This window comes from Rhizobium sophorae, from assembly GCF_013087515.1.
GTDB lineage: Bacteria > Pseudomonadota > Alphaproteobacteria > Rhizobiales > Rhizobiaceae > Rhizobium > Rhizobium sophorae.
In genome coordinates this window covers 1-41,453 of record NZ_JABFCN010000008.1, presented here as the reverse complement: position 1 = coordinate 41,453, position 41,453 = coordinate 1, and the positions used below count along the sequence as shown (strand labels likewise).

At 60.7% G+C, this 41,453-nt stretch carries 39 protein-coding genes; 13 read left to right on the top strand and 26 right to left on the bottom strand.

The features are described 5' to 3' along the window. Nucleotides 1–629 (top strand): ribosome small subunit-dependent GTPase A (gene rsgA, locus G9X64_RS04630; protein ID WP_171376035.1); only part of this gene is annotated, 629 nt, incomplete at its 5' end. A gap of 88 nt (nucleotides 630–717) precedes the next feature. Here the strand turns inward: rsgA and G9X64_RS04625 are convergent. The 15 genes from G9X64_RS04625 to G9X64_RS04555 form a co-directional block, all read right to left on the bottom strand. Next, on the bottom strand, nucleotides 718–966 hold the full coding sequence (locus G9X64_RS04625) for a hypothetical protein (RefSeq protein ID WP_168315925.1): 249 nt from the start codon (nucleotides 964–966) through the stop codon (nucleotides 718–720). A 345-nt stretch (nucleotides 967–1,311) separates the two neighbouring features. Next, complete coding sequence (locus G9X64_RS04620; protein ID WP_171376034.1) at nucleotides 1,312–1,953, bottom strand: nucleotidyltransferase family protein; 642 nt, start codon at nucleotides 1,951–1,953, stop codon at nucleotides 1,312–1,314. A gap of 214 nt (nucleotides 1,954–2,167) precedes the next feature. Next, entirely contained in the window at nucleotides 2,168–2,875 is a 708-nt protein-coding gene (locus tag G9X64_RS04615) for an XdhC family protein (RefSeq protein WP_168313144.1), read from the bottom strand. Then, the gene (locus G9X64_RS04610) at nucleotides 2,875–3,204 is read right to left on the bottom strand and encodes an XdhC family protein (RefSeq protein ID WP_168313145.1); all 330 of its coding nucleotides are present in this window, start codon (nucleotides 3,202–3,204) and stop codon (nucleotides 2,875–2,877) included. Before G9X64_RS04610 ends, G9X64_RS04615 begins: the two co-directional genes overlap by 1 nt. Then, nucleotides 3,201–5,564: a beta-glucosidase family protein gene (locus tag G9X64_RS04605; protein WP_168317727.1), complete on the bottom strand. Its 2,364-nt coding sequence runs from the start codon at nucleotides 5,562–5,564 to the stop codon at nucleotides 3,201–3,203. Before G9X64_RS04605 ends, G9X64_RS04610 begins: the two co-directional genes overlap by 4 nt. A gap of 39 nt (nucleotides 5,565–5,603) precedes the next feature. Next, entirely contained in the window at nucleotides 5,604–6,083 is a 480-nt protein-coding gene (locus tag G9X64_RS04600) for a MarR family winged helix-turn-helix transcriptional regulator (protein ID WP_168313147.1), read from the bottom strand. 55 nt (nucleotides 6,084–6,138) lie between these two features. Beyond that, the gene (locus G9X64_RS04595) at nucleotides 6,139–6,738 is read right to left on the bottom strand and encodes a cysteine hydrolase family protein (protein ID WP_168313148.1); all 600 of its coding nucleotides are present in this window, start codon (nucleotides 6,736–6,738) and stop codon (nucleotides 6,139–6,141) included. Further along, entirely contained in the window at nucleotides 6,738–7,787 is a 1,050-nt protein-coding gene (locus G9X64_RS04590) for an ABC transporter ATP-binding protein (RefSeq protein WP_171376033.1), read from the bottom strand. Before G9X64_RS04590 ends, G9X64_RS04595 begins: the two co-directional genes overlap by 1 nt. Beyond that, on the bottom strand, nucleotides 7,774–8,553 hold the full coding sequence (locus G9X64_RS04585; protein ID WP_171376032.1) for an ABC transporter permease: 780 nt from the start codon (nucleotides 8,551–8,553) through the stop codon (nucleotides 7,774–7,776). Before G9X64_RS04585 ends, G9X64_RS04590 begins: the two co-directional genes overlap by 14 nt. A 10-nt stretch (nucleotides 8,554–8,563) precedes the next feature. Next, nucleotides 8,564–9,478, bottom strand: coding sequence for an ABC transporter permease (locus G9X64_RS04580; RefSeq protein WP_171376031.1), 915 nt, complete (start codon nucleotides 9,476–9,478; stop codon nucleotides 8,564–8,566). Then, the gene (locus tag G9X64_RS04575; RefSeq protein ID WP_171376030.1) at nucleotides 9,468–10,544 is read right to left on the bottom strand and encodes an ABC transporter substrate-binding protein; all 1,077 of its coding nucleotides are present in this window, start codon (nucleotides 10,542–10,544) and stop codon (nucleotides 9,468–9,470) included. The genes G9X64_RS04580 and G9X64_RS04575 overlap by 11 nt, the downstream gene beginning before the upstream one ends. 363 nt (nucleotides 10,545–10,907) lie before the next feature. Continuing rightward, nucleotides 10,908–13,145 carry an MGH1-like glycoside hydrolase domain-containing protein gene (locus G9X64_RS04570; RefSeq protein WP_171376029.1) on the bottom strand — a complete coding sequence of 746 codons (2,238 nt, stop codon included), beginning with the start codon at nucleotides 13,143–13,145 and terminating at the stop codon, nucleotides 10,908–10,910. Between the two features lie 17 nt (nucleotides 13,146–13,162). After that, on the bottom strand, nucleotides 13,163–15,847 hold the full coding sequence (locus G9X64_RS04565) for a carbohydrate-binding protein (RefSeq protein WP_171376028.1): 2,685 nt from the start codon (nucleotides 15,845–15,847) through the stop codon (nucleotides 13,163–13,165). A gap of 11 nt (nucleotides 15,848–15,858) precedes the next feature. Beyond that, entirely contained in the window at nucleotides 15,859–19,401 is a 3,543-nt protein-coding gene (locus G9X64_RS04560) for a molybdopterin cofactor-binding domain-containing protein (RefSeq protein ID WP_171376027.1), read from the bottom strand. Further along, on the bottom strand, nucleotides 19,398–19,937 hold the full coding sequence (locus G9X64_RS04555; RefSeq protein WP_246270898.1) for a (2Fe-2S)-binding protein: 540 nt from the start codon (nucleotides 19,935–19,937) through the stop codon (nucleotides 19,398–19,400). Before G9X64_RS04555 ends, G9X64_RS04560 begins: the two co-directional genes overlap by 4 nt. 358 nt (nucleotides 19,938–20,295) lie before the next feature. Between G9X64_RS04555 and G9X64_RS04550 the strand changes: the two genes are divergently transcribed. The 6 genes from G9X64_RS04550 to G9X64_RS04525 all read left to right on the top strand — a co-directional run bounded on the left by G9X64_RS04550 (nucleotide 20,296) and on the right by G9X64_RS04525 (nucleotide 25,409). Continuing rightward, nucleotides 20,296–21,432, top strand: a complete 1,137-nt coding sequence (locus G9X64_RS04550) for an FAD-dependent monooxygenase (RefSeq protein WP_171376026.1) — start codon at nucleotides 20,296–20,298, stop codon at nucleotides 21,430–21,432. Beyond that, nucleotides 21,429–22,229 carry an alpha/beta fold hydrolase gene (locus G9X64_RS04545; protein WP_168317734.1) on the top strand — a complete coding sequence of 267 codons (801 nt, stop codon included), beginning with the start codon at nucleotides 21,429–21,431 and terminating at the stop codon, nucleotides 22,227–22,229. Before G9X64_RS04550 ends, G9X64_RS04545 begins: the two co-directional genes overlap by 4 nt. 74 nt (nucleotides 22,230–22,303) lie before the next feature. Next, complete coding sequence (locus G9X64_RS04540; RefSeq protein ID WP_312864025.1) at nucleotides 22,304–23,056, top strand: maleate cis-trans isomerase family protein; 753 nt, start codon at nucleotides 22,304–22,306, stop codon at nucleotides 23,054–23,056. Nucleotides 23,057–23,069: 13 nt separating this feature from the next. After that, complete coding sequence (locus G9X64_RS04535; RefSeq protein WP_168313159.1) at nucleotides 23,070–23,711, top strand: N-carbamoylsarcosine amidohydrolase; 642 nt, start codon at nucleotides 23,070–23,072, stop codon at nucleotides 23,709–23,711. A 45-nt stretch (nucleotides 23,712–23,756) separates the two neighbouring features. Next, complete coding sequence (locus G9X64_RS04530; protein WP_168313160.1) at nucleotides 23,757–24,791, top strand: 2,5-dihydroxypyridine 5,6-dioxygenase NicX family protein; 1,035 nt, start codon at nucleotides 23,757–23,759, stop codon at nucleotides 24,789–24,791. 126 nt (nucleotides 24,792–24,917) lie between these two features. Continuing rightward, entirely contained in the window at nucleotides 24,918–25,409 is a 492-nt protein-coding gene (locus G9X64_RS04525) for a MarR family winged helix-turn-helix transcriptional regulator (RefSeq protein ID WP_171376025.1), read from the top strand. A gap of 485 nt (nucleotides 25,410–25,894) precedes the next feature. On the opposite strand, the gene G9X64_RS36970 is transcribed toward G9X64_RS04525, so the two are convergent. After that, nucleotides 25,895–26,182, bottom strand: coding sequence for an SDR family NAD(P)-dependent oxidoreductase (locus G9X64_RS36970; RefSeq protein ID WP_312864024.1), 288 nt, complete (start codon nucleotides 26,180–26,182; stop codon nucleotides 25,895–25,897). Further along, nucleotides 26,164–26,367, bottom strand: coding sequence for an SDR family NAD(P)-dependent oxidoreductase (locus tag G9X64_RS36965; RefSeq protein ID WP_281360117.1), 204 nt, complete (start codon nucleotides 26,365–26,367; stop codon nucleotides 26,164–26,166). Before G9X64_RS36965 ends, G9X64_RS36970 begins: the two co-directional genes overlap by 19 nt. Nucleotides 26,368–26,681: 314 nt before the next feature. On the opposite strand from G9X64_RS36965, the gene G9X64_RS04515 reads away from it, so the two are divergent. From G9X64_RS04515 to G9X64_RS04495, 5 genes are all read left to right on the top strand, one after another. After that, the gene (locus G9X64_RS04515; protein WP_376766384.1) at nucleotides 26,682–27,614 is read left to right on the top strand and encodes an ABC transporter substrate-binding protein; all 933 of its coding nucleotides are present in this window, start codon (nucleotides 26,682–26,684) and stop codon (nucleotides 27,612–27,614) included. 71 nt (nucleotides 27,615–27,685) lie between these two features. Next, on the top strand, nucleotides 27,686–29,293 hold the full coding sequence (locus tag G9X64_RS04510; protein WP_168317738.1) for an amino acid ABC transporter permease/ATP-binding protein: 1,608 nt from the start codon (nucleotides 27,686–27,688) through the stop codon (nucleotides 29,291–29,293). A 34-nt stretch (nucleotides 29,294–29,327) separates the two neighbouring features. After that, complete coding sequence (locus G9X64_RS04505; RefSeq protein WP_168313164.1) at nucleotides 29,328–30,569, top strand: acetamidase/formamidase family protein; 1,242 nt, start codon at nucleotides 29,328–29,330, stop codon at nucleotides 30,567–30,569. Between the two features lie 86 nt (nucleotides 30,570–30,655). Beyond that, entirely contained in the window at nucleotides 30,656–32,968 is a 2,313-nt protein-coding gene (locus G9X64_RS04500; RefSeq protein WP_171376036.1) for an acetamidase/formamidase family protein, read from the top strand. 4 nt (nucleotides 32,969–32,972) lie between these two features. Continuing rightward, nucleotides 32,973–33,359 (top strand): RidA family protein, encoded by a 387-nt coding sequence (locus G9X64_RS04495; protein ID WP_168313165.1) that lies wholly within the window; start codon nucleotides 32,973–32,975, stop codon nucleotides 33,357–33,359. A 113-nt stretch (nucleotides 33,360–33,472) separates the two neighbouring features. On the opposite strand, the gene G9X64_RS04490 is transcribed toward G9X64_RS04495, so the two are convergent. The 8 genes from G9X64_RS04490 to G9X64_RS04455 form a co-directional block, all read right to left on the bottom strand. Continuing rightward, nucleotides 33,473–33,655: a hypothetical protein gene (locus G9X64_RS04490; protein WP_168317739.1), complete on the bottom strand. Its 183-nt coding sequence runs from the start codon at nucleotides 33,653–33,655 to the stop codon at nucleotides 33,473–33,475. Between the two features lie 37 nt (nucleotides 33,656–33,692). Beyond that, complete coding sequence (locus G9X64_RS04485; protein WP_168317740.1) at nucleotides 33,693–34,253, bottom strand: hypothetical protein; 561 nt, start codon at nucleotides 34,251–34,253, stop codon at nucleotides 33,693–33,695. 339 nt (nucleotides 34,254–34,592) lie between these two features. Beyond that, nucleotides 34,593–35,648, bottom strand: a complete 1,056-nt coding sequence (locus G9X64_RS04480; protein WP_168317741.1) for a Fic family protein — start codon at nucleotides 35,646–35,648, stop codon at nucleotides 34,593–34,595. 187 nt (nucleotides 35,649–35,835) lie between these two features. Next, complete coding sequence (locus G9X64_RS04475; protein ID WP_171376023.1) at nucleotides 35,836–37,239, bottom strand: FAD-dependent oxidoreductase; 1,404 nt, start codon at nucleotides 37,237–37,239, stop codon at nucleotides 35,836–35,838. Continuing rightward, entirely contained in the window at nucleotides 37,236–37,538 is a 303-nt protein-coding gene (locus G9X64_RS04470; protein WP_246270897.1) for a ferredoxin family protein, read from the bottom strand. Before G9X64_RS04470 ends, G9X64_RS04475 begins: the two co-directional genes overlap by 4 nt. Nucleotides 37,539–37,965: 427 nt before the next feature. Next, nucleotides 37,966–38,547 (bottom strand): DNA-3-methyladenine glycosylase I, encoded by a 582-nt coding sequence (locus G9X64_RS04465; RefSeq protein ID WP_171376022.1) that lies wholly within the window; start codon nucleotides 38,545–38,547, stop codon nucleotides 37,966–37,968. A 133-nt stretch (nucleotides 38,548–38,680) separates the two neighbouring features. After that, nucleotides 38,681–39,469, bottom strand: coding sequence for an SDR family oxidoreductase (locus G9X64_RS04460; protein WP_171376021.1), 789 nt, complete (start codon nucleotides 39,467–39,469; stop codon nucleotides 38,681–38,683). Beyond that, a complete protein-coding gene (locus G9X64_RS04455; protein ID WP_171376020.1) occupies nucleotides 39,466–39,795 on the bottom strand; it encodes a nuclear transport factor 2 family protein in 330 nt (109 codons plus the stop codon). Before G9X64_RS04455 ends, G9X64_RS04460 begins: the two co-directional genes overlap by 4 nt. 96 nt (nucleotides 39,796–39,891) lie before the next feature. Between G9X64_RS04455 and G9X64_RS04450 the strand changes: the two genes are divergently transcribed. Further along, nucleotides 39,892–40,803, top strand: coding sequence for a LysR family transcriptional regulator (locus G9X64_RS04450; protein WP_171376019.1), 912 nt, complete (start codon nucleotides 39,892–39,894; stop codon nucleotides 40,801–40,803). 357 nt (nucleotides 40,804–41,160) lie between these two features. Here the strand turns inward: G9X64_RS04450 and G9X64_RS04445 are convergent. Then, the coding region (locus G9X64_RS04445) for a type II toxin-antitoxin system RelE/ParE family toxin (RefSeq protein WP_171376018.1) at nucleotides 41,161–41,453 on the bottom strand (293 nt) is incomplete at its 5' end.

Genomic DNA, 41,453 nt, shown 5'->3' with positions numbered 1-41,453 from the left:
TCAACCAGGCCGGGAGCAATCCGGTGATTGTACTGACGAAAGCTGACACCGCGGAAGATGCTGGCATGTTCCAGGCCCAAGCCGAGGCGTTGCAGCGTGACCTGCCTGTCATTGCTTTGAATGGGCGCTCCGCGGACTCCGTTTCCCTGTTAAGGCCCTGGTGCGGCATTGGCCAGACGGTTGCTCTGGTGGGATCCTCTGGTGTCGGAAAATCAACGCTGGTGAATACCATGACTGGGCCTGAATCTGACGCAAAGCAAAAAACAGGCACCATCCGCGAATATGACGCGCAGGGCCGACACACAACCACGGCGCGATCTATGCATGCAATTGCAGGCGGCGGCTGGGTCATCGATACACCGGGAATAAGAACGCTTTACGTGAGCGATGTTGCCGACGGCATAGATACCCTCTTTGCTGAAATAACCGAACTGGCGCCGCTTTGCCGCTTTCGCGATTGCACCCATGCCCATGAACCGGGATGCGCGGTTCATGCAGCTGTCGCAAGCGGCGCTCTGGTGGCCGATCGCCTGGAACGCTGGCGGAACGTGCTTGCAGAAAACCGCGACCGAACACCGGTCGTGAGCGGACCCCGCGGCAACAAGATCGTTCGCAAGAAGAAATATTGAAAGTGCTAAACGTTTGCGACGCTGCTCATCGGCGTCAGCCACGATCCACCACCCTGAATTGGCTGGGCTGCGGTGATAGCGTCAGCGCTCAACGAGTTGGATTGCGGTCAAGAAGAAGACCCTGCAAGCGGCCGCTCCCGCTTGTGAGGGATATGTCTTTGAACAACCGCGATATGAGGCGCGGTCGCAATCCTTGCCTCTCATCGATAAGGAGGAACGACATCCTCTTTATCTCGATCGTGATCACGCCTGCATTGTCATGGCGACGATAATTCCCGGAATCGATCGCATGGAATCCATTTTCCACCGCCCAGGCGGCTATCATATCCGCGTTCATCAAGGTCCTGCTTTAGGAGATGCGGACGTGCTGTCTCTAGCTGTCCGGCTCGCGCAAATCGCTTCGCAGTCCTACGGATACCGTAACTGAATCGCTCTAATCCAGCCAAATCCGTCCAAGATTACAGTTCCCGCTCAGGTGTTGCGAGAAAGACTCGGAGCAATCGTTGTCAATCGGTACGACTGAGCCGGGGTCTGCCCGTTTAGTGCTCAGGTAACGAACCAGCGACTCACGTATTTTCTGCGCGACAGCCATCCTAAGCTGCTGCGAAATCTAAGCTTTTGAGGCGCAAGCATATTATGGAACTGTGGCTGTGGATGAGAACATCTGCGAAATGGTGTCGCGTCAGCCTTCCGCAGGAACGCCCCCGGCCGCGATGATGGCCTCGGGCGTGTCGACGTCGATCTGCGCCGCGTCGCCAATCTCAACCTCAATCACCAACAGCCCGGAGGCTTTGATCAAGTCGCGTGCGCCGATGTCGCCCTTCAGCCGCAGAACGGCATCGCTCAGCGACCGCGGCAGGATAACGGGATTTCCGGGCTTGCCCTGCGAGACGGCACGAACGATCGACGCACCCTTGCCACCTTGAAAGACCGTAATCAACCGGTTGAGATCGCTGCTGGTTACACCCGGCATGTCCGCCAGCATGACGAGGACACCGTCAACACCATTCGCCTCGGCAGCGACAAAGCCTATCACCAGGGAGCTTGCCAACCCGGACGCATAGTCCGGATTTGCGACGACGTTCAATTGCAGATCGCAGAGCGCCTTGCGGATGTCGTCCTGGCGATGGCCGACGACCACAGTGACGGATTCGGCATGACTATTGCTCGCAGTCAACGCCGAACGGCGGACGAGCGGCATCCCGTCAAACTCGGCCAGCAGCTTGTGGCCGCCGTTCGGGCCCATGCGCGTCGCCATACCAGCAGCCAGAAGCACGATCGCCACTGTTGGCTTCACCGCGACTTCTCCTCGAAGGTCTGACATGGCATCGGCCGCGTCTGGATCTCCATCAGCGGGCGCCCGGCACCCATTCGAATATATCATCTTCATCGGGACTCTCACCCGCCAGAATGCGCAGGCTGCCGCGCGAGGTCGCAGTCTTTCAGAACATGGCCTTTCGAAAAAATGCCTTCGGCCAATCTCAGCGAATGAGCAAGCACACGCCGGTTAGCGTCGTCGATGGATAACTGACCGAATTTCATCGTGCTCCATCCCCAGGTATCGAAAGAGGGCGTGACCGCAGTGCTTGAATGACTTCGCCCAATATCGCCACGGCGATCTCGGCCGGATTGGAAGCCCCGATATCGAGCCCGATCGGAGCATGAATGGCGGAAAGCGCATCGGGGGTGAAACCTTCCAACGCAAGCCGGTCGGTCCTCGCAGCATGCGTCTTTCTGCTACCGAGCGCGCCGATGTAGAAGCAGCCCGTCCGCAACGCCTCCGCCAGTGGAAGATCATCGATCTTCGGATCGTGGGTGAGTGCAACCAAGGCCGTGTAACGGTCGAGTGGATCGAGCAGAAAAGCATCGGCAGGCCAGTCGGTGGAGACCGGCACACCAGGGAAACGTTCGCTAGTCGCAAAGGCCGTGCGCGGATCGATGATGCGCACATCGAAACCGGCAAGCCCTGCTAACTGCGTCAGATACTGGCCAATGTGCACGGCGCCGATAATCGCGATACGCGGCGAAGGTAAATAGACGTTCAGGAACCCTCTGCCCTCGGTTGCATCGAACGCCATCGAGCGGCCGGAGCGAAAGGCATCTTCGATCAGATCTGCGATCGGCCCGTCAAGCGGATCACCCTCTAGAACGATGCGTTCGGTATGACTGTCAAGATCAGCCAGCAGAATCGCAGCGATCCGTTTGCGGCGCGCAGCGTTTAGACGTTGCAGGCTGGCAAGCTGCATCAGTCGAGCCTTTCGACATAAATGCGGATACGCCCGCCACAGGACAGTCCAAGGCGCCAGGCGGTCTCGTCCGTGACGCCGAACTCTAGCATCTGCGCCGTGCCACCGGCAATCACATCGAGCGCGGCCGTGACGACCGCACCTTCGACACAGCCGCCGGAAACCGAGCCTTCGAAATTGCCATCTGCGTCGACGACCAGATGGCTGCCAACCGGACGTGGAGCCGAGCCCCAGGTTTCGATGACCGTTGCGATGGCAACGGCGCGACTTTCATCTATCCATGTCTCGGCCGTCAATAGCGGATCGTTTGGATGTGATGCAGTTGTCATTCCAGCAAATCTTCTACGCAAGTGTCGTTCAAGCTCGCGAAGACCCGGGCGATATCCGTCTCCCTGACGCTATCGCCGACGTACCAGCTCAGGGTGTCATAAAAGCCGAGGAAGGAGTCATTTGTCTTCGCGAGAAGCGCCGTGGCTTCCGCACTGGAGATCGAAAGTGTGGCGACAAAGAAGTCAACCAGAGCGGCCTCGGCCTTCGGGTGGGCAAATACCAGCGCCGCTGGAGAGTTGGGCAAAAGCACGGGCAGTACTGGACGTTCCGGCCGGCATGGTAAAATGGCCTCCAGAAGGATATCACGTGATGATGCACCCACTTCTATGACGAAAGCCTCCGCATCCAGCACCCATGCGGAGCGGACGGCGTCGAAGTACTGGAAGTCCCGCTCAACGAGGGTAAGGGGTACCATCTTCGCCTCGCCGGGCTCCAGATACAGTTTGCGGAAGGCTTTGAGTTCACGGATCGGCCGTTTTATGCCGGGTTTTACCGGACGAATGTAGAGTTGAACGGTCTCCTTACCCGCGACAGATCCGGAGTTGCGGATAGTAACGCTCGCGGTACAGGCGACGCCCGGAGCGACTTCCTGTATGTCGATCCAGAGATTCTCATAGCTGAAGGTCGTGTAGCTGAGACCGTGCCCGAGGGGAAACGCCGGGGCGATTGCCTTGAGATCGTAGAAGCGATAGCCGACGAAAACACCCTCGCTATATAGATGGCGTCCATGTTCACCGGGATAGGTGTGCCAGCCGGGAATGTCATGCATCCGCACGGGCATGCTGGCAGAGAGTTTGCCGCAGGGGTTCTGCTCGCCAAACAGAACGCGGGCAATCGCTTCGCCGCCGCCCTGCCCGGCGTAGAACGCGGCAAGCACAGCATCGACATCCTGGAGCCACGGCATTTCGACGGTATCCGGCATGGAGAGCACGACGATAACCTTGCAACCGGATGCAGCCAGCGCATGAAGGAGGGCGTCGTGGCTGGCGGCCAGCTTCAGTGTGTCGCGGTCGTTGCCCTCGCCGTGCCGGCTCTTCTCGTTTTCCGCAAACACCACTGTGAAATCGGCAGAAGACGCCGCCTCTACGGTCGCCTCGATCAACGCCTGCATATTGACCTCTGCGGCAGAGGGGAATGGCAGATGCTGCACCTCGAAGTCAGTGCCTGCCCGCGCGGCAATCTGTACGAAGGGGCTGTCGACGCGATAGGGATTGGTCGTGGCCGAACCGGAACCTTGGATCACGGGGACGGTAGCGCCATCACCAACGACGAGGAGCCGGCCGGTGCTATTCGGATCAAGCGGCAACGTCCTGCCTTCGTTGCGCAGCAAGACGATCGATTCCGCTGCAATCTCCCGCGACAGAGCGTGGTGCCGGTCGAGATCGGCGACCGTGTCGCGCCGCTCATGCATCTTGCATTTGCGCACGAACGCCAGAACCTTAGCGCAGGCGGCATCGACCACCTCGGGCGCCACATCACCCGCCTCGATCGCCGCCCGCAGGCGGGCCTTGCGTGGCTGGCTTTCCGGCATGTCGAGATCAGTCCCGGCAGCGAGCGCCGCGCCACGGTCCTTAATCGCGTGCCAATCGGAGACGACCAGCCCGTCATAGCCCCATTCCTCGCGCAACACCGTGCTGAGCAACCAGTGATGTTCTGCTGCCTGGATGCCGTTCAACCGGTTGTAAGCGCTCATCACAGTCCAGGGCGCGCTCTTTCCGATCACCCGTTCGAAGCCCGCCAGATAGATTTCGCGAAGAGCCCGTTCGTCGACATCGGAGCTGGTCGTTGTCCGTTCGATCTCGGAATTGTTGCAGGCAAAATGTTTCAACGAGGCGCCGACGCCATTGTCCTGTAGGCCCGAGATGACGGCTGCGGCAATGTCCCCGCTGATGAGGGGGTCCTCGGAGTAGTATTCATAGGCGCGGCCGGCAAGCGGCGTGCGGCGGATATTAATGCCTGGCCCAAGCAGGAGATGAACGCCAAAACCCTGGCATTCCGCCGCCAGCGCCTCACCCATGCGGTAGGCCAGATCGACGTCCCAGGAACAGCCAAGCAGATTGCCGTTTGGAAAGCAGGTTGCAGGACGTGTCGTGCCGAACATGCCGCCTGATGCATCGGCCTGTTGGCCGACAACCGCCAGAAACGCCTGGAGGCTGTCTTCGTCATTGTCGCCGGCGTCGATCTGGGTTGTGGAGTAGCGAACGCCATGGGCACCATCGGTCATGACAATCGATGGAATACCGAGCCGTGGGATCGATGCGGTCTTCCACAGCCCGCGTCCGCTCAGAAGATCAACCTTTTCGGCAACCGTCATCTGGCCGACAAGCGACTTGATTTCGTCTTCGCTGGGCTGAAACATAGTATTCTCTCGATTTGTAGAAACAGTCGTGGTCTCTTATCAACAGATCTTCTGCAGGAGCTCCATCAGCATCATCCGCTCAGCAAGCGTCAGCGTGCTCAGCGTTTCCTGCGAGATCTGCAGTGCGACCGACAGGTTGCGGGCCACTGTCGCCTCGCCTTCCGGCGTCAGCGTCAGCACCAGCCGGCGCGCGTCGGTGGCGTCGGGTGCGGTGTGCACCAGCCCACGTTTTACAAGACGGTCGACGACGCCCTTGATGGTCGCCATATCCATGGCGGTCTCCCGGCCGAGGTTGCCCTGCGAGCAGGGCTGCAGGTCCTTCAGCCTGACGAGCGCCGCCCACTGGGTGGTGGTCAGCTTTTCCGCCATCAGGCTCGCAAAGATCGCCACGTGCCGCTGGTTGGCCTGGCGCAGGTAGAAGCCGATCTGCTCGCCAAGCGTATACTGTACCTGCTGGCCCTGCGCCTCGGTCGCTGCGGTCTTTTGTCTGCCGGCTTTTTCTTTGAACGGAACGTCCATCGGATCTCTCAAATTTGCCTGTTCCTCGTGATGCCCGGCAATGGCGCTGCCGAATTCACTCTCGCCGTAAATTTAGAATGGCTTCTGTCGTTAGGATTTCAATCTGCTCCGAAAGCCTTGGCGCCAGGATCTCGATGGCCATGGCATGTGCCTTCATGTCGCCGCTTGCCACCGCATCCTTGGCCAGAATGACCCGGTAGCCGGCGTCGACCGCATCGAGAACGCTGGCGTAAACGCAGACGTCGGTCTCGACGCCCGAGAAAATCAGCGTGTCCGTTGCCGATCCTTGCAACCGCTCTAAAAAACCGGCCGAGCCGAAGACCGAGTAGGTTTCCTTATCCACGATAGACCCTGGACCGGCGATCGCCGAAAGCGGCGCCACCAGATCCAGCATGGCGACATCGAGCTCATCCAGCGTTACCGATGACCAGCGACGATAGTAGGTCCTCCAGCGACCCGTGGCATTTTCGGCACTTTGGGGCACCATGAAGCGAGCAAAGACAGTCTCAGCGGGCTGCGCTTTGCTGAGCGCCACCACATTGGGAAGAATGCCGGCAATTGCTGGCGTATGCCACGCCGTTTCCTCAGCGAAGAGGCGCTGCATGTCGATGACCACATGCAGCGCATTCCTGGAGAGTGGCGCCGGTGCTATCATCAGTCGGCCACCGGGACGGTGTGTTCCGCGGCCCAAGTTAGGGTGATGGCGTCGCCATCGCTCAGGACCTTGCCATCGCGGTTCTGGGCAAACAGCTTCAGCGGCAGACCGTCTGCCGTCTCCAGCAGATAGGAGAGCACGGGACCTGCGTAGATGACGGTGGTGATGCGCGCCGTCAGGCTGTTGCCATCCGTCGGACCCGATGCGATCGACATCTTCTCCGGGCGCACCGCGAGCGTGACGTTCGAGCCGCTTGATGGCAACGTGCCTGTGGTCCTGACCATCGTTCCATCGGCGAGACGCACGGCGCCGTTCTCCACCGTCCCGGTGAGGAAGTTGGAATCGCCGAGGAATTCGGCGGCAAAGCGCGTCAGCGGCCGTTCGTAGACGGTTTCCGGCTCGCCGATCTGAACAATACGGCCCCTGTCGAGGATCGCAACCTTGTCAGACAGCGTCAACGCCTCCTCCTGGTCGTGGGTGACGAAGATCGTCGTCAGGCCGCTTTCGCGCTGGATGCGCAACAGTTCGACCTGCATTTCCTGGCGAAGGCGGCGATCGAGCGCCGACAGCGGCTCGTCGAGGAGCAGCACGCTCGGCTTGATGACCATGGCGCGGGCCAGGGCGACGCGCTGCTGCTGACCACCCGACAGCTGCTTGGGCATGCGATCGGCAAAGCCAGGCAGATGCACGATCTCAAGAGCGCGATCGACTTCCTTGCGGGCGGACGTACCCTTGATGCCCCGGCGTTCGAGACCGAAGGCGACGTTCTGGGCAATCGTCATGTGCGGGAACAGCGCGTAGGACTGGAACATCATGCCGATGTTACGACCCCAGACCGGGATGTCGGTGACATCGTTGTTGCCGATCGTGACGACGCCTTGGTCGGGCTTGATGAAGCCCGCGATGATGCGCAGCAACGTGGTCTTGCCGGAACCGGATGGGCCGAGAAGGCTGGTGAAGGAGCCTTCGGGGAACTCGGTGGTGATATCGGACAGGACCGGCGTGGTGCCGTAGGTCTTTGCGACGGAATTGACTTTAACGTTTGTCACTTGTGTCTCCGGGCTTGGCGAAGCGCGCAAAAATCAGGATGATCGTCATCGAACCGAGCAGAAGCACCGTCGAGATCGCATTGATTTCAGGGGTAAAGCCCTTGCGGATTGAGGAGTAGATCTGCACCGGCAGCGTGGTGTAGCCGGGCGTTGCGAGGAAGTAGGAAATCACGAACTGGTCGAGCGACACGGCGAAGGCGAAGAGCGCGGCGCCAAGGATGCTCGGATAAAGCAGAGGTAGCGTCACCGAGAAGAAGGCGTGAACCGGTGTCGAACCAAGGCTCATCGCGGCTTCTTCGAGGTCGGCGCGGATTGTCTTGAAGCCCGTGCCGACGACCAGAACAACGTAGGGGATGGCAAGCGCGACGTGGCCGATCAACAGGGCATGCATACCGCGCCCGATACCGGTCCAATAGAAGAAGATCAGCATGGCTGTGCCGGTGATCAGCCAGGGAATGGCAATCGGCGGCAGCAGCATGAGTTGCAGGAGACTTATGCCGCGAAAGGTCCGGCGCGACAGCGCGACGGACGCCATGGTCCCCAAAGCCGTCGCCAGAACCGCGGTGATACTCGCGATCACCAGGCTGTTCAGACCCGCCGTCAGAAGGATGCTGTTGTCCCAGAGCGCGTCGTACCATTGCAGCGAGAAATGGAATGGCAGTTCGTAAAGTGGCGAAGCGTTGAACCCCATCGCCATCATCACGAGAATGGGCGTGTAGAGGAAGATGAGAATGGCGATGAGATAGATTGGACCGAGCGTTTTCATGATCCCTTCCTCAAGCGACCGTTCCACGGCGCAGGACACCGGAGAAGGTGGCGAAAATTGCGAGCACGACTGCCAGCAGCGTAAAGGACAACGATGCGCCCAAAGGCCAGTTGAAGGCCTGGGTGAACTGATCCTCGATCACCGTTCCCATGGTCACGCCGACACGACCGCCCAGAATGCGCGGTTCCATGAATGAACCGATGACCGGAATGAAGATCAAAACGGCGCCGGAGATCAGTCCCGGAGCCGCAAGCGGCATCAAAATCTTGAACAGGATGGTCCACCAGCGCGCGCCGAGGCTTGAAGCAGCCTCAACGATCGCGTCGTCGATGGCCACCAGCGCTATGTAGCAGGTCAGGATCATGTACGGCAGGTAGCCGTGAACAAGACCAACCACCACGGCATAGCGCGTGTAGAGAAAGCCGATGGAACCCGCGTCCGGAGCAATCATATGCAGCAGACTGTCGAGAAAACCGTTTTCGCGAAGCACCATGGTCCACGAAAAGACACGTACGAGACCGTTGGTCCAGAACGGTAAGAGAATGAGGATCAACAACATCTCGCGGGTCTTGCCGAAGGTCGAGCGAACCAAAGCCACGGCCGCCAGGAAACCAAGCACGGCGCAGGACAGCGTCGTCCAGAAGCCGATCAGCAGCGACGTAATGCCGATCCCGACCAGATAGGGTTGATCGATGAACGCGCGGTACTGCTTGAGCGTGAAGACGATCGGGGCTTTGCCCATCGGTGTCGCGGACATGAAGCTGAACACGAACATGGTCAGCAGCGGCAGGAAAACGGCGAGCGTCAGCCACGCATAGGTCGGCAGCAGCAGCGCCGTCGTCGAAACCCATGGCGGGAGCGGGCGCCGGCTGCGCGGACCCGAAGGTCCGCGCTCTGACGCTGATATCAGACGATCATTCAGCATAGAAGGCTTTCACTTCCTGCCAGACATTGTTGAAGGCTTCGCGCCGGTCGTCGGGAATGCCCGAGACAAAGGACGTCGTCTTCAAATATTCGGCCTTGTGTACCAGGCGGGTGAGATCGTCGGCAGGAAGTGCTGAAAGGGCTGCCGAATTCGACGAGGCGGGCGCCCCGATCTTGGTTGCCCATTCGACATAGAATGTCGGATCGATCATCCAGTTGACGAAGGCAAGAGCACCTTCTGGATTCGGAGCCGATGTCGGAACACCGAGACCATCGACCCAACCGACGCCGCCTTCCTTAGGCACTACGAACTGAACCGGAAGTTTGGAAACGCGCTTGGAGCGAACCGAACCGCCCGACCAGAACAGCGACAGGTCGAATTCCTTGGCGGCAAACGACTTGTTCCACTGGTCTTCCGTCGACCACAGCAACTTGACGTTCGGCTTGATCGACTTCAGCGCGGCCGTAACAGCAGCCAGATCCTTGGGATCGTTGATGTCCTGCCCGCTCATCAGTGCGCCGACACCGACGTTGATGATGGCGTCGTCATCCATGGCAACGCGGCCCTTATAGGCCGGATCGGCGAGAACAGCGTAGCTGTCGGGAACCGTCATGCCCTCGCGGATGGCAAGTGAGGTCATGCCCCAGACCCACGGAACGGCATAGCCCTTGCCGTCCTTGCTGAAGTTCGGGTTGGCGCGAAGGGTCTCGTCGACTGTTGAAACGTTTGGAACCTTGCTGAAATCGATCGGCTGCAGCAGGTCTTCGGCAATCGCCTGGGCGCAACGCGCGGCGTTGAGGACAACAAGATCATAAGCACCCGGATTGGTGCGCAGCTTGGTCAACATTTCCGATTCCGAGCTGTAGTAGTCGTGAACGACCGTGATGCCCGTCTTTTCGGTGAAAGCCTTCAGCGACCAGGCTTCGTCGGTGCCGTAGCCCTGCCAGTTGAGGACCGTGATGGATCCGGCCGAAAAGGCTTTGCGCGGCAAGGTGGAGATGCCGACGCCAGCAATCAGCGCTGCGGACATCAACTTCATTGTGTTGCGTCTGGTGAGTTCAGTCATTGTGGCACCCCTCTTGAAGATACACAGTTATGGACCATCATGACCCGCGGTCATCGACCTCAACGGATCGGCTAGCTTGAAAACAACAACGTGCCAAAGCGCGCTTAATCATTTGTATGCATACTAAAAGCAGATGGGCATTGTCCGTGGAGCGCTGACGTCTCGGCGAAATGAAGCGCGCGCTGCGACGCAGCGGCACACCACTTCTGTAAGAATAGCACATCACTTCACTGAGCGGCCGGCATGAATCAATGGACCTCCTGCAAGCTGTTCGTTCAACCCTCTGACTTTAGCATCAGTCTTTTATTTATATGTACACAAACTATCTGTGAGGAATGGAGACCTGTCAAGCGCCGCCTTGCTTTAGGGAGCGCTTGACGATGAAAAATAGACGTCGAGCCGGCGATCTTCCGCGTATTCAGCAATCATGACGCGTATTCCGTCGCCGCCCGACACATAGTTGATGTCCTGCCCGTTGATACGGGCGGCAAGAACATCGCCCAATGCCAAGCCTGGCAACTCGATGAAACCTGCCTCGGAGACCGGAGCAATCGTGCACGCCACCCGCCCGTTGACGAAGACGATGCGCGACAGCGTAGTGTGCAGATCTGTCTTCAGTGCTGCGCGCCCGTTCAATGTCATCACCAGGGTTCCGGACTTGACGACCAGCTCGAGCGTTCCCGACGGCGAGACCATAGGTCCGAGCACCACATCCCGGCCGGCATGGCGCATCGTCCATCCGGTCCACGGATCGAAGTCAACAATCTCACTGGCAGCCATCAGCGGTAGCATGGCGGCCCAGATGTAGAATGGATCGGTATCGCCTTGGTCCATCGCCTCGCCGGTGACGGCATTGTAGTTTTCGGAGGCGATACGATCCGCGCGCCAATTCTTCATGAACAGGTCGTAGCTCTGGCTTGCCAGCTTGCTCGCCGCCGCCACGAAGCCGTAGCGCCGCAGGCCGAGCCAGACCATATAGTTGACGTTCGGCCAGATGCGGCCGCGCCAGTACACGTTGTCGGCGAAGGCCGGATCGTCTCGCGTTGCGTTCGGCAGCACGAAATCACCGCCGAAGGTCGTCTCGTCGCTCAAATGCTCGAGCAAACGCTCCGCCTGCGCCGGCGTCGCGGCGCCGCACAGCAGCGGGTAGAAGCTGGTCGGCGACAGCGAGCGCACGAAACCGCCGCGCCGCTGGCGATTGGCGAAGATGCCGCGGCTCTCGTCCCAGAGCGTCTGCGAGATCAGCGTCCGGTGACGCTCGGCCAGAGCGGTGAATTCGCGGGCATCGTCATGCTTGCCGAGCACGGCGGCCATTTTCGACAGCATTTCGGCGTCGAGAGCAGCCGCACAGTTCAGCCCCAGATCGAAGGTCGAGAGCGTACGGGTGATGGGATCATAGAGCGCCTCGTCATGGGTCGCGGAGTTGTCCATGCCAGTCTCGTTGCGCGCGGCAAAGGCCGTCCCCTTGTAGAGGCCCTCGCCCACATCGGAGGTGCCGCAGGACAGCAAGCCGAAACCGTCCGGATCGCGGTTGTCCTGCCACCAGCGCCGATTGCGCACCAGCGCCTCGTAACTTGCCTGGATCATCGACCGCTCGCCGGTCCGCTGGTAGAGCTGCCAGACGACCAGTGCGCCGAACGGCAGCTGGGTTCGATCGACCCAGGCATCGTTGGAGGTGACGATGCAGGCGATGTTGCCCTGCGGGGTTGCGCCGGCCATCGCGGCCGCCATGTTCTCGCGCGCCAGATCGGCGTCGAACACGCCCGCAAGAAGGGCGGCGAAAATCTGGTCGTTGAACCAGACGGCGAATTTCCCTAGGTTCCAGATCCGGGTGACCGCCGTGTAGGAACGCGCGTTGGTTTCGTCCCAGATGGTGTTCCAGGCGACGACGTCACGCATCGCGTCGAGCGCGCCCTCGAACAGGCCGGTCTGCGCATCGGCAATCGCAGCTGGCGCGCCGGCGGCAAGGCATGTCTGCGCCTTGGCGATCGCCAATTCGGCACTGTCGGCGACGCCTGCGGCATAGGCGCCCTGGCGCATCATCTCTAGATTGAAACGCAGGGCAATCAACGGCGCTTCGCTCCTGCGGGTGGCGGTATAGAAATAACCGTTTTCCTCGAAGTCGGCCCGCAGAGCGTCGATCGTCTCATGGCCGGTGACGTGCACCGGCGCCTCGGCGGTCGCGACCGCCACGAAGCGCGTTCCGACCTTCACCAGCGTGATGTTGCGGCCCGCGTCATGGACCACGACCTCGCCGCCATCTGAGGAGATTGCCAGCGTCAGCCAGAATCGCAGTCCCCACTCGGCCGATACCTTGCCGTTCCAGCTGCCGCGGATGGCGAAGGGGTCTGTCTTCGTCGTAGAAAAGGCGACCGTCGTGCCGCTGAGCTCGGTCTCCAGCTCGATCAGCGAGCCGTCGATGGTGTGACGGCCGAGGCGAACCATATCGCGTCGCGGCTCGATCGCGGAGGTCGTCTTGCTGCGGGTCGAATAGAGAACCGGTGTGATCCGCACGCCGAGCGGCAGGAAGACCATTTCGGCCGGTCGGTTGGACCAGCTGTTCCAGGCACGCGTCAGGGGTATCGTCGAATGTTGTAGCATGGGTCTGTAACTTCCGGTCAGTTTGCCAGCTGGATGAGCTTCGGTGCGGCGGACAAGCCGCTCTTGTCGGCGGCGTCACCGAGATAAGGCGTGTTGATGTAGTAGCGATTTGCGGCCGTGTTGGCGACGCGCAGTTCCAGCGAATGGACGCTCGGAAGCAGCCGCCCCAGAGCAAAGCGGTAGGGGCGCCAGCCTCTTCGATCGATCTGCCGGCCATCGAGCAGCGCGGCGACCACCGTGTGGACCTGGGGCAATTCGAGGACCCATTCGGCCTCATCGCCGATTTCGAGCGCCAGCCGATAAATGCCGGTACCGGAGAAACCGGCAAAACCCTGCGTTTCCCACCCTGCAACCACCGAGATCGGCACGAATCCCGCGTCAGGGCCCGGCGCGAAGCTCCACCCGTCGACAAGCGATATGGCACGAGCCGCGGCAAGCAGCGGCTGGTGCTCGAGATGGCCTTGCACGGTGGTCTTCTGCGTCGTCTCGCCCAGTCGAATGCATTGCACCTCCTGGGGCGCGAGCGCGACTGTCAGGTGGCTGAAGGCGGTTGCCTTTCCCACGTCTCCCGTCGTCGCGGACCAGACCTCGCACGCGAAACCGTCGCCGAAGGAAATCTCACTGACGAGGTGCGATGCGCCATCGTTGAACAGCACGACCCGCCACCAGCCAGCGGCCTCATACCCCACCCATTGCCAGGGTCTGCCCGCAGAATGACAGGCAAGATCTGGACCCGGTGACCGAAGCGACCGCAACAGAGTGGTGATGTCGCCTATGCCGGGCATTCCTTCGAGATGGATCGACGTGCCGACGGCACGCCCCGCTGCGCCATCGCAGACGGTGGAGAGCCGCTCGCCTGAAGACCAGACAGCACCACCCGCCGCCTTGAAGACGGCGAGCGTGTGCAAGGTCTTCGTCGTCTCGAGCACGGTGACGGACGGCAGAACGACAGCATCGAAAACAAGGCCGGACGCGCGCAGGCGGCCGTTCTCGATCGTAGCGGTCGCCAAATCGGCCTCGCTGACGAACATGAAGTCGCAGCCTTCTGCTAAGAGCCCTTCGCACCAGGCGCCGATATGGGTTGCATGGCTGTGGCGCGGCCCTTCTGCGAAGCCTGTATGAAGAGGATAAAGGATCGCAACCGGCGTGCGGGGCGTGGCCCCCTCGATGAAGGTGGAAATCCGCGCCGTCTCCTCGGCAAACAGATCGTGGTAGCTCCACCATGGCTCGAAATTGATGCCCGGCCCGAAATCGAAACGCGGATTGGAAAACGGCGTCGGATCGTTGTCGCGCCCGTCCGTCTGGTAGACGCCGTGCCAGAGGAATTGCCGGGTCCCGAGGCAGTGAAGCCGGATGGCCTGCGCCCGCATCGTCTCCAGGGTCAGTTCCCATTGCCCGGCGGCACGCACGGGTGTTCGCTCGGCGCTGGCATAAGTTTCGACGACGCATCGGCTGCGACCATTCGAACGGGCAACGGAGTCGCCGAGCTTCGGCGCCAGCTGCGCCACGAAATTGTTGGAATCAACGGCCGTCTCGTGCCGGTAGGCATCGATGCCGAAGAAATCCACGGCAAGCGCCACCCTGGGGTCGATGCTGGTAAAACCGCCGTTCAGCGACCACGAACTGACATGCGGCAGGATTTCGTGCCCAGTGAGTACGATCCCCCTGCCCTCGGCCCATCGGCGCAACGTGCCGGAGAAGGCCTCGTTCATCAGGGCCGAATAAGCGGCGTAGAATTGGGCGCGCAGCCGCAGGGTTTCAGGCCCGACGCCACGCACCAGCGCCAGCAGGGCCCTGGTGAAGGTTTCGCCTGTGCCACGCGACACGACGTCCGGCAGCGTCGGCGCATAGAGCAGGCTGTTGCCGAGGTCACCGGAGATCTGGCTCCACTTGTAGAAACCCGCCGCCGGCTGGTCGTAGAACACGAAGCCGACGGGATCGGGCACGAGATCACCAAGCACCTCAACCAGCGGGTCGAGCCCGACCTCGATGAATCGCTCCGCTGCCTCTGGCAGGAGATAATTGATCAACCGCGAGGTCGTCGACCGGGCGCTGACGAACACCGTGAGCATCTGCCCCTCGGCGGGCACACCGTCGAACGCATGGGTGCAGGATATTCCGTCGCTTTCGATGATGGATGTCCGCGCCGTGACATCGACCACCTGATCGAGGCTGTCGATGCCGACCGACGGATGCAGCAGCGCTGCCTCGACGGTCCACTGGCACCACTCGACGATGCTGCCCTCATACTGCCACGCGACGATATCTGGGCCCATTGTCCGGGTGAACGGCGGATGGATACCGCTGATCTCGCCCCGCGCCTCTCCCGTGGACGACCAGAACAGGTGGCGCTCGCGCAGGTCGTCGCGGTCCACGACCGTCCGGCCGCCGGCGTGACCGCTCATCCAGTTGTAATCGTCGTAGATCCCGAGCTTCAGGCCCAGCTTGCCGGCAATCCCAGCCGCAACACGATAGGCATCCAGATAGGCCGGCGACAGGTAGTCATCGCGCGACATTGCGAGACGGGCCTGGATCAGGATCGTGCCGATCCCCTTCTGTTTGAAATCGGCGAGCTGCGCGTGGCAAACATCCTCTGTCGGAATTGAATGCCAGAACCAATAGGCCGACGGGCGAAACGCGGCTGTCGGGTTCTCGAACAAGTCGCGGCGGCCGATATCCTGCCCGGTTCGGATCTGCTCCAACTCGTCTCTCCCTAGTGGCTTGCTGCCGTTACGCGTTGCATGGCTTTGGTCGTTTCCGTCCAGGCCGGCTTGTCGGGGGCGAAGCGCGCTCTCAGATAATCGGCTAGATCCTTAATCTGGCCGTCGTTCAGCGTCTGGCGGAAAGCCGGCATCGACATCACCTCCGGGGCTTGGCGGCCGGTCCTCTGCGCAAGGATTGCCGGCGCCTCGATACCGTTCAGGATTGCCTGGATGATATTGTCAGGGGTCGCCGCATGAAGATTGCTGTTGAGCGCCAACGACGACAGGATCGTGTTTCCAGTGTGGCACGTGGCGCAGGCGCCGTTGAACAGCCGCTCGCCCTTCGGCGATATGCGCGCGGCGGAAGCCTTGGCCGCTTCGCTCGCGGCAAGGGCCGCCTCGCTCTGCGCCTTGCTATCGGCGGGGGGCTCGTTGAGGCTTGCGAGATATGTGGCCATGGCGCGGATATCGCTATCTGGCAGCGGCTGCATGACCTCGACGACATGCGCCATCGGGCCGGCCGCACTGCCGTGATCGCGCGAATGTCCGGTGCGCAGATAGTCGTAGAAGGCATCGGCCGTCCAGCCGACCGGGCCCTTGGCGAACGCATTCAGCGCCGGCGCCTCCCAGCCGTCGGCAAAGCCGCCGGAAAGCCGGGCGCTGCCGCTCTTTTCCGCGCCGAGCACATTGCGGTCCGTGTGGCAGGCCGAACAGTGACCCAGGGTCTCGACGAGATAGGCGCCCCTGTTCCACTGCGCATCGCGGGTCTCGACATATTTGAACGGCTCCGCCTTCAAGAACAGCGCGTTCCAGCCCGCCATCATCGCGCGGATGCTGTAGGGAAATTTGAGCTTCGTCTCCGGCGCCTTTTCGGCGACCGGCGCCTGCGTCATCATGTAGGCGTAGAGCGCCTGAAGATCGGCATCCTCGGCGCCCGCGAACGAGGTGTAGGGATGGGCGGGATAAAGATAATGGCCGTCGCGGCTCACGCCCTCGCGCATGGCCCGCTCGAAGGCCGGGTAGGACCAGGCGCCGATGCCGCTTTGCGCGTCCGGGGTGATGTTGGTGGCATAGACGGCGCCGAACGGCGTGTCGAAGCGCCGTCCGCCTGCAAAGGGTGTGCCGTCATTGCCGACATGACAGACATTGCAGGCGCCGGCCGCCGCCGCCAGCCGGCCGCGCTCGATGGTGGCGGCGCTGTAGACGTTCGCGTCCGGGCGCTGGATGGTGCCGATCGCCGGGCGCCATGGCGAGGCCATGGTGACAATGCCGGACAGAGCCGCGACGGCACCGACGGCCGATAGACCGATGTTCCACCAGTTCCGCTTCTTGAAGGGCGGGGCGGCCGTCGCTTCGTCCGTCTTGCCGTTCAGTGCGGCCAGCACCAGTTCCGGCGTCAGCGGCAGCTCGCGGAAGCGAATACCGGTGGCGTCAAAGACGGCGTTGGCAATGGCCGAGGCGCTGGGAACGGAGGCGGACTCTCCGACGCCGAGCGGCGGTTCGTCCTGCCGCGGCACCATTAACACGTCGATATCAGGCACCTCGGGAAAGGTGATCAGCGGATAGCCACCCCACTCCTTCGACTGCACGGCGGTCGACGAGAATTCGACCTTTTCCTTCAGCACACGGCTGGTGGATTGAATGATATTGCCGTGGATCTGGTGGCGCACGCCATCGGGATTGATCATCATCCCGGAATCCTGCGCGCACGTCACTTTGGTGACCGCGATCTCGCCGGTCTTCTTATTGACCGCGACATCGGCGACCCAAGCGGCCCAGGCGGCGGCTTTGCCCGGAAACGGCCCATGGATGTAGACGGCATAGGCGAACCCTCGCCCGTAGAGCAGGTCGCCCTCGCCGCCGAGCGTACCCCATGTCGTATGCGGTACCCAGTTTGCCCGTTCGGCCAGCGCACGCACTAGATCGACGGCGCGCGGATCGTGGAGGTAGCGAAGCCTGTATTCGACCGGATCGACGCCCGCTGCGGCTGCCAGTTCATCGACATAGCATTCGTGCGCAAACGTGTTGGGCATCGCCGACACGCCGCGGAACCAAGAGGCGCGCGCGATCGGCGGCATGTCGTGCACGGTGACGCGGAGATTCCCGTAGGCATAGGGCGGGATGGCGGTGCGATCGCCCATCTGCACGACGTCGGAGACTGGCGGCACCTTGCCGGTGAGGATCAAGGGAAGGGTCGGCGCCAGATTGGAGGGATAGCGGGTTTCGAAATCATAGGCGGACGGACCGCCTTCCAGATCGAGACCGCCGCGCACGTCCATGATCTGGGCGGCGCCCTTCGGCTCCCAGGCATGCTCCTGTTCGCGCGTCAGCTGGACACGGACAGGCGCCTTAACGGCGCGCGACAGCAGGGCGGCATCCGCAGTGACGTCATCGGCGCAATTGCGTCCGTAGCAGCCGGCGGCTTCCAACCGCTCGACCCGGATCAGCTCTTCGGGCATGTCGAGAAGCAGCGCCAGATCGCGCCGCATCGGGAACGGGTTCTGCGTCCCCGACCAGACCGTCAGCCCGCCTTCGTTGTAGTCGGCCACCGCGCAGGACGGCCCGATAGAGCCGTGCATCTGGTAGGGCCAGACATAGGTGCGGTTCATCGCCTGGGCGCTGCTGGCCAGTGCCATATCGACATTGCCGAGATCGGCAAGCTTGCGCGCAGTCGACGGATTAGCGCGCAGCGCCTTTTCTGGCGCGTTGAGATCCGGCCACTCGGGCGGCGCGCGCCACACGACCTTCAGGCTCTTCGCCGCCTCGATGGCGATTTCCTCGCGGGTCGCGACCACGCCGACGAAATCGCCGATGGCGACGACGCCGACAAGCCCGCGAATATGCGCGACCGATGCCTCGTCGATCGAAATCAGGCTGTTTCCGACATGGTCGCCGTGATCGAAACCGGCATAGGGCGGCCGTATGACGCGGCCATGCAGCATGCCGGACACGCGGACATCATGCACGTAGGTCCAGCGCCCCGTCGCCTTCTCGGGAATATCGACGCGCGGGCGCGACGAACCGACCAGCTTGTAGTCCGAGGCCGGTTTCAAGGCCGCGTGCTTGTCGATCGACAGCCTGGCATGGCTGCCGGCGACGATGTCGCCGAAGCTCAACTGCCAGTTCTCGCCGCCGTCGGCACGGATGATGCCGTCTTCCAGCCTCAGCCGCTCAAGCGGCACGCCGACCTTCTCGGCTGCCTTGGCCAGCAGATGATGGCGGGCGGTGGCGGCGGCCTGCCGCAGCGGCACTGCGGTGATCTGGATCGTTTCGCTGGCGATGGTCGCGCCCTGGTTGGGTGCGGCGGAGGTCGTGCCGAGCACCATGTCCACATGCTCGAACGGCACGCTGAGTTCCTCGGCGACGATTTGCGCCAGGGAAGTGCGGATGCCTGTCCCGAGATCGACGTGGCCGTTGAGCGCGGTCACGCGGCTATCGGCGCCCACCGCGATATAGAGTTCCGCGGCATCGCCGAGCAGTACATCGTTGACGATCAGCAGTGTGTCGGCGGCCGACATATAGGCCGATTTCGGCATTTGGCGGTGGTCGGTCATGGGGAGACCTCCTTCGCGGCTTTTGGCGAGACATCGTCCGGCGTGGATCGGCGCGTCCGCCCGGCCTTGGCATAGGCGATGGCCCGCCTGGCCGCGGCGAGTATTTCCATATGCGTTCCACAACGGCAGAGGTGATGGCGCAGCGCCTCGCGAATCGTGTCCTCGTCGGGATCGGTATTGCGATTGAGCAGGGCTGCGGTGGCGATGATCATGCCGTTCAGGCAATATCCGCATTGAGCCGCGGCCTCGTCGATAAAGGCCGCCTGGACCGGATGCAGATGCTCGGGTGTCCCGAGACCTTCGAGCGTGGTTACGCGACGCGCGCCAACCGCACCGAGCGGCACCGTGCAGGACCGGACGGCACGACCGTCCATGAGAACGGCGCATGCACCGCATTCCCCGAGCCCACAACCGTATTTCGGGCCATTGAGAGAGAGATCGTTTCTGAGGATGTAGAGGAGTGGTGTTTCCGGGCTTGCTTCGACACTCTCGACGGCGTCGTTCACATTCAAACTGAAGCAAACTGGCAGTGTCAAAGCGGGCCCCCCGCACCGGAGAACCAAACACAGACCACGCCATTTTCCATCGGCCGAACCGCTACGCAGCAGACATCGCGCTGACGCCCACAAACCATAACGATGCGACAGTCACCGACTCTTCGCATCTATTGCCCCTTTTATTTTATTAAGAAGCGTATACGCTTTATAGTGACAAATGACAAGTCGGATTCCGCCGTTGCGATTTTGCTAGCATATTCAATTGCCGAGCGAATTTCCGCGCAATTTTGATGAAAATCAAAGCCTCACTATTGCTATTTAGAGTGTATGCGCTAGAATTTTGCCCAGCCTCCAATCATGGGAACAATGCGTCGAAAGACAGCTAAGAAGGGTCGCTATGTCTAACGGAAAAGAAAAGATCGCGATTATCGGCGCCGGCCTCGGTGGCGCCGTCGCGGGTGCGCTACTCCAGCACGCGGGTTTTGACATCAACGTCTATGAACAAGCGCCGAGCTTCTCGCGCCTGGGCGCCGGCATCCATATGGGGCCGAACATCATGAAGATTTTCGAGCGCATCGGCGTCGACAAGAAGGTCATTAGCATCAGCAGCACGCCGAGCCATTGGTTCAGCCGCGACGGCATTACCGGCGAATATACCGCGCGGGTTCCGCTCGAGGGCTACGGCCAGACCTATTGCACTGTTCACCGCGGCGACCTGCAGGCCATTCAGTGCGATGCGCTGCAGCCGGGCACCCTGCATTTCGGCAAGAAGCTGGCTCGCCTCGACGACAGCGGCACCGATGTACTGATCGAATTCGAAGATGGAACCTCAGTGCGCGCCGATATCGTGATCGGCGCCGACGGTATCAATTCGCGCGTTCGCGAAACGCTGCTCGGCGAAGAAAAGCCGAATTACAGCGGCTGGGTCGGCCATCGCGCCCTGATCTCGTCCGACAAGCTGAAGAAATACGACCTGACCTTCGAGGATTGTGTCAAGTGGTGGGGTCCGGACCGTCACATGATGGTCTACTACACGACGGCCCGCCGCGACGAATATTACTATGTCACCGGCGTACCGCATCCGGCCTGGGAATTCGATTCGGCCTTCGTCGACAGCAGCCGCGACGAGATGGCGGCGGCGTTCGAGGGCTATCATCCGATCATCCAGGCGCTGATCGAAAGCACCGATGAGGTGACGAAGTGGCCGCTTTTCAACCGTAACCCACTGCCGCTCTGGAGCAAGGGCCGCCTCGTGCTGCTGGGAGATGCCTGCCATCCGATGAAACCGCATATGGCGCAGGGTGCCGCGATGGCGATCGAAGACGCCGCCATGCTGACCCGCTGCCTACAGGAAACCGGCATCAGCAATTTCCGCACCGCCTTCGGACTGTATGAAACTAATCGCCGCGACCGCGCGACGCGTGTCCAGAGCGTTTCGAACGCCAACACCTTCCTGCTCAAGCAGGAGGATCCTGCGTGGGTCTATGGCTACGACATCTACGCCGAGCCGCTGAAGAGCGAGACCGCAGCATGAGCGGCGGCGCATTGTACGGGGCGAACGTCTTCGCCAATGGTATTCGGCAACACTATCTGCGCTACGGCGGAAGAGGCCCTGCCGTCATCCTGATCCCTGGCATCACCAGCCCGGCGATCACGTGGGGTTTCGTCGCCGAGCGGTTGGCCGAGCGTTACGACGTCTACGTGCTCGACGTGCGCGGCCGCGGCCTGTCATCGACGGGGCCTGACCTTGATTACGGCCTCAACGCGATGGCCGCCGACGTGGTCGGCTTCGCCACAGTGCTCGGGCTTCCTGCCCCCGCCCTACTCGGCCATTCGATGGGCGCGCGCATCGCCATCCGTGCCGCCGTTGCGGCGCCCGAGGCGTTTTCGAGGCTCGCGCTGATCGATCCGCCGGTTTCTGGCCCCGGACGCCGCGCCTACCCGAGCAAGCTGCCTTGGTATGTCGACAGCATCCGCCTAGCGCTGAAGGGCGTCGATGCGGAAGGCATGAAGGCGTTTTGCCCGACATGGACCGACGAACAGCTGAAGCTGCGCGCCGAATGGCTGCACACCTGCTACGAGCCCGCCATCGTCACCGCCTTCGAGGACTTCCACAAGGACGACATCTTCCCGGATCTGCCGAAGCTCAAGCGGCCGGCGATGCTGATGGTGGCCGGCCGTGGAGGTGTGATCGAAAACGTGGACGAGGACGAGGCCCGCTCGCTGTATCCGGCGCTGGAAATCACCCGGGTGCCCAATGCCGGGCACATGATCCCTTGGGATGATTTCGACGGCTTCTTTGCCGCGCTTGGGGATTTTCTCTCCCGTTGATTGGAACGGCGGCGGATCGACTATCCACCGCCGGATGTTTGACACTCGCTTTTGCAACGCAGAGGATTCCATCCGTGCAGAAATATTACCGTATCGGCCAGATCGTTCCGAGCTCCAACACAACGATGGAGACCGAAATTCCCGCCATGTTGACGGCGCGCCAGTCTATCCGCCCCGAGCGCTTCACCTTCCACTCCAGCCGCATGCGGATGAAGAAAGTGGTCAAGGAAGAATTAGCAGCGATGGACGCCGAATCCGACCGATGCGCCGTCGAGCTTTCCGACGCCCGCGTCGATGTGCTGGGATATGCTTGCCTGGTTGCGATTATGGCGATGGGCCTCGGCTATCACCGCCAGTCGGAGAAGCGTCTGATGGGTCGCACTCAGGAAAACAACGCGAACATTCCGGTCGTTACCAGCGCCGGCGCGTTGATCGAGGGGCTGAAGGTGATGAAGGCAAAGAAGATTGCCGTCGTCGCACCCTATATGAAACCGCTGACCGAACTCGTAGTGAATTACATCCGGGAAGAGGGCTTCGAGGTCATGGATTGGCGGGCCCTTGAAATTCCCGATAATCTCGATGTCGCCCGCCACGACCCGGAAAATCTCCCGGCCATTGTCCAGACCCTCGATCTGTCGAACGTCGATGTCATCGTGCTGTCGGCCTGCGTGCAAATGCCGTCGCTGCCGGTGATTGCCAAGGTCGAGGCCATGACCGGGAAGCCGGTTCTGACCGCCGCTGTGGCGACAACTTACTGCATGCTCAAGAAGCTTGGTCTGGAAGCAGTCGTGCCGGGCGCCGGGGCACTTCTGTCCGGCGCATACTGAAGAGAGACCGATCATGCAGAGCGCAGAAAGCAATTATCAGGGCGTCTGGGGCAACCGCATCGGCTTCGGCCAGCGCCCTGCCCTCCTCGTCATCGATTTCCTGAAGGGGTACACCACCGAGGGCTCGCCTCTCTACGCCCCGGGCGTGGTTGACGCGGTCGCGCAGACGCCGGCGCTCATCCAGGCCGCCCGCGACGCCGGCATCCCGGTCATCCATACGCGTATCCTCTATCTTGCGGAAAACTGCGCTGACGGCGGCATGTGGGTGAAGAAATCGCCAGTCATGAGGGGAATGGTCGAAGGCAATGTGCTGGCCGAGTTCTGCGGCGGCGTCGAGCCGGCCAGTGGCGAGCTCGTTATCGTCAAGCAGTATGCCAGCGCTTTCTTCGGCACCAGCCTTGCCTCGCAGCTGCATGCGCAGGGCATCGACACCGTGATCATGGCCGGCTGCTCGACCAGCGGCTGTATCCGCGCCACCGCCGTCGACGCGGTCCAGCATGGATTCCGTGGCATCGTCGTGCGCGAATGCGTCGGAGACCGGCACCCGGATCCGCACAATGCCAACCTCTTCGATATCGACAGCAAATATGGCGATGTCGTTTCGAGGGAGGAGGCAATCGCCGAAATCGCCAAGGTCAAGTCCGACTGTCCGTAACTGGACGAAACACCCAAGCCTTCAAGCAAAGATAAGGGAACGAGCATGGATCAATTCAGCTTCACGGAAATCTGCCTGCATCAGTTGAAGATGTCGGGCGTCCACGAGGGCGAAAAACTCATTGTCCTTACCCAGGGCAACGAGCGCCTCGATTACGCCGACGCGTTCATGGCGGCGGGCATGCGTCTTGGCGCCAAGATGTATCACATGCGTTTGCCGCCGGTGCCGCCGGCGGGTGCATGGGCGGTCGGCCAGACAGGCCTCGCCGCCATGCCGGAAGCCGTAGAGGCCCTGAAGGCCGCCGATATGCTGATCGATTGCATCTTCCTACTCTTCAGCCCGGAACAGATGGCGATTCAGGCGGCCGGCACGCGTATCCTGACCGCCGTAGAACCGCCGGAGATTCTCGCGCGCATGCTGCCGACAAAGGAACTGCGCGAGCGCGTCGAATTTGCCGGAGACCTGCTGTCCAAGGCAAAGGTGATGCGGATCACCTCTGCGCATGGCACAGATGTCACCTACAAGCTCAATACCTATCCCACCGTCACGGAATATGCGTGCACGGACGAGCCTGGCCGCTGGGATCACTGGCCATCCGGCTTCGTCTTTACGGGTGGTGACGATGATGGCGTCGACGGTACGATCGTCGTTGCCCCGGGCGATATTCTGCTGCCGCAGAACATCTACGTCCGCGATCCGATATACTACACCATCGAAAACGGTTGGATCACCGACATTCGCGGGGGCCTCGATGCTGAGCTGGTCAAATCGTACATGGACGGTTTCAACGATCCGCGTGGCATGGGCATGAGCCATGTCGGCTGGGGTCTCAATCAGAACGCCAAGTGGCATCGCATGGTACCGGGCGAATTTCCGGGCGGCATGGGCATGGAGGCCCGCTCGTTCTACGGCAATGTCATGTTCTCGACCGGCCCGAACAATGAACTTGGCGGCCCGAACGACACGGCCTGCCATCTCGATATCCCGATGCGCAATTGCTCGCTGTTTCTCGACGATGAGCCGATGGTTCTGAACGGCGACATCGCCGTCAAGGAAATGAAGCACACCGTCAAATCGTGATCGCAACCAACCTGCTTGGCGTGAAAATGCGCCAAGCGGGTCTAGCCTCGTGTGCCCTGACCGGTGAAACATGCTGTGGCGTTTCCTGCTCGGACACAAGACACCGCAACCGATGGACCTGCTAACATGACTGTCAAGGACCCCGAACACCGACGTGAAGCCGCGGCGTCTGAAACCGACTATGATGTTACCGAGCAGGTGGGTCACCTGCTGCGCAAAGCCTATCAGCGGCATCTTTCAATCTTCCAGGCCAACGCCAGTGACCCGGACCTGACATCCGTCCAATTTGTAACGCTCTGCGCGCTACACGATCTCGGCCCGAGCTCTCAGGTCGAATTGGTGAAGGCCACCTCGGTCGATCAGGCGACGATCCGCGGGATCGTCGAGCGTCTGAAAGCACGTGGATTGATCGATCTGTCCAAAGACAAAGCCGATGCTCGCAAGGTTGTGATTTCTCTCCTGCCGAAGGGTGAGGCGCTGCTTCAGGACATGTATCCTAGAGCGTACCTTATCAGCGAAAAAACCGTCTCTCCCCTCAATCCGGCGGAGAGGGTTGCGCTCTTGTATCTTCTTCGAAAAATTGCGGACGATGAGAGCGGAGATACATCACGGCAATAGTTTCAGGGAGGGTCCTATGCCGGCCCTGGTTTCCAGAGGAAGCGAGCCTGACTCCCCCACGGAAAACTGGCTCATTCCCCTCCCCATGGTCCGCTTCATGGAATTCGGCTTATGTATGCGATATTCGAATGGAGAACGTCCGTACCGCTATGGGCGCCGATCGCCCATCTCCATGATCATGTTTTCGACGAGGGTTGGATCGATAGTGATTTTGCTCATGAAAGCCGCTCCTGCCGGCCCCGCACCAATTGCGACAGGCACACGGCAATGACAAGCGCGCCTCCGAGCTAGATCGTCTTCTTGGCTCGCGGGACAGGCCACTGCCTCAGGCCGGCGAAGAGAACTCGGCCGCAGCCTGAGGCGGATAACTGGCTCGGTGCATTGGAAGATCGATATCATCGGCGCTCGTCGTGATAGCCTCATCGCCAACCACAGCTTGGCTTGTTCGACGTCGCTGAGGCGCAACGCTCTGCCGTCTGCCGCGACTATGGCGTCCATCTCCTCTGCAAGCGCATCGCACTCCGAACGAGCCCGGGATCGACCGCAAATGCGCGCACCCCGTCGCCGATGGTGGTGTCGTTCAGGCAGTCCGTGAGCCGCATGATGGCGGCTTTGCTGGACGCGTAGCCAGAGCCATGGGGAAAGCTGTTGCCCGTTCCGCCACCAACGAGGTTTACAATCCGGCCCCTACCCCGCGCCAACATCGTAGGGGCGGCCGAGCGACAAGCATTGAAAGTGCCTAGCAGATTGATCTCTACGTCCCGCCACCACACAAGAGGGTCACAGTCCCAAAACCAAAGCCCCGAAACGAGCCGTAATTGTTGATCAGAATGTCAACAGGACCCAGTTCGGTCGCCACGCGGGTAAGGGCATTTTCAACAGCGGCAAGGTCAATGATGTCCGTCGAAACGGCGATCGCTTGCCCGCCCTCCCTCGATGAGAGAGACTGTTTCCTCAATCTCCGTTACCGTTCGCGCTAACACAGCGACCTTGGCCCCTTCCGCGATAGCATTGCCTCCGCAGGTTACAATTTTTACGAACCATTTCGCGGACCCGCCACTCTTAGTCTATCCAGAGCTTCAGGTGCCGCTTCCTTGACCGGTCTGCTTGTTTTTTATCTCTTTGCCGCACAAGACTTAAGCATATGAACTTAAAAGCAAATATTTCGACCTAGAACGACAATAATATGTGCGCTTGCCGACAACGGCGCCCGGCGTGATTGCCCCTAAGCTTCAATGTGTCTGCTGGGTGAAGAAAGCAGCACTTAAACCAATGGAGCGGGACATGGAAATATTTGGAACTGGGAACATTAGGGCGCTTCGCCGGACATGGCTTGGCCTCGGCTTTGCTGCACATCTCTTCGCAGTCGCAGTGGGTGCTGTAACCTTCCTGCCATCGTCGGACGCACGGGCTGCGGCGCCCTCCGCCTGCGCCGACCTGCAGGCAAAATACCCGTCGCTGAAGGGTAAGACGCTCGTTAACGCAATCAATCCGCATACGCCGGGATACGAGACGATCGATCCTAACGATCCAACGAAATATATCGGTTTTGACATCGATCTGGGCGAGGCGATCGGTGAATGCCTTGGCTTCAAGCTGGAATATACGCCTGTCACCTTTGCAGCGCTTCTGACAACGCTGCAGGCAGGTCAAGCTGACATCGTCATTTCCGACATCTACGCCACCAAGGATCGCGCCAAGGCCGGCGACTTCATCACCTATCTGAAGGTCTATGACGGCGTTCTCGTCGCCAAGGGCAATCCGAAGAAGATCAACGGCATCAACAAGTCGCTCTGCGGCGCGGTTGCCGCCGAGAACACTGGCTATGTCGAAGTCCCGTTGATCCAGGCACTAGAAGCGGAATGCAAGGCGGCCGGACTGCCGGCGCCAGAAATCCAGCTCTACGACAATAATGCCAATTGCATTCAGGCAATCCTGGCGGGCCGCGCCGACACCTACATCAACGATGTGAACACTGTTGATGGTGCGGTCAAGGCCTATCCCGACAAGCTGGAAAAGGCGACGGCTGTCACCTTGCCGTATTCCGTCGGCATCGCCGTTCCACGCAACAACAATGATTTCCGCGCCGCAGTCATGGCGGCCCTCACCGAAATCCAGAAGTCCGGCCAGCAGGTCGAGATGATGAAGAAATGGAACCTTCCGGAAGCGCAGATGGAAGAGCCGAAGCTGGTGCTCGCCGACTGAGCCTAGCTCCACGAACTGGCCGGGCATTACCAAGCCCGGTCAATGCTCCTCGAAAGCCAAAGCGGGCCAAGATGGATCTATTCTTTCATTATCTCAGTCAACCTTATCTTGTCACCGGTATCGTCTACACCTTGCTGATCACGTGTTACGGGCTCCTCGGCGGTGCCGTCATGGGCGTTGTGCTCGCCGGCATGCAGCTCAGCCGGTTTCGCATGCTGGCCATTGTTGCTCGCGCCTATGCGATCATCTTTCGTGGCACGCCGCTGATTCTGCAGATGATCTTCTGCTATAACGCCTTGCCGTTGATCGGCATCCGGCTAACGGCCGTCGAGGCAGCAAGCCTGGCGCTTGCCTTGAACGAGGCTCCGTTCATTGCCGAAATCATTCGCGCGAACGTAATTGCCGTCGATCGCGGGCAGATCGCGGCAGGCCAGGCTCTCGGCATGCAGCCACTTGCGATCATGCTGCGCATTGTGGTTCCCCAAGCTGTCCGCACCATGGTGCCGGGGCTCGGCAACGAAGCAGTCAGCGCCCTTAAAAATTCTTCGCTCGCCTCGGTGGTGTCGGTGCAGGAGCTAACCCTTCGCAGCACCCAGCTCGCGTCGGCAACCTTCGATTTCTTCTCGATCTTCTTCGCTTCCGGGCTGATGTATTTGGTTCTGACCGGCGCCATTGCTGTTATCCAACTGGTGGTCGAGGCAGCACTCGACCTCGAAAGGCAAAAGGCCGGCAACCGATTCGCGCGGCAGCTGCCTTGGCGCAGGGCAGTGACAGTCGACGAGGCCGCGCCCGATCCTGCACCCTCGGTCGTCGCCGTAGATGCGCCGCTGCCGCCTGCGACGGCGAAAGCCTCGCGGCCACTGGACAAGGAGAAGCGCTGGGCAGCAGTCGCTAGCAGCCGTGCGGCGGTGGAAATCCGCGATCTGCGCAAGAGCTATTCCGGCCGCTCCGTCCTGGACGAGCTGAGCCTTGATGTGCGCGTTGGCGAGGTCGTGGCATTGCTCGGACCGAGCGGCTCCGGCAAGAGCACGCTTCTTCGCTGCATCAATCGCCTGGAAACCTGGGATAGCGGTGTAATCGAGGTTCTGGGGCGCCGGATTGGGACGCGAGCTGATGGTCGTCCGCGCTCTCCGCGCGCGATCGCCAACGAGCGGGCAAGTGTCGGCGTCGGCATGGTGTTCCAGAACTTCAATCTGTTCGGCCACCTGACGGCGAGGGAAAATATTGCCGGTCCGCTGCGCTGGGTGCAAGGTCTCTCTGTCAGCGAAGCAAACCGTCGGGCAAACGAACTTCTTGACCGCGTCGGCCTTTCGCATCGGGCGGATGCTCTGCCGCGCCACATGTCGGGTGGCCAGCAGCAGCGCGTCGCCATTGCCCGGGCACTGGCACCCAATCCCGCCGTGTTGCTCCTCGACGAACCGACCTCGGCGCTCGATCCGGAACTGGTCAGCGAAGTGCTTGAGGTAATCCGCAGGCTGGCGGTCGAGGACGGGCTGACAATGGTAATTTCCACTCATCAGATCGGCTTTGCCCGCGATGTAGCGGACCGGGCGGTCTTCCTCGCCGATGGCGCAATCGTCGAACAGGGTGCTGCAGACGAGATGCTTGTCCGGCCCAAGAACCCGCGCACCGCACAGTTCCTTCAGATCATGGAAGACGAGACCGGACAGACCGCATGACGGTCCATGGCGAGCCTCGCAATCGGAGAACCAGATGAAACACTACACATTGCCAGTTTCGCCTTCCACGGTGCATTGGGGCTATTTCAGCAAAGCGGTAGAGCCTGCACTGGTGCTGAAGTCCGGCGACCGGGCGACGATCGAGACGCTCACCCATCATGCCAATGACGATTACGAGCGGATGATCGAGGGCGACCCCGCTGCGGAAGCGATCTTTCACTGGACGAAGGAACAGAAGACGATCTCGCGTCGCGGTTCCGGCCCGACCGAAGGACCGTTCAAGGTCGGTGCGGGTGAAGGGGTGGGCGTTCATCTGCTGACCGGCCCCATTGCCATCGAGGGCGCTGAACCCGGCGATATCCTGGAAGTGCGCGTTCTCGATGTCAGGCCGCGCCCGAGCTGCAGCGCCTGCTATTCCGGGCGCTGCTTCGGCTCCAACGTGGCGGCGAACTGGGGTTTTCACTATCACGACCTGATCGAGGAGCCGAAACCGCGCGAGGTCGTGACCATCTTCGAGATCGACACAGCCGGCGACCCCTATGCCAAGGCGGTCTACAACTACATCTGGACGCCGCAAACCGATCCGGATGGCGTCGTCCATCCCATCATCGACTATCCCGGCGTGCGCGTCGACCATCGGCTGGTGAAGCGGCGTGAAAACATCCTGCAGAACGTGCGCGTGCCGGCACGGCTGCATTTCGGCACGATGGGCCTGGCACCGGCGGAAGCGGATTTCGTCAGCTCCATCCCGCCCTCCTATACGGGCGGCAATATCGATGACTGGCGCATCGGTCGCGGTGCACGCATGTATTATCCAGTCGCCGTTGACGGCGCCTTTTTCTCAGTCGGCGATCCGCATGCGGCACAGGGCGACAGCGAACTCGGGGGCACGGCGATCGAGACGTCATTGACGGGCGATTTCGAATTCATCCTTCACAAGAAGGACGATCTGGGCGGCACGATCCTCGAAGGCCTGTCACATCCGATGCTGGAGACCGACGAACAATGGTCGGTCTATGGCTTTACCTATGCCAATTATCTCGAAAGCCTCGGTGACAATGCGCAGACTGAGATCGCCCAACATTCCAGCGTCGACCGCGCCATGCGCGATGCCTTTCGCAAGCTTCGTCGGTTCCTGATGACAGCACATAAGCTGAGCGAAGACGAGGCAATTGCGCTGATGTCGGTCGCCGCCGATTTCGGTGTGACGCAGGTGGTCGATGCAAATTGGGGTGTCCACGGATCGATCCGCAAGAACGTGTTCCGATGCTATTGAGACCGGGTCTGGCATTTCCTTCTTCGCGGGTGCAATATAATCAGACCAAGGCGCTGAACGCGCTGCTGCGCACCTCGGATGAAGGGATGAATGTCAGGCAGTTCATAGCCGAATCCTATCCCAGCGATACCCGTGCCCACATGTGGCGCGAGGTGCTGGCGGAGCTTCATCTTCATTCAGTCGCTGTCGACGGAGAGAGCGGCCGATATTCGAGCGCGATCCTGCGGGGCGATCGTGAAAGCGTTATTGTCGCCCGCCTCGTGGCAAGCTCACAGGTTCTGTCTTCGATCCCGCAACGCTCGCGCATGCTAATGGGCATGATCCCGCTAGAGGCAGCTCTGGAGGTCGCCGGCGGCAGCTTTAGCCTGAAAGTCGACAGTGGCGCGCTGGTCGTGGTGCAGATGGACAGGCCATGGGAGATCAGGATTTCGGGCAGTAACCGAATCCTTGTCTTTGGCCTGTCCGACGCGGCCATGCAACGACGCGGTGCGGGCTGGACGCCATTTGCTGAACCCCGTTGTTATTCGCCGAAGGGGCTTGCCTCAGTCTTCATTCGCGCGATGGAAAGTGCTGCTACGGAAATCGACGGCTTTTCGAATGCGGAATGGCAGTCGCTCGAGCAGTTCATCGCCGACCTGTTCGTCACCATGATTGTCGAGGCCGAAGCGACTGATATGCGCTCGACGCCAAGCCTTGCGGCATTGTTCAATCGTATTACGGTGGCGATCGAAAAGCGGCTGCATGACTCGGACCTGTCGTCTGCCAAGGTCGCGCGGGTCGAGGGGATCTCGGAACGCTACCTGCAAAAGCTGTTCGAGCAGAATGGCGAGAGCTTCACCCATTACCTGCGCGAGAGACGCCTGCAGCGCGCCCGCGCGGCGCTGGTCACTTCAGCGGAAATCAGGCTTCCGGTTGCGGATGTCGCCTATAGCTGTGGTTTTGGCGATGCGGCGAACTTCAATCGTGTCTTCAAGGAACGTTTCGGCCTTCCGCCGGGAGCCTTCCGTATCCGTCACCTCGAAAGCCAGATCGACGGGCTCAATGCCGAGCAGCGCGGATGGCCGGTAAAGGCGCTTGCCGCCAAAAAAGCAGCATCGCGGACAAGGGCGGATGATAGCCCAAGACGAGACGAATGGGATCTGCCGACCGGAGGGCGTCCTGCGAGCACGCACCACAAGCTCAGCGTCAATGCCTCGAATGTTCACTGGGGGTATTTCAGCCGGTCCCTTGAGCCGGTTTTGGAGATCAGTTCCGGTGACACGGTCGAGATCGAAACGCTCAGCCAGCACGCATCCGACGCACCCGAGCTGATGATTGCGGGCGATGCCACGGCTGAAGAGGTCTTTCACTGGACAAGTGATCGCAAGTCGGTCGACCGCCGAGGCGCCGGGCCAGTTGACGCCTCGATCTTCGGGCGGGGGGCCGGCGAAGGCTTCGGCGTGCATATCTGCACCGGCCCGATCTATGTGAAGAATGCCGAGCCTGGTGATGTCATCGAGGTCCGTATCGAGGACATGCTGCCGCGACCGAGTCGTGGGCCTGGCCATGAGGGGCGGTATTTCGGCAGTAACGTCGCGGCATGGTGGGGTTATCACTATGGCGAATTGCTGACCGAACCGAAGCCGCGCGAGAATATCACGATCTACGAGGTTTTTCCCCAGGACGGCTACGCTCAGGCGCTCTATTCCTATCCTTGGGCGCCGCAGACGGATCCCTATGGTGTCGTCCACCGGACTTATGATTATCCCGGCGTGCCAGTGAATGCGGCGAGTGTCGATATCCGCCGGGCGACGCGCAGTGACATCCGCATTCCGCTTCGCCCGCATTTCGGCGTCATTGCGCTGGCCCCACGGGAGGTGGATCTCATCGATTCCGTGCCACCGGCCTATTTCGGCGGCAATCTCGACAATTGGCGGCTTGGCAAGGGTGCGAGTGTCTTTCTTCCGGTATCGGTTCACGGCGGGCTTCTGTCCATCGGCGACCCGCATGCCGCCCAGGGTGACGGCGAGCTTTCAGGCACGGCGATCGAATGCTCGATGACTGGACGGGTGAAGATTACGCTGCACAAGAAGGATCCACGCTTCAAAGACCTGACCTATCCTTTGATCGAGACGCCCGGTGAATGGGTACTGACCGGTTTCAGCCACCCTGATTATCTGGCCGAGTTCGGCGCTAAGGGACAGGGAGAGGTCTATGCCAAGTCTTCCCTCGACCTTGCGATGAAAGACGCTTTTCGCAAGGCGCGACGTTTTCTTATGTCAGTTCAAGGGTTCAGTGAAGACGAGGCGATTGCGGTCATGTCGGCTGCCGTCGATTTCGGCGTGACTCAGGTGGTCGATGGAAACTGGGGCGTCCATGCCATCATCCGTAAGGCCATATTCGAAAGCGAACAGGAATAGCGAAATGCAGTTTCACATGATTTCCGGCGGACCGAAGCCGGTCGCGCCCTTCAGCCATGCGGTGGAAACGGATGGCTTCGTCTTCGTCACCGGTCAGATGCCGGATACGCCGGAGTCCCCGGGCGTTTTGCCGGACGGTATAGAAGCCCAGACGCATCACGTCATGGCAAACCTGAAGACGGTCCTCGCCGGGCTTGGCCTGGGGCTCGAGCATGTAGTGATGGCGCGGATTTATCTGACGCGCTTCAAACAGGACTATGAGGCGATGAACGCCACCTATCGCAGCTATTTCCCCGCCGACCGACTGCCGGCGAGGACATGCGTCGGGGTGACCGGCCTCGCCTATGACGCACTGATCGAGGTCGATCTCGTTGCCCGACGCCCGGATTAGGGTCATCTCGTGATGAATGGAGAGCTGTCTTTCTCGGCTAGATCAATCGAAACCGCCACCATCATGCATCCAGGAAAAGCGTGGCGTGCTCTACGAACAAGTCCGGCTACTGGCTACGGCCCGTGGTTGGCGTCCGGATAAAGCACGACGAGCTGAGCGTTTGGGAGACCGTGTTGCACGGCGAAGGCGTTGATCGGCGGCATCAACACATCACGGCCGCCGTGCGCCATCGTCTCGCCGGCGCCGCAATCCCGTTCCTGCGGACGATTTCCAGGCTGAAGCGGCAGCAAGTGCATAGGTCGTCCACGTTTGAAATGTCGGTGAGCGGCACTGCTATCGGATCAAGGGCCGATGTGGGGGATTGGCAAGCCAATCCGATGCCAAATTCCGCAGGGGGTCGGTGATTTCCCAACGCGTTGTGGTGATCCCGGTGGCCTGCCTCAGTGCCCCGCGGATGGCGCCGCGGGGGTCCGGCGTGTTGAGACCCTCATTGAAATCGAAACGCAGGAATTCGCCAACGAGAAAGATGTTCTGAGCTTGGCTCATCTCGGCGACAGATCGCCACGCGACGAGATTGAGAACCCAGCGCGGGGAACTCCCAACCTCGCTGAAATCAGTATGGTCTGGTCTACATGAATTTCCGCTGTCGTCGGGTCGGCCAGTGATATGCGCAGGAAGGAGACTGTCGCCGGAAGGCATTTTGAGCTGCGCATCGGATGGCAGGAAGGGCGGCCGGTCGGCATGGGTCGATAGACTCGCCCGCAGATTGAGATCGACCGTCGTCCCGTATCGATGTTCGAGATCGAAGCTGAGCGTCCGGTTGCTGCCGATGCGTTCGTAAAGCTCTTTCAAAAACGGGCGCGGATCATCGCTGATCGCTCCGTCTCGCCGCACGTCGACCTTGTCCTGCCTGCGTGGCTGGAAGACATGTTCCGGCGTCCCGGAATCGTGTCCCTGGTTGTAGATCGGATAGGTTTGACCGTACTCGTTCAGGTGTAGCCACGCGCCGTTTCTGCGTCCGATCGGACCGCACCCAACGGGCCGAAATGAAATGGAGGGCGGCCGGGAGGAGCTTTGTTGCCGCGCGAGGAATGGCGGCGGCGCCGCCCTGCCTCATCGAGCCCGCGAATGGAGCACGGCTAACAACCGGAAAAAGGACGTGGCAATGGCGCCGCGTCCAGTTGGGCCACAGCTCCGATCCCGGCGCATCGGCTAACCACTACTACTCCGTCTTTACGTCAGGCCGTACCAGGTCCCACGACCCGCTCCATGAAGGGTCAGATGTCCCTGCTCGGTTAACGCCCGAAGGTGATCCTTGACGGTGTTGCGGCTTGCACCTGTGGCCTTGGCCGCGTCCATCACCGTGACGCGCCCGCGCTCACGCGCCAGTTCGAGGATCGCGACTGACAACTCCGGCAGGTCGCCCAGCAGGATGCGTTCACGCTCGATCTTGCGCTCGAGCCGCTGCTTCTGACGCTGCAGGCTCCGCAGGAAAAACTCGACCCATGGATTCCAGTCCTGTTGATCAGTCCGGATCGTGCCCTGTGTTCGACGAAGCGCGAGGTAATAGGCTTCCTTGTTCTGCTCGACAACGCTTTCGAGAGAGCTGTATGGCACGTAGGTATAGCCCGCCCGAAGGAGCAGCAAAGTGGTCAAGGCTCGCGACAGGCGGCCATTGCCGTCCTGGAAAGGATGGATTTCCAGAAAGACCACAACGAAGACAGCGACGATGAGCAGCGGGTGGAACGTCCCGTCCTTCTCTTTGGCCTGTTGCCAGGACACCAGTTCCGACATCCGGCCCGGCGTATCGAAGGGGGATGCCGTCGTGAAGACGACTCCCAGGCTTCGCCCATCTTCGTCGAAGGCTTCGACGTTGTTGGCAAGGGTTTTCCAGTTTCCCCTGTGTCGCTCATCCTTAGTCGAGTGAGCGAGCAGATCTCGATGGAGTTGGCGGATGTGATTTTCGTCAAGCGGGATCGCGTCGAAGGCGGAGAAGATTGTTTCCATCACCTCGGCATAGCCTGCCACCTCTTGTTCGTCTCGGCTGGTGAATGAGCCGATACGGAGGTTTGAGAGCAGCCTTTCGACTTCGCGGTCGCTTAGTCTTGCGCCTTCAATACGGGTCGACGAACCGATGCTTTCGATCGTCGCCACCCGTCGCAAGCTGGAGAGCCGGTCTGGCGCGATCCGACCGAGCGCTCGCCATGCACCTTTGAATTCGTCAATCTCGGCGACCAACGACAGGATCTCAGGCGTGATATGCAATCTCGCTAGATCAATGGCCGTCATCCATTATCCCATCCATTTCCATCCGAATGGGATATGACACAACGGACTCCATTTTTCCATCCATTTTCATCCAATAAGGAAGAACGGTGGAAAAGTCAGAGCGGGCGAGGCCCCGCCTAGTGGGCGGAGTCTCGAGGAATTCAGTCGATTGCCTTCAATGCGACCAACGCACTTTGCAGGCGGCTCTCTATATCGGCGACGCTTTTGGCAGATCGCAGCGATCCGTCACGGACAGCCGGAGATAGCTCACCCGGCGACCGAAGGAATCGACAAGCGCGCACGCAATCATCGCCTCAACGGAGACGAATTTTTCGCGCGGCTTGCCCAGCGTGCGGCCCCGGGCCACCTCCGCCATGTCGATGGCACGCCAGGCGTCGAAGTCGAGGCGCAGTCCCTGGCGCTCCCAGATCAGGGAGAGGACACCGTCCGCAGCGGCAGGATGTGGCAATGGCAGGGCATCGAGATCGGCCAGGACTTTTTCAACCGTATCGAGCGCACAGGCGCGATTCGTGCCAATCGTTCCCTGAGGACCGCGCTTGCTCCAGCCACACACATAAAGGCCGAGAGCCTCCTCTCCCTCGCGACCGATGCGGCCACCCATATTGGCATGGACGCCCCGGGCTGCGTCGTAGGGAACGTTGGCAACCGGTGCGCTTCGTCTGCCGACACTCAGGAAGACAAGGTTCGTTTCGATCGCGACACCCTGCTCCAGTCCCTCGCCCGCTGCGCTCGAACGGAACACAGCGCGGCTGACACGTTCATCACCTTCGAAACATACCGGGTTGAGATGGAAGCGGAAAAGGCAGCGCTTGCTTTTCTCCCATGTGCGGCGGGAGAACGCGTCAAGAAGGCCTATGGCGATTTTTCGTTCCGGGTCGGTGCTGTGAGGAGAGTCAAATGGGTCAGCACCAAGATCGCCCGTTTCCACGCCCGGATCACAGTCTTCCAGGGTCCCGAATTCCTGCAGTTCCTTCGCCGAGAAGCGCGTACCGGCCGGACCGCCCCGCCCCACCAGATGCACTTCGCGAATCCGGCTTTCGGCCAGCACCTCAAGAGCGTGCCCGGCGATATCCGTATGGCGCAGTTCGTCCGGCGTCTTGACAAGGATACGGGCCACGTCGAGGGCGACGTTGCCATGGCCAATGACGACCGCCCGCTCGCCGCCAAAGTCAAAGGTCAAATCCCGACAATCCGGGTGACCATTGTACCATCCGACGAAATCACTGGCCTGATGCGTGCCGGGCAGATTTTCGCCCGGCAGGCCGATCTCACGACCCAGCGCGGCCCCGGTGGCCAGGATAACGGCATGATAGGATCTACGAAGATCGTTGATGCTGATATCGACACCGATGTCTGCCCCGCCGATAAAGCGAAAGCCCGGCATCTGCGCGATCCTCTCGAAGACCGCGGTGACCTGCTTGAGCTTCGGATGATCGGGGGCGACGCCGAACCGAACCAGACCATAGGGCACAGGCAAGCGCTCGAACAGATCGACCTCAATGTCTTTACCGGACCGAAGCAAAGCTTCGGCAGCATAAAAACCACTTGGACCGGCACCCACGACGGCAACATGATAAAGCGACACCGTCATAGGCCCATTGCCTTCTTTCGCTCGTCTGCTCCCGGAAGCGGCGGCAGGCGCGTGTTGACAACAGGCGTCTCGGCAGAGCGGCGCCTGTTGATCTCAATCCATTTCTGCTGATCTGGCGACAGGAGGTAGGACGGTTGGATCGCGCCAACCGGGCATGCAGGGACACAACCGCCACAATCGATGCAATTGTCGGGGTCGATATAGGTCATGTCGTCGTCGATGTGGAAGCATTCGACGGGACAGACCGTCACGCACTCCGTGTAGCGGCATCCGGCCGGTGCAATGGTCGGTAACGACATAATCCTGCGGCGTCATTGCCCAAGATCATCGGAAACGGGATTGGCCCCTCCTGGGAGGTCATCCCGCGAGGGTGAAGATGTCGTGCCGGTTTAGGCTGGCGTGTGTCACTTTCACTCGCACCCAGCCCTCGTTCACGATCGGGTCAGGACGCTCTCCGATGACAAGGGAGGAAAGAGGGCCTGCGAAATTCGCTTCTTTGCATAGACGGCGAACATGGTCATTCCTTTCAGGATGGGGTTGGAAAGCTCAGCGCTGCGCGGGCGCGCAAAGCAGGCTTGGCCGGCATGACGGTCAGTTGTCTGATCGCATCGCCCGAGAGCGTGAAGTGCAAGCGACGTGCGAGTGCGTCGGGCGTGTTAGTCTTGACCTTGCGCCCCGAGGTCGAGACTTGGCTCGCACGATGGCCGTTGATGAAGCAGGATCGTCCTAAGGCATTTTTCCGGGCACTACGTGGCGTCGGAAGCACCTGAGAGAATGATCGTTGACGATGCCGACCGCCTGCATCCACGCGTAGGTGATGGTCGGTCCGACAAACTTGAAGCCGCGCCGCTTCAATTCCTGCGAGATTTTCTCGGACAGCGTTGTACTCGCAACCCAGCTCTCACCGTCACTAAGGACAGGCGCGCCTTCCGTGAAGGACCAGCAGAATGCCGAGAAGTCCTCGCCGCGATCCTGCATGTCGCAGTAGATTTGCGCGCCTTTGATCGTGGCTTCGATTTTGGCCCGTGCGCGCACGATGCCAGGGTCTGCCATCAAGCGCTCAATATCCCTCTCGTCAAAAGCGGCGACTTTGAGCGGATCGAAATCAGCGAAGGCGGCTCGAAAGGCATCACGCTTGCGCAGGATAGTGATCCAGGCAAGCCCTGCCTGGAACCCCTCCAGCATGAGCATTTCCCACAGCATCCGGGGGTCTCGTTGTGGTACTCCCCATTCGGCATCATGATAGTCCCGCATCAGCGGGTCGTCTTGAGCCCAGCTGCAGCGCTCGCAGGATGAAGTTTCAGTCATGGTTAGAGCATCTCTTTCAAGCGCCGCCGACCGATGCCAACTGTTCGTATTGGCAACCCGCGACGGCTTTATCCATCGGCAAGAGTAGACTATCTCCCGGCGTCCGCTCTCGCGCGAACGCCGGGAAGGACCCTCAGACGGTCCGGATAGTCCCGCCATCGATGATAAACTCGGCGCCGTGGATCGCAGCAGCACGGTCGGAGGCAAGGTAGGCGATAAGGTCGGCCACCTCCTCAGGCTCGGCTCCGCGCCCGATCGAGATCCCGCCCAAGGCATCGAGCACAGACTGCCGCGCGTCCTCGATCGTTCCGCCATTGGCGTTGCGAAGCATTTCGAGAAAGTCTCCTGTGGCGTCGGTCATGATCCAGCCGGGCGAGACGGAATTGACCCGCACTCCCTTGGGACCGAGCTCTTTCGAAATTGACTTGCTATAGGTTCTCAGCGCGGCCTTGGCGGCGGCGTAGCCTGTCGTGGATTCGGGCAGCGGCAGGACGGACTGAATTGAGGTGATGTGCACTACAGTGCCCTTGCCCCGCTCAAGCATCTGCGGGATGACCAGGCGATCGAGCCGGACGGTCGCCAGCAGGTTAAGGTTCAGTTCGGCGAGCCAGTGGTCGTCCGTCAGCGCGGCGAAGCCACCCGCCGGCGAAGCCGAGCCTCCGATGATATGGGCAAGGATGTCGATGCCGCCGAGCCGCTCGAGCGCCGCCTTGGCGAATGCTTCACCACCTTCTGCCGTGGTCAGGTCTGCCTGGACATATTCGACGCTCTCGATTGGATCCTTGATCGTGCGGGCGGCCGTGACAACACGGGCTCCGCCGGCGAGGAAGCGCTCGACCGTGGCGCGGCCCAGACCCTTGGTGCCGCCGCTAATGAGTATGCGCTTGCCAGCGAACTCGGTGGGATCTGCCTTGATATTCATACCGTGGTCTCCAAGATCTTGATGGCGTCGTTCGCCAGCGTGAAGCGATAGGTAAAGCGGAGCGGGCTGCCCGGAAAATCGCCATGTGCGGGACCTTCGAGCACGACGATGCCCTGTTCTTCACTGGCAGTATCTGGCTCGAAGATCGCCTTGACCGCGATCGCTTCATCCTTGAGCAGTTTCCGGATCTCAGCCAGGCCCTCGTAACGCTTGCCGTTGTCGATGAAGACCGCGTCATCCAGAAAGGGCTTCATCATGCCGTCGATATCGAGACGGGCGTTTGCCTCGATGTAATGTGCGATTGGCTTAGGTAAGTTCATTGACATGCTCATCTCCTTGAAAGTGATGAGGCCAATTTAGCGCTGGACTTTTCGCCCGATAAGCGAGACAAACCGCCATGGGGTATTGCGATAAACGGAACAATGACTCGCCATTCGCTGGTTGAACTTGAAGCCGTCCTCGCCATCGTTCGATGCGGCTCGTTTCGAGCGGCAGCGCTCGATCTCGGAATATCGACGACAGCAATCAGCAATGCGGTGGGCAAGCTCGAGCGGGAGCTTGACGTGCGATTGTTCAATCGCACCACGCGCAGCGTCTCGCTCACTTACGCGGGGCGCATCTTCGTCGCACAGATCAAACCAGCGCTCGAAGGCATCCAAAAAGCGATGAATACCGCGCGCTCACAGCAGGAGACGCCGTCCGGTATCTTGCGCATCAATGCCTTTGCGACGGCAGCGCGAGAGATCATGGCGCCACTTGTCCTGAACTATCTGCAGCTCTATCCGCAAGTTCACATCGACCTCGTCACCGAGGGGCGGCTTGTTGACGTCGTGGCGGCGGGCTTCGATCTGGGATTGCGCAGTGAAGATCTGGTACCCAGCGACGCCATCGCCATACCGCTGGGTAAGATGCGACGCATGGCGGTTGCCGCATCTCCCGCCTTATTCGAAAACAGGGCAATTCCCCAAGTGCCGCAGGATTTGCTTTCTTACCCCTGCGTTCGCGGGCGGCTTCCCAATGGCGGATTGCTCCGGTGGCGGTTCGAGAAGGGCGGTGAAGAACTGCAGCTCGACGTCGAGGGACCGATCACTCTTGACGAAGCATCGCTGGCGCGGATCGCGGTGGCCAACGGCGTGGGGATCGGCTATTTCATGGAAACCGATATCCGCGAAGACATCGCAGCGGGAAGGCTCGTGCGCATTCTCGAAGACTGGACGCCGCCGCTTGTGCCGCTGTGCCTCTATTATTCCAATCGGCGCAATTCCTCCGCCGCCTTCCAGGCATTTATTGCGCTCGCGCGCGACTATGCGGCCGGACGGCTCACGCAGCCTTGAGCCTGCTGCTGCGCGTAACATCACGGTATTCCCAAATGAGACCGCCGTTGCCTCCGGTGGAGGGCATTTCGCGTTTCTATCAAGACCGTTGAAAACATGACCATTCAATGCGACCAACGTATGTAAGGAAAACGACAGTTTACCTGACATCCTTAAACGCTTCCCAAAAAGCATTACCTTGGCTTGATATTGATGTCCGGTACCCGCGTGCGGTAATCAACTGTCCGAAATCGCTGTGAAGGGAAATCTGATGACGTAGCTCTTGAAGGGATCAGAACTGGCGACCCCCCTTTTTGACCACGCGATAACAACGATTTGTCGGTCTTGCGCTCAGGTAATCTCGCCTCCGTCCAAACATCATTCGTTCAGACGATCAACCAAACGCTTCATGAGATCCATTCGTTCATGAAGAATCGCCACGATGAGGGCGGGCGCATCCTCTCGAGGCAGACAAAAGACGTAGTGGTGTTGGCATCGCGCCATTCGTAACGCCGGATAAAGCGCGCTCATATCCTTGAAAGGACCTTTGCCCTCGGCAAGGTTTGCGATACCTCGCTCCAAACCCGAGACGTAGCGGCGTACCTGGGCAGAACCCCATTGCGCACGTGTATAGCGGATTACCGAACGTAGATCCGATTCCGCCTCCGCGG

What these genes read in the sequence shown, in the direction of transcription:
- G9X64_RS04535 (WP_168313159.1), top strand. Translation starts at nt 23,070, where the DNA reads ATGCAGAGCGCAGAAAGCAATTATCAGGGCGTCTGGGGCAACCGCATC.
- G9X64_RS04580 (WP_171376031.1), bottom strand. Translation starts at nt 9,478, where the DNA reads ATGCTGAATGATCGTCTGATATCAGCGTCAGAGCGCGGACCTTCGGGT.
- G9X64_RS04525 (WP_171376025.1), top strand. Translation starts at nt 24,918, where the DNA reads ATGACTGTCAAGGACCCCGAACACCGACGTGAAGCCGCGGCGTCTGAA.
- G9X64_RS04480 (WP_168317741.1), bottom strand. Translation starts at nt 35,648, where the DNA reads ATGACGGCCATTGATCTAGCGAGATTGCATATCACGCCTGAGATCCTG.
- G9X64_RS04510 (WP_168317738.1), top strand. Translation starts at nt 27,686, where the DNA reads ATGGATCTATTCTTTCATTATCTCAGTCAACCTTATCTTGTCACCGGT.
- G9X64_RS04560 (WP_171376027.1), bottom strand. Translation starts at nt 19,401, where the DNA reads ATGACCGACCACCGCCAAATGCCGAAATCGGCCTATATGTCGGCCGCC.
- G9X64_RS04615 (WP_168313144.1), bottom strand. Translation starts at nt 2,875, where the DNA reads ATGCAGCTTGCCAGCCTGCAACGTCTAAACGCTGCGCGCCGCAAACGG.
- G9X64_RS04450 (WP_171376019.1), top strand. Translation starts at nt 39,892, where the DNA reads ATGACTCGCCATTCGCTGGTTGAACTTGAAGCCGTCCTCGCCATCGTT.
- G9X64_RS04610 (WP_168313145.1), bottom strand. Translation starts at nt 3,204, where the DNA reads ATGACAACTGCATCACATCCAAACGATCCGCTATTGACGGCCGAGACA.
- G9X64_RS04515 (WP_376766384.1), top strand. Translation starts at nt 26,682, where the DNA reads ATGGAGCGGGACATGGAAATATTTGGAACTGGGAACATTAGGGCGCTT.
- G9X64_RS04475 (WP_171376023.1), bottom strand. Translation starts at nt 37,239, where the DNA reads ATGACGGTGTCGCTTTATCATGTTGCCGTCGTGGGTGCCGGTCCAAGT.
- G9X64_RS04465 (WP_171376022.1), bottom strand. Translation starts at nt 38,547, where the DNA reads ATGACTGAAACTTCATCCTGCGAGCGCTGCAGCTGGGCTCAAGACGAC.
- G9X64_RS04545 (WP_168317734.1), top strand. Translation starts at nt 21,429, where the DNA reads ATGAGCGGCGGCGCATTGTACGGGGCGAACGTCTTCGCCAATGGTATT.
- G9X64_RS04505 (WP_168313164.1), top strand. Translation starts at nt 29,328, where the DNA reads ATGAAACACTACACATTGCCAGTTTCGCCTTCCACGGTGCATTGGGGC.
- G9X64_RS04625 (WP_168315925.1), bottom strand. Translation starts at nt 966, where the DNA reads ATGAACGCGGATATGATAGCCGCCTGGGCGGTGGAAAATGGATTCCAT.
- G9X64_RS04575 (WP_171376030.1), bottom strand. Translation starts at nt 10,544, where the DNA reads ATGACTGAACTCACCAGACGCAACACAATGAAGTTGATGTCCGCAGCG.
- G9X64_RS04595 (WP_168313148.1), bottom strand. Translation starts at nt 6,738, where the DNA reads ATGATAGCACCGGCGCCACTCTCCAGGAATGCGCTGCATGTGGTCATC.
- G9X64_RS04460 (WP_171376021.1), bottom strand. Translation starts at nt 39,469, where the DNA reads ATGAATATCAAGGCAGATCCCACCGAGTTCGCTGGCAAGCGCATACTC.
- G9X64_RS04600 (WP_168313147.1), bottom strand. Translation starts at nt 6,083, where the DNA reads ATGGACGTTCCGTTCAAAGAAAAAGCCGGCAGACAAAAGACCGCAGCG.
- G9X64_RS04585 (WP_171376032.1), bottom strand. Translation starts at nt 8,553, where the DNA reads ATGAAAACGCTCGGTCCAATCTATCTCATCGCCATTCTCATCTTCCTC.
- G9X64_RS04550 (WP_171376026.1), top strand. Translation starts at nt 20,296, where the DNA reads ATGTCTAACGGAAAAGAAAAGATCGCGATTATCGGCGCCGGCCTCGGT.
- G9X64_RS04455 (WP_171376020.1), bottom strand. Translation starts at nt 39,795, where the DNA reads ATGTCAATGAACTTACCTAAGCCAATCGCACATTACATCGAGGCAAAC.
- G9X64_RS04490 (WP_168317739.1), bottom strand. Translation starts at nt 33,655, where the DNA reads ATGCACTTGCTGCCGCTTCAGCCTGGAAATCGTCCGCAGGAACGGGAT.
- G9X64_RS04470 (WP_246270897.1), bottom strand. Translation starts at nt 37,538, where the DNA reads ATGTCGTTACCGACCATTGCACCGGCCGGATGCCGCTACACGGAGTGC.
- G9X64_RS04530 (WP_168313160.1), top strand. Translation starts at nt 23,757, where the DNA reads ATGGATCAATTCAGCTTCACGGAAATCTGCCTGCATCAGTTGAAGATG.
- G9X64_RS04495 (WP_168313165.1), top strand. Translation starts at nt 32,973, where the DNA reads ATGCAGTTTCACATGATTTCCGGCGGACCGAAGCCGGTCGCGCCCTTC.
- G9X64_RS04620 (WP_171376034.1), bottom strand. Translation starts at nt 1,953, where the DNA reads ATGTCAGACCTTCGAGGAGAAGTCGCGGTGAAGCCAACAGTGGCGATC.
- G9X64_RS04500 (WP_171376036.1), top strand. Translation starts at nt 30,656, where the DNA reads ATGAATGTCAGGCAGTTCATAGCCGAATCCTATCCCAGCGATACCCGT.
- G9X64_RS04605 (WP_168317727.1), bottom strand. Translation starts at nt 5,564, where the DNA reads ATGTTTCAGCCCAGCGAAGACGAAATCAAGTCGCTTGTCGGCCAGATG.
- G9X64_RS04570 (WP_171376029.1), bottom strand. Translation starts at nt 13,145, where the DNA reads ATGCTACAACATTCGACGATACCCCTGACGCGTGCCTGGAACAGCTGG.